Consider the following 57,671-nt stretch of genomic DNA (forward strand, 5'->3'; position numbering starts at 1 on the left):
TGCACTACATCGTATTCAGGATCGCCCTGTGCACTGTGTAAAAATAAAAATGAGTTATTGGCTGTTAGCCTAGGTTGATGCGCAGCAAACTCAGAATGCTTTGAGTTTTTATGCTGTAAATTACCTAGCGATTTTAAAGGTGTGGGAGCGTTAGTTAAATTTTCGACATTAACAACATGGCTATAACTGCTTTGGTTACTGTTTAATTCGTGTTTTACACCCATAGCATGGCTTTGCACACTAAAGAGTGCGACAAAAAACAAGCATGTAGCTAAAAAAACGCGAAATTTAAACATCTGTCATTTAAAACTAAAATAAAGGATAGCTAGTATATAAGGGTAGCTAATTAAAATACAATAGCCAACATTAAGCTATTTCATTTATATAAAAACAATACTGAGATCCTCGATGCGCTCCAGACAAAGTTCAGTAAAACGCCCCGATGCCATGAATTTAAAACAAAGCATTCAAACTCTTTGGCCTTATATCACTAAGTTTAAAGGGCGTGTGCTTATTGCCATATTAGCGCTTGTGGGTGCTAAAGGCGCGACACTTCTTATGCCATGGGCTTTAAAAGAAATAATTGATGCGGTTGATAAATCAATTAACCCCCTACTGCTCGTCCCAACCTTATTACTCGTTATGTACGGCGCACTGCGATTTGCCAGCGTGTTTTTAGGTGAAGTACGCGATGCTGTATTTTCTCGAGTCACCGAGCATGCCATGCGTGACATTGGCCTTAAAGTATTTAAACATTTGCATTCGTTAGATTTAGCCTTTCATTTAGACAGGCAAACTGGCGGTATAAGTCGAGACATAGAGCGCGGCATCAGTGGCTTAAGCTTTTTGATGCGCTTTTTAATGTTTAATATTGTGCCCACGTTGTTTGAAATAATTACCGTGGCGATTATTTTTGGCACCTTGTTTTCTATTTGGTTTGCGTTGATCACCCTACTTGCTGTGGCTATTTATATCTTTTTTACCGTGACAGTTACCCAATGGCGAAACCGCTTTATTCGCGAGTCAAACGCTGCCGACAACCAAAGTAACACCCGCGCCATAGACAGCTTATTAAATTACGAAACCGTTAAATACTTTAATAACGAAGAGTATGAAGCTAAAACTTACGATACATTTTTAGCAACCTGGGAACAAGCACGATTAAAAAACAGACTCTCGTTACTGGCGCTAAATTCAGGGCAAGCGCTCATCATTGCCTGTGCAATAACCGCATTAATGTGGCTTGGTGCAAGCGAGGTCGTCACGGGCGAGTTAACGATTGGTGAACTGGTGATGATCAATGCGTATATGATTCAACTCTTTTTACCGCTTAACTTTTTGGGATTTGTGTACCGTGAAATACGCCGAGCCCTTACCGACCTTGAAAACATGCTTGGATTACTAAATACCTCACCCAAAGTAGCAGATAGCGAAACCGCGCAACCATTAGCACTCAAAAATGGGGCAATTAGCTTTGAAAATGTCAGCTTTAGCTACGATAGTAAACGCCCTATTCTTAAGAATGTCAGTTTTTATGTAAACCCTGGTGCTAAGGTAGCGATTGTAGGTGCTAGTGGCGCAGGTAAAAGCTCGTTAGCCCGCTTGTTATATCGTTTTTATGAACTTTCATCAGGCGCTATAAAAATTGATAATCAAGCCATAAACACAGTCACCTTGGCAAGTTTGCGTAAAGCTATTGCCATAGTGCCGCAAGATACTGTGTTATTTAATACCAGCATACGCGAAAATATTCACTATGGCAGACCTAGCGCCAGTGAAGATGAAGTAAACAAAGCAATTAACATGGCGCACTTAACCGACTTTATAAATAGCCTAGACAAAGGCGACAAAACCCTCGTGGGTGAGCGTGGGTTAAAAGTCTCAGGGGGTGAAAAACAAAGGATTGCCATTGCCCGTGCTATTTTAAAGCAATCACCCATCTTAATCTTTGATGAAGCAACCTCTGCGCTCGACTCTCATGCAGAGCAAGCTATTTTAAAAGCAATGCGTGAAGTGGCAAATGATCACACCAGTATTGTTATTGCACACCGACTTTCGACCATAACCGATGCAGACTCAATTATTGTTTTAAAAGCTGGTGAAATTATTGAACAAGGCAAACACCAAGAACTACTAGATCAAAACGGTGAATATGCCCGTATGTGGGCATTACAGCAAAAGCAGTCAAAGGCGCAATAAACTAAGCCGCTCAAGAACGATTGAAGTAGTTGAGTGTTTTTTTGCTATTTTGATAGTATTTTATTCATCTTATCGACCGGTACGGTTATTCACCTCAAAAGGTTTATTTGCAGTGAAGTTATCAATACAATCAAATGGCTATTTTTATAACAAAAATATAACGAATTAAATAACGTGAATTCATAGGGGAAAGTAATGAAAAAGAGTTTAATTGCAGCGGCGCTCGCTGCCACATTTATTACAGGCTGTTCAGAGCCACAAACTACAAAAACTGAACAAGTCGCAGCCGTTGCAGAAAAACCACAAGCAACTGAGAAAGCTGAATTAGGCACGTTTGGGGTTGATTTAACTGCCCGCAATGAAGCTGTAAAACCAGGCGATGACTTTTTTATGTATGCCAGCGGTTCATGGTACGACAACTATGAAATGCCAGCAGATAAAACACGCTATGGTGCGTTTTCTGCGTTAGCTGAACGCAGTGAAGAACGCGTAAAAGAAATCATTGAAGACATTGCAGCACGTGAAAATTTAAATGCAGAAGAGCAACTAGTTGCTGATTTTTATAATTCGTACATGGATACCGACACGCTTAATAAGCTCGGTGTGACTCCCATTAAACCATTGCTTAACGATATTAACGCTGTCGACTCAACTGATGACTTAGCAAAAATATTTGGTAATTCATGGCTCACAGGTGTTAGCGCCCCAATTGGTGGTGGTATGTGGTTTAACCGTTTAGATCCCAATAAATACGAAATGTCATTAGGTGCAGGTGGCTTAGGCTTACCCGATCGCTCTTACTACCTTGAAGATGCAGAACGTTTTATAAAAACCCGTGAAGCGTATGTTGCACATATTGCCGATATGCTTAAATTTGCTGGTGTTGAAAATACCACTGAACGTGCACAAGCAATTTTAGCGTTAGAAACAAAAATTGCAGAAGGTCATTGGCCACGTGAAAAACGCCGTAATCGTGACATAACGTTAAATCAAATAAAACGTGACGAGTTAAGTACCCAGTACCCTGGATTTAATTGGGATTTATACTTTGCGCAAACAGGTTACAAAGTACCGCAGCTAAACGTGTCGCAGCCTGAACCTGTAAAGGCCATGATTGATTTAATCAACAACGAAGATATAAGCGTATGGAAAGACTACCTAACATACCATGCAATTAATGGCAACGCTGGGCTGTTGTCAGAAGACATATTTAACACAAGCTTTGCTTTCTTTGGTAAAGAGTTAAATGGTCAACAAGAGCCTCGTCCACGCTGGAAACGTGCTATCAGCCAAATGTCTGGCACTAGTTCACTAGGCTTTGCGATTGGTAAAATTTATGTAGATCGATATTTCCCTGAGTCATCGAAGCAGCAAATGTCTGAGCTGGTTGAAAACTTACGCACAGCCCTTGGCGAGCGTATTGATAACCTAGATTGGATGGGCGCAGAAACAAAAGTAAATGCGCGTGCAAAATTAGCGGCATTTGTGCCAAAAATAGGTTACCCAGACGAATGGCAATCTTATGAAGGCTTAAGCATTAGCAAAAATGATTTAATGGCTAATGTAAAAAATATGCGTGAGTTTTTCCAAGCCGATAGCGTAGAAAAAGAGCTTAAGAAAACCGACCGCAATCGTTGGGGCATGACACCACAACGTGTTAACGCTTACTACAATAGTTCGTTTAACGAAATTGTATTCCCTGCCGCTATATTACAACCACCGTTTTTCGATCCAAATGCAGATCCTGCGGTAAACTACGGTGGTATTGGTGCTGTGATTGGCCACGAAATGGGTCATGGTTTTGATGATCAAGGCTCAAAATCTGACGCTAACGGCATACAACGTAATTGGTGGACTGATGAAGATCGTGCTGCTTTTGATGCTAAAGCCGACAAACTGGCGGCTCAGTACAGCAAATACGAACCAATTCCAGGTAACTTTGTAAATGGCCGTAATAGCTTAGGTGAAAATATTGGTGATGTAGGTGGTTTAGCCATGGCTTATCATGCCTATAAACTAAGCCTAAATGGTAAAGAAGCCCCTGTGATTGATGGTGTAACCGGCGATCAGCGTTTTTTCTTAGCGTGGGCACAAGTATGGAAAGAAAAACGTACTGAGCAAAGCATGTTAAACCAATTACGTGGCGGTACGCATGCGCCAGGTCGCTTTAGAGCACAAGCGCCTCGTAACCACGACGCTTGGTATAAAGCATTTGATGTAAAACCAGGTGATGAGTTGTACTTACCAGAAGACGAACGTGTTCGTATTTGGTAATCCCCTGACAACTGTTCATCGATTGTAAGGTATTAAACAACCCGCTTCGGCGGGTTGTTTTATTTTCCATTCATATTAACTGTTTCCCTTCGTTACTTAGTAATCAATCTCAATACTTACTAGCCCTGCCCCGCATTTACCTTTAGAATATGGGCTTGCAAATTTTTTCAATTATTTATACACATTAAGGCGAAACGCAGATGGGAAGAGCTTACCAAAACAAAAAAGATTCAATGGCTAAAACTGCGGGTGCTAAAACTAAAGTTTATTCAAAATACGGTAAAGAAATCTATATTTGTGCTAAAAACGGCGGTATTGACCCAGACGGTAACCTAGCACTGCGTCGTTTAATTGAACGCGCTAAAAAAGACCAAGTACCGGCTCACGTAATTGAACGCGCCATTGATAAAGCTAAAGGCGGCGGCGGTGAAGACTATGCTGCTACGCGCTACGAAGGTTACGGCCCAGGTAATTGCATGATTATTGTTGACTGTTTAACCGACAACAACAAACGTACCTTTGCTGATGTACGTGTGTGTTTTACTAAAGCAAATGCTAAAATTGGCGCACAAAACTCGGTATCACACTTATTTGATCACCTTGCTATTTTTGTATTTGACGGTGACAACGATGAAACCGTTCTTGAAGCGCTAATGATGGCTGACGTTGATGTAACCGATGTAGAAGTAGAAAACGGTAAAGTGACCGTATTTGCACCGCACACTGAATACAACAATACGCGTACCGCACTTGAAGAAATGGGTGTGACAGAATTTGACGAAGACTTAATTGCCTTTGTACCCCAAGTAGAAGCCCCTATTGAAGGCGAAGATGTAGAAGTAATGGAACGCTTTTTAGCCATGCTTGAAGATTGTGACGACGTACAAAACGTGTACCACAACGCACAATTTTAAACGTTAAAGCTTAATCGTGTTTAAAGGCCAACTTAGTTGGCCTTTTTATTGATTTTAAAATGGATTATTAATTTTGAATACCCTTTCACAACTTCGCAGCGGTCAATTACTTGGTGCAAAACACCTGCAATTAGTTGAAGCGCTAAGCCACTTTCCAGAGGAAATTTTTACCCTCGCGGATACCCTTGAAGTCTTGGATTTATCTAATAACAATTTATCTGATTTACCTGATGAATTTGCTTGCTTAACAAAATTAAAACGACTGTTTTTATCGTTTAATCAGTTTAAACATATACCTAAAATACTCGCTAAGTGCCCTGCTTTGATCATGGTTGCATTTAAAGGTAATCACATCACTGAATTTGCAGATCACTGCCTACCTAAAGCGATTGAATGGCTTATTCTTACAGATAATAAAATAGCTAAGCTACCTGCAACATTTGGCCAATACACTGCGCTTAAAAAACTGGCATTGGCAGGTAATCAGCTCAGTGAGCTACCAATAAGCATGGCAAACTGCCATAAGCTGGAACTAATTAGGCTCTCTGCAAATCAGTTAACTCAAATTGATGATTGGCTATTTGAACTACCAAAGCTGACTTGGCTTGCATTTGCAGGCAATTGCTTTAATAAATCACAGTGCCTTACCCAATCAAATTTAACCAATAAACCACTGGCAGATTACTCACTCAGTAAAGTAATAGGCCAAGGCGCATCAGGAATTATCCATCTTGCTTATTCAACGAATAAAGAGCCGGTTGCTGTTAAGTTATTTAAAGGGACTATTACAAGCGATGGTTATCCGCTGGATGAAGTTAATTGCTGCTTGCAAGCGCTTGAGCATCCAAACTTAATTAAAGTACTGGCTTACATTGAACAACAGCAACAGCTTGGTTTAGTGATGGAGTTAATTGATTCAAGCTTTACAAATCTTGGCTTACCGCCGAGCCTTGAAACCTGTACTCGAGATACATTTGGAAGCGATTGCCACTACTCTACCCAAGTAATTTATGCCATAGCGCAGCAAATGGTTAGCACTGTGGCCCACTTGCACCAGCACAATATAAGCCATGGTGATATATATGCGCACAATACCATGGTTGACCCGCACGCGCGTGTGCTGTTTGGAGATTTTGGCGCGGCAACTGATCTTACTATGCTCAGTGACTATCAACGTCAACAAATGCAGTTAATAGAAGTGCGTGCTTTAGGGTGTTTAATCGAGGATTTACTCACAACCTGCCAAGAGCAAAGCGCTGAAGTCATGCACTTAAAACATATTGCGCAGCAATGCATGAGCGAAAATATCACACAGCGGCCAACACTTAGCGCATTAGCTGACTTTTTATAGTGGTTATGCGGCCATTAATATTATGGCCGCAAGCTAAAATTGAACATTATTTTTGTTTTTTAAACGGGTAAATTTGTTGCTTTAGCATACCTACAGGCATGTAATCACCCACAACCCCATATTCTTTAGGCCACTCTGCTTGCCCTTTTACTGCAGTCCCAAACAAGTAATCTAAAAACGAAAAATGAGCTGCATAATTTCTATCAATTGCGGCTTTGTCGGATGCGTGATGCCAATGATGAAACTGCGGTGTAACCATAAAATACTTTAACCACCCAAATTTTACATTTACGTTGGCGTGATTAAATACCGCTTGAAAGCCTACAATAATCACGTACAAACTAATAATTTGCTGTGAAAAACCCAGCACAAATATAGGCGTTAACACTAAACTACGGGTAACCAGTATTTCTAAAATATGCTGACGAGAGCCTGCGAGCCAATCCATTTCTTTGGCACTGTGGTGCACACCATGAAATCGCCATAAAAAGGGGACTTCGTGATACGCACGATGTGTCCAATACTGCATTAGATCAGCCACCAAAATAATTAAAAATAGCTGCAGTATAAACGGCATTTGCGCTATGTAACCTTGTAATGTGCTCGACACCGCCCAACCAAAACCATAATGCACAAAATGATTCGTAACCAGTAATACAAAACCCACTATTAAGTGATTAACAAAAAAATGGTTTAAATCCCCGCGCCATTCACTACGCAGTATTTTTTGCTCCTTTCGATGCGGAAGCAGTTTTTCAATTAAAATAAAAATTAAGGTTGAGCCTAATAAGTCTAATATAAACCAGTCTAAGCCAATATAAGGGGTGTTATCTGCAAAGTCATTCACTTCAACATTCGGACCGCCAAAGCCAATTGCCAGTACGATAAAAAACCACGCAGTCGCACCCAAACGCTTATTGGTATTTCGTACAAAATTTAGTAAGCCTAGACTTCCTGAAATAATAAGGGCAACAAACATAAGCTGACGTAAAAACTCGACGCTATAGCTTTTGCGTAATTCGGGAGTCGTTAAATATTCAGGAAAGTGGAATGCAAGCACTCCTAAGCAACTTAATATTGCCAAAAAGCAAGCAATATAACCGCTGATATTACCCTCACCAATTTGCAGGTGACTGGTGCGAAATATTTTTTTAGTGACGTGTTTTAGCATTATTTCCCTTAATATAATATGCAGTCCCTATTCTAGTGCGTATATTCTAGCAAACTTTGGGCTAACTAAAACACAAAAAAAGCCACGCAGTGCGTGGCTTGGCTGGATAAAGTAAAATTTAACTACACGGAAAAATTATAAATAAGCACCCAGCGCTTTAACTTGATCTAACATGCGGTTTGAGAAACCCCATTCGTTGTCGTACCACGCCATTACTTTAACCAATTTACCATCAGCACGCGTTTGCGTTGCATCAAAAATAGATGAGGCTGGGTTATGGTTAAAGTCGATAGAAACAAGCGGCAGCTCGTTGTACTCTAAAATACCTTTCATTGGCCCTTCTGAGGCTGCTTTAACTACTTGGTTAATTTCTTCAATACTTGTGTTACGCTTAGCAATAAATGTTAAATCAACTAACGACACATTAATGGTTGGTACACGTACCGCCATACCATCTAGTTTACCGGCAAGTTCAGGCAGAACTAATCCAACCGCTTTTGCAGCACCCGTTTTAGTTGGGATCATAGATTGAGTCGCACTTCGCGCACGGTATAAATCTGGGTGGTATACGTCAGATAAATTTTGATCGTTGGTATAAGCGTGAATAGTAGTCATGCTACCTTGTTCAATCCCTACCGTATCGTTTATTGCTTTGGCTACTGGCGCTAAACAGTTAGTTGTACACGACGCGTTTGAGATGATGTTGCTATCGGCATTAATTACATCGCTATTTACACCATGAACTACCGTTGCATCCATATCTGTACCAGGAGCCGATACCACTACTTTTTTCGCGCCCGCTTCAATATGCTTATTAGCCGCTTCGCGTGACGTGAATAACCCCGTACATTCAAGTACTATGTCAACGTTTAACGCTTTCCACGGTAAATTAGCAGGGTCACGTTCTTGCGTTAGCGTGATCACATCATCGCCAATTAGCATAGTGTTATCTTTAAGTGTTACTTGCTGTGAAAAACGACCATGTACTGAGTCAAACTGAGTCAGATGAGCATTTACATTGGCTGGGGCTAAATCGTTAATAGCCACAATTTTAATTTCATTATTTTGCGCTGATTCATACAGTGCACGCAATACATTACGACCAATTCGGCCGTAGCCATTAATTGCTACATTAATCATTTTTGACTCCTATTAACTTCACATGCTTGGCGAGCAAGCGTTTCAATAGCTTGCCAGTCTTTATTTTCAATAAGTTGCTTATCTAACATCCAGGTACCACCTACACAAATAACATTGTTAAGTGCTAAGTAATCAGGAGCGGTTGCTAAACTAATGCCACCGGTTGGACAAAAAGTAATATCAGGCAATGGGCCGCCAATAGATTTAAGCATAGCAGCACCGCCTGCAGCTTCTGCAGGAAAAAACTTTAAGAACTTAAAACCATGAGCAGCTAAGTTCATCACTTCGCTTGGGGTCGCTGCACCGGGTAAAAATGGAATAGAAGACTCTTTTGCCAGCGCCAATAACTCATCGCTAACACCTGGGCTTACCATAAAGTCAGCACCCGCCTTTACTGATGCGTTAAAGCTTGCTTTATCCACCACAGTACCTGTACCAACATAAGCTTCGGGCACTTCCGCTTTCATTAGTTTTACAGCCTCAGCTGCAATGGGTGTACGCAGTGTAATTTCAAGTGCTTTTAGGCCACCGTTATATAACGCTCTTGCAAGTGGTGCGGCATCTTCTAATTTTTCGATTACCACCACTGGCACTACCGGTGCCGATGCTAAGATTTTTTCAATACTCATTACTTGTTCCTCATTACCCAATATGGCTAATTATTATTCAAGTCCAAAAGCACTTGCACCTAAATCGGCACTGCTTACGATATTTCTAAATCCAGTAAATAATTCACGACCTGTACCAAACGTTTGGCTTGCTTGGCTAATTTGCGGCTCTCGTTTAGCAAGCTCTTCATCACTTACATGCACTTTTAAAATACCATTAGGCGCATCTAAAGTAACAATATCGCCTTCATGGATTTTAGCTATAATGCCACCTTCTACCGCTTCAGGAGCTAAGTGGATTGCCGCTGGTACTTTGCCTGATGCGCCCGACATACGTCCGTCGGTAACAATAGCCACTTTATAGCCCTGATCTTGTAATGTTGCCATTACCGGTGTGAGCTTATGAAGCTCTGGCATGCCTTTAGCCTTAGGGCCTTGCTCTTTAAGAACAGCAATGAAATCTTGGTTTAGTTCGCCACGGCTGTAGGCATCTTGTAACTCACCTTGTGAGCTAAATACTTTAGCCGGTGCCGACACCACTTGATGAGACTCTGCAACCGCAGAAACTTTAATAACCGCCTTACCTAAGTTACCCGTTAGTAGCTGTAAACCACCTTGCTTACTAAATGGGTTACTTACTGGGCGAAGTACTTCTTCATCATGTGAGTTTTCTGGACACGCTACCCACTTAACTTTGCTTGGGCCGTTCGCATCACTCATAATTAGGTTGTCGTCTTTATCGAGTAGTGGCTCACACATGTAAGGTGCAAGGCCTTCGCCTAAAATAGTGGTTACGTCTGTATGAAGGTAACCAGCACCTGCTAATTCACGCATTAAGAAGCCCATTCCGCCGGCTGCTTGAAAGTGATTAACATCTGCTGAGCCATTTGGGTAAATACGCGTCAGTAGTGGAACAACCGCTGATAAATCAGACATGTCTTTCCATGTAACTTGAATACCGGCCGCTTTAGCAATCGCCACAATATGGATTGCATGATTAGTTGAGCCACCTGTTGATAACAACCCAACTAAGCCGTTAATTATAGTTTTTTCGCTGATCACATCCGCTAAACACGGGCCATCTTTGTTTTCAGTAAGCTGCTTAAGCATAGTTTCAACCGCATTACCGGTTAAGCCATCACGCAGTTCTGTGTATGGGTTTATAAACGAGCTACCTGGAAGGTGTAAGCCCATAATTTCCATTAGCATTTGGTTTGAATTTGCAGTGCCATAAAATGTACAGGTACCGGCGCTATGGTAAGAAGCGCTTTCAGCTTCTAGTAGCTCTTCACGAGATACCAGTCCTTGCGCAAACTTCTGACGAACACGTGCTTTGTCTTTGTTTGGAATTCCTGACTGCATTGGCCCTGCCGGTAAAAAGTACACAGGTAGGTGGCCAAATGATAAAGCACCAATTAATAGACCTGGGACGATTTTGTCACATACGCCTAAACAAAACACACCATCAAACACGTCATGCGATAACGAAACCGCAGTAGACATAGCAATAACGTCACGAGAAAAAAGCGATAGCTCCATGCCGTCACGCCCTTGGGTCACACCATCACACATCGCAGGTACGCCGCCAGCAACTTGCGCGGTGGCGTCAAATTTAGTGGCAATGCTTTTAATTAAATCGGGGTATTCTTTGTAAGGCACATGCGCAGATAACATGTCGTTATATGAATTGATAATTGCAAGGTTTGGCACCTCGTCTGCTTTTAAACGCGCTTTGTCATCGCTGCTACACGCAGCCATTACATGAGCAATATTGCCACAGCCTAATCCAGCACGAACTCTTGTTTGTTTTTTTGCGTGCGAAATACGCTCTAAATAGGCTTTACGGGTTTGTTTACTGCGCTCAATAACGCGTTCTGTGACTTCTTGAATTCGAGGGTGCAACATAATTTTACTCATCTCTATTCGTTAGAGGATAAAGGCTCAGTAACAACTATAGACTCCACGAAAATAACTGTACTGAGCATCTTTGACTTACCCGTTCAAAGGTACGCTACCAGGGAGCCTCTCACAACAACCCTGACACCGGTGTCAGTCATTAACGCATGACAATGACACCGGTGTCAACCCTTAGTAATAAAAATAGTTCTTTTTTTTAACATGTACAATAAATAAACGTGAATTTTTAATGAAATATCAGTGGAAAATAATGAAGATTAAAATGCAGATAAAAAAAGCCCGAGTAAGCGTCACTCATACTCGGGCTACTGTGAAAAAGCGGTGTTATTTTACGGCTGCGGTAGACTCACGCGTGATTAATTTTGCTTCTAAAATCACTTTATAAGGCGACTCTTGCGGCTCAATAATGTGGGTAATTAATTGGGTAACCGCTTGTTTAGTCATTTCTTCTACAGGTTGAGCTATGGTCGTTAGGCCTGGCCATATATGGCGCGCTATGGGCGCATTATCAAAACCTGCAATAGAAATATCGTCTGGAACGCGTAAGTTGCGCTGAGTGGCTAATTTAAGTACAGCGGCTGCCATGTAATCATTCGATGCAAATACAGCAGTAGGACGTGGAGATAAATCTAAAATACTACGGGCACTGTCTACCCCTGAATGGTAACTAAAGTTACCCTCTTCAACTAAGCGCTCGTTAAATTCAATACCATGGCTTGCCAGTGCGCGTCTGTAGCCTTTAAAACGCTGCTGTGTAGCACTGTGATCTGGGTGACCTTTAATAAACGCGATAGAGGTATGCCCTAGGTTTATTAAATGTTCGGTAATCTCAAATGCGCCCTGCTCGTCATTACTGGTAACAGAAATAGAGTCATCTTCTAAAATAGCAGAAGCCACTCGGGCATAAGGAATTTTTTTCGACTTTAAAAAATCAACCAGTTCTGAAAAGTCACAAAATGGTGGCGTAAGTACTAAACCGTCAAGGCGTGATGACTGTAATAGCTGCTCTATGTTATTAATAAGTGCCTCACCTCTGAGCTCACAAGGGTGAATCAACAAGTTATAGTTGTTTTCTTGGCATGCAGCCAATGCGCCTGTTTGCACACGGGTGATATAACTTTTACTTGGATTGTCGTATAAGCAACCAATAATAAAACTACGGTTTTGTGCAAGTCCTCGAGCAATCGGGTTTGGGGTGTAATCTAGTTCTTTAAATACCGCTAACACTTTTTCGCGTGTAGCTGCACTGACATTAGGCTCATTGTTGAGTACTCGCGATACGGTTTTTTTAGAAACACCTGCATGACTGGCAACGCTGTTTATAGTGACTTTTTTCATCTATTTATTTCCAAATGTATGCAACGTAATTAAACCTGTTGACTCGTATGCAAACACGCGGCAGCTCCAATTAAAGGAATGTTGTCTTGTGTTACTAATGTGACCGGTATTTGACCTGTGTACTGCGACATAATGCCTTTTTGCGAAAAGCGCTCAATAAAGCGACTTTCTAGTAAACGAGCCTGCATGCGTGGTAAAATTCCACCGCCAATATAAAGGCCGCCTAAGGCGCCGTAGGCCAACGCTAAGTCGCCAGCAACACTGCCAATCCAATCACAAAATTGATTAAGGGTTGCTTCACACACTTCACATTCACCGCTGTTGGCTAAGCTACTAATTTGTGCAGCGTCTAAATTCTTTGCGGCGACCCCTTTAACCGCAGCCATTGCTTTGTACAAATGAGCAATGCCAGGACCCGAAAATACCGTTTCTACCGATACATGTGGGTGATCTTTTTTGAGTTCTTGAATAAGTTGAGCGTCGAGTTGATTAACGGCTGCTAAGGAAATATGCCCGCCTTCTGAACTCATCACCGCGCATGAATGTGCGGTTCTAACTAAGCACGCTGCACCAAAACCAGTGCCTGGACCCATTACACCTATATTGGCAGACTCATCCGCTTGACCAGGTTTAACAGTGACATTTTGTGAAGGGTCTAAATACGGTGCTGCGTAGGCAAAAGCAGCAAAGTCATTTATAACGCTTAATTGAGTAAGGTCAAAGTGGTGTTTAAAATCATTGACGCTAAAGTGCCAACCTAAATTAGTTAAGTGAACTTGCCCTGCATTTATAGGGCCTGCTACTGCTAAGCACGCACGTTTAGGATTTATATGAGACACTGTTGATAAGTAGTACTCGGTAGCACTTTCGAGCGATCCATAGTTAGCACTGGGAAACGTAAGATTATGCTCAATGGTAAATTGATTACTTGATTCGTCGAACCCAGTGATCAACGCAAAACGAGCATTTGTGCCGCCAATATCGGCAACCAGAATAGGATCAAAGTGTGTGCTAGAGTGTAAACCCATAGTGTTATCTCTTTTGTTTAAGTAATGAGTACTTATTATTTTAATGGGGTATCATTGATACTTATTTACTTTGAGCTATCACCTCAAAGCAGCTATCACTGTAAAAAAAGCTACCTTAAATAATAAAGGTAGCTAATACGTTTTGACAACAAAATGATAAAACGCCCCTATTGTGACACCGGTGTCATGCCAAAATCAATAAAAAAATGCCTTTATTGATAAATAAGCTTGAAAAAATCCATCAATAAACGAGAATAGTCTCTTATTGTCCTCTTTAGTAAGTAATAGTGATGAAAGGTAAAGCCACCTCGTTTGATATAGCCCATTATGCTGGGGTGTCTCAATCTACAGTTTCTCGTGCTTTACGAAATAGTCCACTGGTAAATGACGAAACACGAAGACGTGTTCACGATATTGCTAAAAAACTTAATTACAAAGTAGACAAAAACGCCAGTAACCTTCGCACTCAACAAAGCAGTACCTTAGCATTATTGTTGTTTGAAGACCCTACCTCAGATGAGTCACAAATAAACCCGTTTTTTTTAGCCATGCTGGGCAGTATTACCCGTGCCTGCGCTAAAGAGGGTTACGATTTACTCGTGTCATTTCAATCGGCAAGTGCTGATTGGCAGGCAGATTACGAAGACAGTCACCGTGCAGATGGCATCATTTTATTGGGTTATGGCGACTACATTGATTTTCAGCCAAAATTTAACACCTTGCTTGAACAAAACACCAAGTTTGTTTGCTGGGGAGCAAGTGTTGATAACCGCCCTGATTTAACCATAAGTTGTGATAATTATGGCGGCGGTAAACTCGCCGCTGAGCATTTTTTGGCACATAGCCGCAAAGACTGCGCGTTTATAGGCGATGCCTCTGATCATAGCCCTGAATTTTTTGCCCGTTTCAATGGTTTTAAAGACGCGTTACAACAAAATGGTATTACACTTAATGATCGTAAAATTGCTAACGCTATTTCTACTGAAGAGTCTGGCTATCATGCCACGCGTTCGTTAATTGCTAATAACATTACCTTTAATGCACTTTTTGCTGCCAGCGACCTTATTGCAATAGGCGCAATACGGGCTTTAAAAGAAGCCAATATAAACGTACCAAAAGATGTGGCCGTAATCGGCTTTGATAATATATCTATTGCCAGTTACATTAATCCGCCGCTGACAACCATAGAGCAAAACACCACTATAGCGGGGCAAATGTTAGTTGAGAACTTATTAAAACTGATTCGTGGTGAACAAGTACAAAGCACCCTACTGCCCCCGCGTTTAATTGCACGTGGGTCGAGCTAACACCGCTTTTAAAAACTAGCAAAAAAAAGGCAATAACACCCTGTCACCCTTAAATTTATTCAGGCTTTATTGCGTTTTACGGTCATTTGTCCTTTTTGTTTTTAACACTAAAGCAAGTGGTTTCTTTGCATTAACAGGCTATTCACACCTTGCTATAACATTAGTTTTTTTAATCTGAAAGTGGCTGTTTTTAATGTAATTTTTCACTCGTCAATGCACTATTTTATCTCTACAATCGCACTTTTATTTTCATGTTAAATTTTCAAGTGATCATCTCATGCTTTTAACCATCGTTTATATTATGGGTATTACAGCAGAAGCCATGACTGGTGCTCTTAGCGCTGGACGCAGAAACATGGATTGGTTTGGTGTTATGTTAGTGGCCAGTGCTACAGCAATTGGTGGTGGCAGCGTGCGAGATATTTTATTAGGTAATTACCCACTGACTTGGGTAAAACACCCAGAATATTTAATGATCACTTGCCTAGCCGGTATTGTGACTACTTGGTTGGCAAAATGGGTGGTTAAATTTAAAGGCATATTTATGCGCCTAGATGCCCTAGGGCTTGCCGCATTTAGTATAATTGGCTGCCAAGTTGGGCTAAATATGGGTTTGCACTATGGAATTTGTGTAGTTGCAGCCATAGTAACCGGTGTATTTGGTGGGTTGTTACGTGATTTAATTTGTCGACAAGCGCCATTAGTACTTCATCATGAACTTTACGCAAGCGTAGCGCTTATCGTTGCTTGTTTATACTTAGCACTGCACCACTACAACATTGATGACAATATCAGCGTGGTTGCAAGTTTAGTGGTAGGTTATTTAATTCGAATGGCATCGGTACGCTTTAAATGGCGCTTACCTACATTTAGTTTGTTAGAACCCTCTAACTTAAATAATGAGCAATAACAACAGCGGTTAATGCCCACCTCCACTAGCGCTTTTAAAGAGCCCTATTACTTTGCGGGCTAATAAACTGGCCACAAAAAATAACCCCAAAGCAAAACACAGCATACTCAAAGGCAAAAATAAGCTTTCATGCAATACACCGTTATTATCAACGTATTGATAATAACTATTCTCTACAAGCATAAAAATAGCGCCTGTTAGTAACAAGCAAAAACCAAGCATCAATGTTTTATTAGTAAGTAAGTGCATAGTATGACCCGTGGTGACTCTTATAAAATAGTGTTTTATCTTTGTATCATCACACAGTCATTTAGAGTGACTGAACAAAGAATTAAGTTACCATTACAAACGCCTAAAATTGGGGCAATTAGCTTTTAAGCGATACGTTTAGACATATAGTAAAAATGGTCGTCATCTTTTTCTATAATAAATCCCGTTCGAGCATAATGCGGGTACGCTGAGCTTATTTTAAAACGCGAAGCCTAAGTTGTATAGCACCTCGGAGCACGGCTAAACGAGAACACTCATTAATTGCTGCTGCACGGCAAAGGTAAATAAAAGAATAATCCATATAATTATTAGCAAGTTATTTGCAAGCGTCAATCTAACCGCCCCTATAATTGAATACATTTCCCAATTAACGAGCAATGTAATAACGATCAGAAAAGAAATAACTCTTTGTCCATACTTGTATACTAAATCTTGCATATCAACCTTACTACCTAAATTAAAAACACCCAGCAACAGCTACTTTAATATATCTTTTATTTACTTTCGAATTTCGCTCAGTGAAGTGGGTCTAAAATTTGAGTTCGTTGTATTAGGTACAACTGATACCCGCTCTGCCTTATTTATTGAGAACTTAAACAAATCTAAATCTTGTGTTTGCTGTACTACACCTGAAACAAAATACGGTATTTTTGAGTTTAAGTTTTCAGCTTTGCCTAGATTATCGTTTAATTCTGATTCTTGAAAATAAGTCGCTGCCGATAAATTTGCATCAAACGGATAAACATCCTGTTCATTAGGCACGCCATCGCCGTATTCGTCTTTATTTTGCCACGTGCCTACCTGGGTAGTTGGCTGAATAGTTTTTGCGCGTAATGGTGTTGTGTATGTTAGCGAGCAAAAAGTGCAGCTCATACTCAATAGTGAGAGATAAAAAAGGGGTATTTACAAGAATCCATCCTTGTTTGGTTAGTCCATAGTTATAATAATAAAGTTTAACTATTTAATTACATAATTCAAACTACCTTAAATGCATAGCTTCGAAAAAAGCATCACTCACGTGATGCTTTTTTATGGTCTATGTTATTTTACCTAAATAGTACATCTTCACGGTTAAACCATTTCACACAAAATGCCAGTAGTGCCCCAGCGATGAATGCTGTTGCTAGGAATATCAATCCCACCAGCGTGTAATCGACGGTGCCTTTAACAATTTCTTTAATCGCTAAAGCGACGTTAGTTACCGGAATAAACGCCGTTTTCGAGCTCAGTTCCATATTAGGCATAATTGAAATAATAATCGGGAAAAACACGACCATGCTTAATGGCGTCATGTAATTTTGCGCTTCTTTAAACGAGCGTGCATAGATTGATATTGCCAGAGCTAATGCAGAAAAGGTTGCTGCTATAGGCAATAATAATACAAAAATCATCAATAAGTCTGTGATAGCCAATGTACTAAAAGCGGCTTTAATAAATTCAAGATCAGCAAATGCCAGCGCTAAGGCTATCCAACACCCCATACTAATTACGGTTATAGTGGTTGATGCAATTGACGTGGTTAATAGAGTAATAAATTTACCCAATACTAGCTCAGTACGAGTAATAGGCGTAAGTAATAACGTTTCTAAGGTACCTCGTTCTTTTTCACCGGCCCCTAAATCAATAGCCGGATACGTTGCGCCTACCAGTACTAACGGGATAAGTAAATAAGGTAAAAACCCACCCACTTTTTCACCTAGGTTTTCGCGTTTATCGGCAGTATCTACTTTAACCACATTAACTGGCTTTAAAATAGCTTCTTGTGCGCTTTTATCTATACCAAAGCTCAATAGTTTACTTTCTTGTAAAGTATCGCTGTACTCTTTAGCAAGCTCTTTTACACGCTCAAATAAGAAGTTAATTGATTTTGAGTCATTAAATACAACTTGCCATTCGCTTTGCTGTTGCTCATTTAATGTTTGCACTGCATCGCTTGGCAGGTATATACCCATGTCGATATCGCCGGCATTAACACCTGTTTTTAGCTCCTCAACACTGTTGAAAGTTTTATCACCTTTATATAACTCAAAGCTTTTGTGATAAAACACTTTATCAGAAAATTCTGGTGCATAGTCGCCATTGATAATCACATAGGTATTTACTTTTTGTTCAGCATCAAGCGCAGCTTGCGAGGATATAAACGCAACCACAGCAAATAACAACGGAAAAACCACAATAGGAAATATCACCACGAACAATAAGGTTTTTTTATCGCGTAGTAGCTCTGTTAATTCCTTTTTAAATACTTCAAACATCATGTTTCTCCGTTAATATGTTAATAAACGCTTGATTTAATTCTTCACTGTTGCCTTCCTGTTTAAATTCAGCAAGCGTGCCATCAAAACAACTAACGCCTTCATTAATTACCGCAACGCGGTCACATAAAAGCGCAACTTCATCTAAATGATGCGTAGAAAAAATAACAGGAGTACCTTGTGCTTTTAAGCCTTTAATAAAGTTGATCACCGTTTGGGTGGTCATAATATCGAGACCGGTAGTTGGCTCATCGAGAATAACAACGTCTGGGTGATGTACCACAGCACGCGCAATGTTGGCTTTTTGCTTCATGCCGGTTGATAGGTTCTCAGCGCGCTTATCAATAAATTTATGCATATCGAGTAAGGTAAATAACTCTTCACAGCGTGCCTTAATAGCCTGCTTGCTCATGCCGTGCAGTTTTGCAAAATACTCTATGTTTTCTTTTACCGTTAAACGACCATATAAACCAGTAGAGCCGGATAAAAAACCAATACACTTGCGCCCAATGAGTGGCTTTTTAATTATGTCGTTTCCTGCAATAGTAATACTGCCATCATCAGGTTTTAAAGCGGTAGAGATCATTCTTAATGTCGTGGTTTTGCCCGCACCATTAGGCCCTAACAGCCCTAAGACTTCGCCTTTTGCACAGCTAAAGCTGACATTTTTAACCGAGTGAAAATAATCTTTATCTTCACGGGGGTCTATATCATCTATTTTATTTTTTTTATGATCTTTAGTGAGCTTAAATTTCTTTTTAAGCGCGGTAACTTCTATCATTTTCGTGTCCTTCGTTTCGGTCTAAAATAGTCCGTGTTATCGTAAAATGATGGATTGTTATTCTCATCACACCAACCAGGAACACCTAATAAAGGTAAAGGTGAAAGCTGTTTGTTATCGGCTAAACAATCATCAGTTTTAATCATCTCATAAAGGCGCTGATCTAGGTACTGGTATTTAGTTACTAAATCTTTACAAAATATTTCATCCGGTACATTTACAAATAAGGCTTTGCCAGTCAGTCCAATATAAGGTTTAGTCAACATTTCGTAGTTAGCATGGCCAAACATAAAAGGCGCAATGGTTTTACCCCACAGCTCTCTATGTTCGATGAAGGCTGTTTTCCATTGATGGTCTCTTAACCACTCCTTCCACTGTGATTCGCTAATAGCTAAAACCACACCGCATTCGTCAAACAGGGTTAAAGCGTTACGATGTTTGCTACGCTGTTTTAATCCATGCTCGGCTATTTCGTCTACATGGCGCTGATTTATTAAGGCTTTTGTTTTTGGAAATAAACACCAAATAAAACCACCAAACAGATCATGCCAGTTTTGTTGTCGGGTGGGCACGTCCCCTGTTTCAAAAATGACTTGTTCATAATAGCGCTCAGCAAAATCAACCTTGGCATCATCGACCAAACGAATGGGGAGATTATTAGCATTGATGGCGTTTAAATACGGGGTAAAGTACGCAGGCTCAGGCCAGTCTGTTTGCTGATCTATTTTAAACAGCTGACGAAGGTGCTCAAATGCACCTCCATTTAGACTCGTTACTTGAAATTGTTCTGGGGGAGTAAAACGCTTCATTGTTACCTTTACTGTACATTTTTATCAGCAACAGTTTACCGCAAAAACTGGTTCTAATTAACAGAAGTTCATATACTAACGTCACTTAGAACAAAAAAAGAGCCAATATGAAACGTTATTTTTCTTTGACCCTAATCACAACGGCAATTTTAGCCGGCTGTGCAACAACAAGTATTACATCTGATGATGTCGCTAAAGGCTACAACAGCATTCAAGCGGATGAAATTGCTAAGCATGTAAAAGTGTTAGCTTCTGATGAATTTGGTGGACGTGCTCCTTCATCTGAAGGTGAAAAGCTTACGCTTGATTACTTAACAAAAGAATTTACTGCTTTAGGCTTTAAACCGGGTAATGGCGACAGCTTTTTCCAAGAAGTGCCGCTTGTATCGTTAGAAGCAGACTCTGATATGGTGCTTAATATTGGCGGTAAAGACTACCAATACAAAAAAGACATGGTTATGGGCAGCAGCCGTATTAGTGCGCAAGAAGGAATTGAAAACTCGGAGCTTGTATTTGTGGGCTACGGTGTTAACGCACCTGAATATAACTGGAATGATTACGAAGGCCTAGATGTTAAAGGTAAAACCGTTGTTATGCTGGTAAACGATCCGGGTTTTGCAACTAAAGATCCAGCTTTATTCACCGGCGATGCAATGACCTATTACGGCCGTTGGACTTACAAATACGAAGAAGCAAGCCGTCAAGGTGCTGCAGGCGCTATTATTATTCATGAAACTGCTCCAGCGTCTTACCCTTGGTCTGTGGTTGAGAACTCATGGAGTGGCGAGCAATTTGGTTTCGTAAAAGAAAACAATAATATGGACCGTGTTGCTGTTGAAGGTTGGGTTACTGTTGATGTAGCAAAAGAGCTTTTTTCTAAAGCAGGCCTTGACTTTGAAACCGCCAAAGCAAACGCTGCCAAAGGTGCTTACCATGTTGATATGGGCGATTTAACAGCCACTGTGAATGTAAAAAACACCATCAAAAAATCGGTATCTTATAACTTTATTGCCACTCTTCCTGGTAGTAAAACACCTGATGAGCATATTATTTACTCTGCGCATTGGGATCATTTAGGAACGGATAAAAACCGTAAAGGCGATCAAATTTATAACGGCGCACACGATAACGCAACAGGTACAGCCGGTATGATAGAAGTTGCCGAAGCCTTTACCAAACTAGGTAAACGCCCTGACCGTTCAATGACCTTTTTAGCGGTAACCGCTGAAGAGCAAGGTTTATTAGGCTCGAAATATTATGCTGCGAATCCAGTTATTCCAGCTAATAAAACCGTTGCAAATATTAATATGGACAGCTTAAACCTATTAGGTAAAGTAAAAGATATTAGTGTGGTGGGTATTGGTAAATCACAAATGGATGAGCTATTAGCAACTGCGGCCAAAGAGCAAGGCAGAACGGTATCGGGCGACCCTAAACCATCTTCAGGTGGTTACTACCGCTCAGATCACTTTGCCTTTGCTAATATGGGTGTTCCTGCCATGTATGCCGGTGGCGGTACACAAGCGTTTGACGATGAAACTGCAAATTACCGTAAGCGTATGAGCTTAGTACTGCGTGGTTGTTACCACCAACCTTGTGATAGATACCGTGATGAGTGGGATTTATCAGGTGCGGTTCAAGATTTACAATTATTTTATAAAGTAGGGTTTGATATTTCACAACAAACTCAGTGGCCTACGTGGAATGAAAACTCAGAGTTTCAACGTAAAAAGTAACTACTGCGCCAACATGCAAATGACATTGATTATCATTTAATAAAATAGTACAGTGCGATCTCATTCTTTAGTTAGGTCGTACTGTATGTTTTTAACATCCCATTTAGGAGTTATTTCGCCAGCTGCAAAACGTGTATTTCATCAAAATAAACGCCTAATTTTACCTCTGTTAATTTTAGCCTGTTTAGCCCTGCCCAGCTTACGCGCCATAACAATTACTGCGCTCAGTGATGCTTTTTTTCAAGTCAGTGTGTTTGTTGCTGCGACCTTATTTATTTACTACTACGCGATTGATCATTTACCCCAACTAGAGCTTCGTTACCTAAATGCTAAGTCACCGGTATTAGAGGTCAGCTTTGCTGCTTTTTTAGGTATGTTACCGGGCTGTGGTGGCGCGATTATTGTGGTGACTCAATTTACAAAAGGCCAAGCTAGCTTTGGCGCAATTGTTGCCGTATTAACGGCCACTATGGGTGATGCCGCGTTTTTATTATTAGCGACTCGCCCTACCGAGGGTTTAACCATCATGGCAATAGGGTTTGTGGTTGGCTCAGTAACGGGTTTAATCGTCAACACACTTCATAAAACAGGCTACTTATGCCCAACTGATCAAAAGCACACACCACAAGTTACCCTTTTACCGACGAAAATAATTACGCTCAGTAAGCCTATTTGGTACATCGCTATTATTCCGGGGTTACTCATTGCCTTTTTACTCGCTTTTAATATTGATTTGAGCCAATTTGGACAGTACACCACAATCACTGTTACTCATTTTGGCGCATTAATGGCGTTGTTTGTCGTATTTATGTGGGCGTTATCTTCAAAAGGTGAAAGCTATAAAGAAGTAACCTCAGAAGAGGATATATGCAGTCCACCTTCACAATTCACAAAAGTACTGCAAGATACGCATTTTGTAACCGCGTGGGTGGTTGCTTCCTTTATATTATTTGAACTATTGGTGACAGTGTTTGGTCTTGATTTAAAAACATGGTTTGTAAATTATGCCTATTTAGCACCTTTAATTGCGGTATTAATTGGTTTTTTACCCGGTTGTGGGCCGCAAATCATTGTGACCACGTTATACATTCAAGGTGTGATACCGTTTAGTGCTTTAGCAGCAAACGCCATTTCCAACGATGGCGATGCGCTTTTCCCAGCCATTGCAATGACACCCAAAGCGGCTATTATTGCTACAATTTATACCGCCATACCGGCATTAATGGTTGGTTATGGCCTGTATTTTCTGAGCTAAATCAGTCTAGCTTTTATTTATTAAGTTATTAAAAAACCAGCTAGTTGCTGGTTTTTTAATTTATAAATGAATATGAAGAGTTAGCGCATTGCCATCACCATTTTAGCTGGCTGCTCTAGGTATTCTTTCCATAAATTATTAAAGCGCGCGATAGTGCCGCCATCAATTACACGGTGATCCCCTGACCAACTTACTTGCATAATTGCACGCGATACCACTTGCCCTTGCTCGTCAAAGCGCGGAAGGTGCTGTAATTTACCTAAGGCAACAATCGCCACTTCTGGCTTATTAATAATTGGCGTAGCTATAGTGCCACCAATCGCACCAATATTGGAAATACTAATAGTACCGCCTTTTAAATCATCTGGTGCTACGCGGCCTTCTCGAGCTGAGTCAGTTAATTGCGTTAAATTATTAGCTACCTCTACAATACTTTTAGTTTGGCAGGCTTTAATATTTGGTACTAATAAGCCCACTTTAGAATCCACTGCAACCCCAATATTGTGATCGTCGTAGTAGGTAATTTCACTGCAATCATCGTTTACTTTTGAGTTAAGTACCGGGAATTCAGTCATTGCCAAGGATAACGCCTTAATAAAAAACGGCATCATCGTAAGTTTAACGCCCTGTGCTTTATATTGCTCTTTAAGATCAGTTCGAAGTGCAATTAAAGCAGTTAAGTCAATTTCATCACTGTAGGTAAAATGTGGAATAGTAGAAACCGACGCCACCATTTGTTTTGCCATGGCCGCTTTAATCCCTTTAATTGCTTCTGTTCGCGTTCCACCCGAACTAGTTGCGTGTCCAGTACTACGAGTGCTTTTACTCTGAGTCGTTTGTGGCTTGTTAAGCTCAGAGGTATCCATACCCGATGGCACTTCATTTTTTATAAACGCTTCAATATCTTCTTTATAAATACGGCCATTTTTACCACTACCTGGTACGCAGGTTAAATCAACGTCAAGCTCACGCGCTTTACGCCTAACCGCCGGTGATGCAACCGCTTTTTCGTTAACTATAGCAGTTTGCGTTTGCTTAGCGGGTGAGTCTGACGTTGCGTTACTTTGTGCTTTTACAACAGCTTGGTTAACATCAACATCTTCTTTTGCTGCTTGCCCTGCAATCGTCATTTGAAATAGTGGGCTATGCACCTTTGCAATTTCACCTTTTTGATAATACAGCTTTTGCACTGTACCTGTGTATTTAGCCGGTATTTGTACTAGCGCTTTATCGGTCATTACATCACAAACGGCTTGATCTTCTTCTATTTCATCGCCCTCTGCCACTAACCATTCAACAATTTCACACTCAACAATACCCTCACCAATGTCGGGTAAAATAAAGTCTTCTAAGTGTTCATGAGCACTTGTTGGTGAAGAAGATGTTTCAGCCTCTTCACTGGGTGCTTCTCCAGCCACATCCATTGCAAATAACGGCGCATGTACTTTAGCAATATCGCCTTTTTTACAATGCAGCTTAGTGATCACCCCATCGTGTACCGCTGGAATTTGCACTAAGGCTTTATCTGTCATCACATCACAAATAGGCTGATCTTCTTTTACAGTGTCGCCCTCTTGTACCAGCCATTCGACTACTTCGCATTCAACTATGCCTTCACCAATGTCGGGTAATATAAAATCTTTAGCCATGGAAACCCCTAAAAGTTCACTGATTGTTTAATTGCGGCCATTACTTTTAATGCATCTGGAACATATTCTTTTTCGAGCGCCAGCGGGTATGGCGTATCTAGACCACAAACACGTAAAATAGGCGACTCTAAATGCAGAAAACACTCTTGAGCGATGGTTGCGGCTATTTCTGCGCCAAAGCCGTTGGTAATAGGTGCTTCATGACTAACAATAAGTCGGCCTGTTTTAGTCACTGATTTAGCAATCGTTTCAACATCCCACGGTAAAATACTGCGAAGGTCAATTACTTCACAGCTAATGCCCTGTTCACTGGCTTGTTTTGCCGCTGCTTCTATAATTTCCATTTGTGCACCCCACGCTAGTAAAGTAACGTCAGTACCCTCTTGAACCACTTCAGCTTTACCAAGTTCAATGCTGTAATCTTCTTCAGGTACTTCACCAGTTGAAGCGCGGTATAAACGTTTGGGCTCAAAAAATAGCACTGGGTTGTCGTCTTTAATACACGCACGCAGTAAGCCTTTAGCTTGGTACGGGTTACGCGGCACGACAATTTTTAACCCTGGCGTGTGAGCAAAGTACGCTTCTGGCGATTGCGAGTGATACAAACCACCAGCAATACCGCCACCGTAAGGTGTACGAATCGTTAGATTACCCACATTAAACTCATTACCACTGCGATAACGAAACTTAGCAGATTCATTCACTATTTGGTCAAACGCAGGAAAGATGTAATCAGCAAATTGAATTTCTGCCAATGCAGGTGCACCAAAGGCTGCCAAACCATTAGCAAAGCCTAAAATACCTTGCTCTGTGAGCGGGGTATTGAATACGCGATGCTTACCGTACTTTTCTTGTAACCCTGATGTTGCTCTAAAAACACCGCCAAAATAACCCACGTCTTCACCAAAAATACACGCTTGAGGATGTTCATTCATGGTGATATCTAAAGCAGAATTAATTGCATGTAGCATGTTCATTTTAGCCATTACTTAATTCTCCCTGCTGTTGTTGGGTAGGCGTCTGGATGTGCTTTTATGTGCGTTTTAAGTTCATTATATTGACGTTGTAGAGATGGAATTGGCGTATCGTAAACATCTGAAATTAGCTCTTCTAACGCCGGCTTATCAATTACTTCAGCACGTTTGAGTGCCGCTAAAATATCATCACGAATTGTTTCTTTCGCTTTGATATCTTCTGCGTCATCTAACCAATTTTGTTTTACTAACCATTTTCTAAATCGCTCAATTGGGCATGTTTTATAGTTTGCTTCTTCATCTTTTGAACGGTAACCGCTTGGATCATCTGATGTTGAATGCGCACCTAAACGATACGCTATCGATTCAATTAATACCGGTTCACCTTGTGTCGCAGCAATTTCGCGAGCTTTTTTAGTTGCCGCGTAAACGGCGAGCGCATCACTGCCATCAACACGAATCGTTTTAATACCATAACCCACACCACGCGATGCAATCCCATCGCCTTTAAATTGCTCATCGGCTGGGGTTGAAATAGCATAACCATTATTACGTGCAAAAAAGATAACCGGTGCTTTATGTACTGCAGCCATATTTAAGCCTGCATGAAAGTCACCTTCTGAAGCAGCCCCTTCACCAAAATAACAAATAGTAACGTTATCAATAGTACTTGCTAGTTCACCTGTTTTAGCATCAATGTGTTTTACTTTTTGACCATATGCGTAACCCGTAGCCTGTGGAATTTGTGTTCCCAAAGGTGATGAAATGGTCATGTAGTTAAGTGCTTTAGAACCATAATGAATCGGCATTTGACGGCCTTTACCTAAATCTAATTCATTAGAAAACATTTGGTTCATAAATTGATCAAGGGTAAATCCACGGTAGTGCAAGGCTGCTTGTTCACGATATTGCGCCATGATCATGTCATCTTGTTCAAGGGCTGCAGCAGAGGCTGTTACCGCCGCTTCTTCCCCTAAACATTGCATGTAAAAACTGACGCGGCCTTGGCGTTGAGCACCCTGCATACGTTCATCAAGCAAACGAATAAAACGCATGGTTTCGTATAATTTAATAGCGGTGTGTTTAGAAATATCAGGTGCAGGAGCACTAGGATGAATGTCGCCGTCCTCAGTTAAAATACTCAGGGTTGGAATATTAAGTGCGTGGCCATCAATAAACTCAAGCTCATGATTAATATTCAGCGATACGTTATTGGGATTACTCATAACCTACCTTCTTTTGTTGTCGGTATCACAGCGCCCCTTTGGATTATTATTATGGGTGATAGTTGCTGAATAAACTTTGCAACATCTGCACTGTATTTAATTAAAGCTGCCAACACTTTACGTTAACGTAAAGTGTTATTCAACAAAACTGTGACCAAACAAAAGTAAATAATGAGCAAAAAACTGGCAAGTTAACTATACATATAATTAACCACTTATTAATCAGCTGGTTAAACTTTCATAACAAGTGGTCTGATGTGTTGATTTAGCTAAAGCGGCTATCCACTTGCATAGGGACTACCGTGAGTAATGCACGTTGCCCAATGGCAACCTGTGCGTTAGGAAAAATAATTGCTTCCCCTTCTACGTCGGCATATATGGCATTATCGCCATCGGTGGCTAAAAGCTCACCCTTTGCAAACCCTGTAAAATTCTCGGCATCGTCAGAAAACGGAAAACTAAAGTTTTGCTCTGTGCGGTTAATAGTACGATGAACAGAAAACAGCTCAAAGTCGCTTGCATTAAATTCTGGGTATTTTACTTCTTTTTGGCTAATTAATGCAGTTAGAGTTTGTTTTGTTTTTGCAAAGCGTGACATGTCGTTTTCACCAAAGGGTTTCACTTGCCCAAGCTCTACAGTAAATGAGTCAGCGCCATGCACAAACGACGAATAGTAGCTAAACGTGGTAGCAGGCGACTTCATCATCAATACTGTATTTACACCACAGCTTAATAAGAACTGCAGTTGCGACTTTTTCCAAGGTTTGCCATGTAAGAATGGGTAAACAGCAAATTTTTCGTTTTTAGAACCGCGTATAGCGGTATGTAAATCATAATGACAGCGATACGTACCCTGCTCTGAACGCGCATAAAAATCGCTAACATATTGCTCAAGTTTATCAGCGCGAACGCGTTCGTCGTTCATCGCTATACCATCAACAGTGTGGTGGCCGTTAAACAAGCGGTTTAAGTTCTCTTCTACAAATCGTTTACCAATATTAATTGACTTAGGATTACCAAAAATAAATAAAACACGCTGTTGTAATTTAAGTTGCCCACTAATAATGTGTTTAATGAGTTCATCGCAAATTTCAATGGGGGCTGTCTCATTGCCATGAATGGCACTGGATAGCACCACATTTTTTGACGTTATACAATCTGGTTCAAACTCAATCACTCCGGTATCGTGAATGGTTACTTTAGTCTGGTTGTTAAGCGTAAACTGACCTGCCTCTAAATGCCATTCATGGTTTCGCGAAAGCGTTAAAAAATCACCATCTTGTTTTAATTGATTAATATATTCTGCAGTGGCTGACATAACGATAAAAGCCCTTTTTTTTTGTAAATTATAGATACAAAAACGGCTGATAAAATCAGCCGTTTTTAGTTGTAATTGCATATTAGCTAATCACTGAATCAACCAGTTTTTTAGCTTCTTTTTCTAATAAGGTTAAGTGCTCTTCGCCTTTAAATGATTCTAAGTAAATTTTATAAATATCTTCTGTACCTGACGGACGCGCCGCAAACCAGCCGCTTTCAGTTACCACTTTTAGCCCACCAATAGCTGCATTATTACCTGGCGCATGAGTTAGCTTTTGTAAAATAGGCTCACCCGCTAAGGTATCTGCTTTTACGTCATCAGCACTGAGTGCTTTTAATCGCAACTTTTGCTCAGGCGTTGCTGGCGCATCTAGGCGTTTATAAAGTGGCGCACCAAACTCTTGCTCTAGTTCTTTATACAGCGCAGACGGGGTTTTACCCGTAACTGCAAGAATTTCAGCGGCGAGTAACCCCATAATAAAGCCATCTTTATCTGTACACCAAACCGTGCCATCAAAACGTAAAAAAGCCGCACCAGCGCTTTCTTCACCACCAAAGGCCAATTTGCCTTTGTTTAAACCCTCAACAAACCATTTAAAGCCAACGGGTACTTCTTTTACTTTACGCTTGTTACGCTCAGTTACTTTGTCAATCATTGAACTAGAAACAAGGGTTTTACCGATTTCAACGCTGGCATCCCAATCACGATGCGTTAGTAAATAGTCAATCGCTACGGCTAAAAAGTGATTAGGATTCATTAACCCATCTGGTGTTACTATGCCGTGACGGTCATAATCAGGGTCATTACCAATCGATAAATCAAAATCATCTTTAAGGGCAATTAAATTAGCCATTGAATAAGGTGATGAGCAATCCATACGAATTTTGCCATCTTTATCAAGCGGCATAAATGCAAAACGCGGATCAACACTGTCATTAACGACCGTTAAATCTAAATTATATTTTTGCGCAATCACTGGCCAAAAGTTAATGCCTGAGCCACCTAATGGATCAACACCAATCTTGATGCCTGCATCGCTAATCGCTTTTAAATTAATAATGTTTTTTAAATCATCAATATAAGGCGTCATTAAGTCTTCGTAGCGAATAAAACCAGAACGTGAAGCTTTAGCAAAAGGAAACAGTTCTACTTCAACTAAGTCTTCTAATAATAATTGATTGGCTCTGTCTTCAATCCATTTTGTAACGTCTGTATCTGCAGGACCGCCATTGGGCGGGTTATATTTAAAACCGCCATCTTCTGGTGGATTATGAGATGGAGTCACTACAATGCCATCGGCAAGCTCATTTGGATGATTTTTATTATAGCTAACAATAGCATGGCTAATAACTGGCGTTGGAGTAAAGTCACCATTTTCTTGGGTGATCACTTGGACTTCATTAGCAACCAACACTTCAATTGCTGAGTTAAAGGCCGCCTCGCTCAGTGCGTGGGTATCTTTACCTAAAAATAACGGACCAAATATATCGTTCTGTTTTCTGTAATCACAAATAGCTTGGGTAATTGATAATATGTGTGATTCGTTAAATTTTACATCGTAGGCACAGCCTCGATGCCCTGAGGTGCCAAATGCAACACAATGCTCGGGGTTTTGCTCTAAGTCAGGCTCATTTAAATAATACGCAGACACTAACTTTGGTACATTCACTAAAGCCGATTGTGGTGCAGTTTTACCTGCGCCGGAATGAATTGCCATGGTCTTTCCTTAAAGATAATCACGAATTTTTTCAGCTTGCTCGTTGCTATAGCCTAAACTAAGTGCAACTTCATGCAGCATCATTTTTTTACGCGTGGTATTAGAATTGGTCATCACCCAATATTCACTGTCAGTGATATTTTTTGGGTTCATACTACTACCGCTATTCACTAAGTCTTCTTTACTGGTCGCAAAATAAACACGATCTCGACCTTTAATATCTAGCACCGCAGAGAAATCTGTTTTATGGGTTCGATAAAATGCACTTAAAATAAATAAGAAACGACCTACAACGCCTTTTTGCATCGCCAATTCTTCTTTATTTAAAATATTAAATACGTTTGCATTTTTTTTATTTACCGGCGGTTTTGCCACTTGGGTTGGCTGTTCAACGTCTGCTATTGGTTGTTCTAATGGTGAATTAGACACACTAACGGTTTCATTTTTATGATCAGTGTCTTGTTTGGTGTTAATTTTTTCGCCGTTAAGATTTAATAAACGACGTAAAATAGTGGATGCACTCTCACCAATACTCTGTGTGTTGCTTGCAATGTACTGATATAACTCGTCGTCTATGTCGATTTGTTTCATGTTCTTCCTGTCATTACGGGTCACATTTTTCTTTCGATATGATTATACCCAAATCACCTCAAGATGCGAGCGTCGTTGGAATTAAAAGCGATTTAGGCAAGACATTATTACAAATAATAGTTGCTCCAGTTTTAAAAACTATGACGAGTATAAATCACTTTTAAACCCTCACTGCCTTAACATATAAATAATTAATAACGACCAAATAATCAGGGAGCTAGGTATATTTGTACATAACGTTTAAATAATATCTGTATTTTTTGCTTTTTAGGGTAATGCTCGGCAAACTATGCGCAAAATTGAAGGAGACGTCTATGCAATTAAATTACAAACAAATTGGTCATGGTCCAAATGTTATTTTGATCCATGGACTGTTTGGCTCTTTAGAAAACCTCAATGTGATTGCAAAACCATTAAGCGAGCATTTTTGTGTAACCAACGTTGATTTACGTAATCATGGCCTTTCCCCCCACAGCGATGAAATGGATTATACTGCAATGGCTAATGATGTTGTTGATTTAATGACGGCATTAAACATACAAAAAGCGCATCTGGTTGGGCACTCTATGGGCGGCAAAGTGGCGATGCAAATAGCACTGAGCCATACTGATTTAGTCGATAAACTAGTGGTTCTTGATATTGCGCCTGTGAGCTACCCTGCGCGCCATACTCAAATACTTGAGGCTTTAAATGCAGTAAAAAATGCAGATATTAGTGATAGAAAGCAAGCTGATTTAGTGATGCAACCGTATATAGAGGAGTTAGGTGTACGTCAGTTTTTATTAAAAAGCTTATATAAAAATGATGATGGGCACTTTGTTTGGCGGTTTAATCTACCTGTGCTCGATGATAAATATTCAACTATTATCGCAAACATTAATGCAAATAATTCTTGTTTGTGCGAAACTCTGTTTATTAAAGGTAATGATTCTGACTACATTTTAACCGAGCATCGCGAAGCGATTAATGCGCTATTTAAAAACGTCAGTGCAAAAATTATTCATGGTGCGGGTCATTGGTTACATGCCCAAAAACCACAGGCTGTAAACAAAGCAATCAATGATTTTTTAACTGCAGTTTAATGTTATTTTTATGGCGTGTTTTTGATTTATCACACTAAATAATTAAAGATTTATGTGCTATAGTACGCGCCGTCTAATTTAAAGGTTATACGTCGATGGTCAGTCAGTTTATTAACGAATTTGATACCTTAGGGTTGTATTTTGGCTTAGCAGGTATTTTTATTTTTATCGGCTTGGCAATTAAAGACGTACTGAAAAGCGGCAATGTGCCTAAATTTGGTCGTTATATTGTGTGGCTGGTACTCTTTTTAGGTTGCTCTGGCTTTATTGCCAAAGGACTTATTCAGGTATTTTGGCAAGGTGCGGGTGTAGGTTAAGCATGGCCAAGTCAGAAACAGATAGAACAACGCTTGATTTATTTGAATACGAGAAACGTCCAGGTAGACCTAAAACTAATCCCCTTCCTCGGGATATGCAGTTAAAGGTTAATAAACGTAATCAAATAAAAAGAGATAAGGCACGTGGTTTAAAGCGTGTTGAATTTAAAGTTTCGTCACAGCTGTATCAGGCACTGAGTGATATGGCAGATGCACAAAATATTAGCCGCAGTGCGTTGATCGAAACAATTTTACAAGAAAGATTGGCTATTGATAGATAAAAGGTTTAAATCCATGGCAAGTGTAGGCATTTTTTTCGGAAGTGACACAGGTAACACAGAACACGTAGCAAAAATGATCCAAAAAGAATTGGGTAAAAAGCTCGTTGCTGTGCATGACATTGCAAAAAGCTCTAAAGAAGAGATTGCTGAGTTTGATCTGATCTTATTCGGTATTCCAACTTGGTATTATGGTGAAGCGCAATGTGATTGGGATGATTTTTTTCCTGAACTTGAAGAAATAAGCTTTGAAGGTAAATTAGTGGCTATTTTTGGCTGTGGCGACCAAGAAGACTATGCAGAATACTTCTTAGATGCTATGGGCATGATTAACGATATCGTAACAGAACGTGGCGCTATTGTTGTAGGCCATTGGCCTACAGACAGTTATGATTTTGAAGCATCAAAAGCCATGGCTGATGACAAGCATTTTGTTGGTTTAGGTATTGATGAAGACCGTCAGCCAGAATTGACTGAGCAGCGCGTTAAGCAATGGTGTGCTCAGGTATATGATGAAATGTGCTTAAGTGAGTTAGCAGATTAATCCCCCCTTTTTAATGCTAACTGTTTAAAATATTATCAAACAGTTAGCATTTTCCGCGTTAATATTGATATAGATCACTTGTTCTTTGCACTTCCTGCTAAGGCACGTTATCCTAACTGTTATTGTGACGAGTACATCTTGCAAGATGTCTAGTATAACTAAATAAAATTGAGACAGATTTAATGACTGATCATAACTTGGAACTTAAAAAAGCCGGGCTAAAGGTAACTTTACCGCGTATTAAAATTTTAGAGATTCTTCAATCTCCAGATAACCAACACATAAGCGCTGAAGATGTTTACAAGGTTTTATTAGATCTAGGCGAAGAAATTGGTCTTGCGACTGTTTACCGTGTTTTAAATCAATTTGATGATGCAGGAATTGTGAGCCGTCACCACTTTGAAGGCGGTAAGTCAGTATTTGAACTTTCTGGCAGCACTCACCATGACCACTTAGTGTGTTTAAAATGTGGCAAGGTTGTTGAGTTTGAAGATGATTTAATTGAACGTCGTCAACTTGAAATAGCTGAAGAAAACGGTATTAAGCTGACCAATCACTCTCTTTACCTATATGGCGAATGTGAAGATAAAGACGTGTGTAAAGCGTTTGCGCAAAGCAATAGTTAAAAGCCTATTTAGTTTAATAGAAAAAACCTGCGATTAAGCAGGTTTTTTTATAACTATAAAATAGAGCAATATTATTTGTGCTCTATTTTAGCCCACGAATCACGTAAGCCTACCGTTTGGTTAAATACCAGGTTTTCTGATTTAGTATCACGTGAGAAATAACCGGTACGCTCAAACTGAAAACCTTGTGCAGGTACAGAATTAGCCAATGAAGGTTCAAGTTTAGCATTAGAAATAACCACTAATGAATCTGGGTTTAACGTGCTTTCAAAATCCTCTGCGGCTGCAGGGTTAGGCACACTGAATAAACGGTCATATAAACGTACTTCAGCTGTCACTGACTCAGACGCAGATACCCAATGAATAACCCCTTTTACTTTACGACCATCGCTTGGATTTTTACCCAATGTTTCAGGATCGTAAGTACAGTAAATAGTGGTAATTTCACCATTGTCGTCTTTTTCAACACGCTCTGCCTTAATCACATAAGCACCACGTAAGCGTACTTCTTTATCAAGCACTAAACGTTTAAATTTATTGTTCGCTTCTTCACGGAAATCTTCGCGTTCGATAAAAATTTCACGCGTGAAAGGCACTTCACGGCGACCCATTTCTTCTTTATTTGGGTGATTAGCCACAGAAAGTGTTTCTACTTTATCGGCTTCATAATTCTCAATCACAATTTTCACTGGATCAAGTACAGCCATTGCACGCGGAGCATTTTCGTTTAAGTCATCACGGATACACGCTTCAAGCATGCCCATTTCAACCATATTTTCCTGCTTAGTAATACCGATACGCTGACAGAATTCACGCACAGATGCCGGTGTATAACCACGACGACGCAGACCCGCAATGGTTGGCATACGCGGATCATCCCACCCTTCTACGTGCTTATTAACCACTAAGTCATTAAGCTTACGCTTTGACATAATTGTGTATTCAAGGTTTAAACGCGAAAACTCAATTTGTTGCGGGTGACATTCAAGGCTGATGTTATCCAATACCCAGTCATATAAACGACGGTTATCTTGGAACTCTAGCGTACATAATGAATGAGTAATGCCTTCAAGTGCATCAGAAATACAATGCGTGAAGTCGTACATTGGGTAAATGCACCACTTATCCGCTGTTTGATGATGATTAGCAAAACGTATACGGTATATAATTGGATCGCGCAGCACCATAAATGAGCTGGCCATATCTATTTTAGCGCGAAGGACACATTCACCTTCCTTAAATTCACCGTTGCGCATTTTTTCAAATAATGCGAGGTTTTCTTCAGGTGATGTTTCGCGGTATGGGCTGTTTTTACCAGGCTCTTTTAATGTACCACGGTATTCGCGAGCTTGATCAGCAGTTAAGAAACAAACATACGCTAAGCCTTTATTAATAAGCTCTACCGCATAACCATAAAGCAGATCAAAATAGTTTGACGAATACTTAATCTCACCATCCCAATTAAACCCTAACCACTGTACGTCTTCTTTAATTGAATTAACGTAGTTAATATCTTCTTTTTCTGGGTTTGTATCGTCAAAACGAAGGTTACATAAACCGTTATAGTCTTTGGCGATACCAAAATTTAGGCAAATTGATTTTGCATGGCCAATATGTAAAAAGCCATTAGGTTCAGGTGGAAAACGGGTATGCGTTGTGGCATGTTTTCCACTTGCTAAATCTTCATCAATTCGGGTTCTAATAAAGTTATTTGGGCGATTCTCGATTTCCGCCATAGGATTATAAACCTCTGTATATTGCGTGATAACAAAACTACTGCATTATTACAAAAACCAACCTTAACATACAGTAATAGATGCGGGTTTATGCAGTTATTACCAAAGTTTGTTAGATAAGGGATAGTTTATGAGCAAAATTTGTTTTAGCGCAATATTAAAGTCATTAAAGCGATTTATAGTAAACGAATAACCCCAACTTAAAGGAACGAAGATGGCCTCATTAAATCAACACCGCATATATATTCCAAGTAATGCACGTGCAAATCATTACTTATTAGCTGAAATTACACCTAATGACGATTTTTATAAAAACTTCACTAATATTAATACTTGCTATGAACGAATTGCGCGTCAGTTATTTGCATTATGTGATGAATATGAACTGCATAATGTCCATTTACTCGCAAATGACAAACTCCCCGTGGTGAGATTTCATGATGAGTCTTACCAACTTGAAACCGATAAGCAAATGTTGTTTTTTTATAACCCTCGTTACCATGAAGCGCATAAACTACATCACACACAAAATCAGCAAAGTAAAAAAATACGCCTATTGTTTTTAGCTACTGGTGAAGATATACGTGCCCACTCTGCGCAATTTCATACCAATGTACAAAAAGTATTGAGTCATTTACAAGATCAGTTATTTTTAGACCAGCCAAGCTTTAAGCTGCGCGATCATCAACATTTAACCTATGATTTATTCGCTAAAGAAAAAGGTAATAAAGAAAGCTATGGATATAAACTAAGAAGTTTATACCCTCGTTATCAGTCCAGACAATGCGCGATACCTAGTAGCCATGCTGAAATGACTTATGTCACCTTCTCTATTCCCGTGTCACGTAATATTAAAACGCAGTTTCAGAGTGAAATTAATAGCCAGACTTACCAGCCATTCTACTCTCACTTTTCAAAACTATTTACCCAGTTATGTGAAGATAATAAACTCACGCACGCTGCGATGGTTGCTAATGGCGCAATGCCAATAATTCGCAACAGCCAAGTAGATCGAAATGAGGGAAATGTGGAACTACAAAAAATTAGTTTTGATATAGAAGATTCAGCGCCACAAATGAAAGTATTTTTTGATGAAAATAAACTAGTAGAGACGCTGCATTTTGTCATTGTGGCAGCTGAGCATAATAAACATGAAATTGGCTATGGTCGCTTTATGAACCAAGTAGAAAAAACTATTCATGGCTTATGTGATGAGCTAGCAATTAATAAACAACGCCAAGATTTAGCTGTACGCTTTTTTCAGCATATCAGTTACCCGTTTTAAAATTAAGGGCTTTATACTCTTGCTATAAATAACAAAAAGGCTCGCAATTGCGAGCCTTTTTTAAAGAATAACCGCTGATTACCAGCCTGTTTTTTCTTTAAGTGCTTTACCGATATCAGCAAGTGAACGTACAGTTTTTACGCCCGCAGCTTCTAATGCAGCAAATTTCTCATCAGCAGTACCTTTGCCGCCTGCGATGATTGCGCCAGCGTGACCCATACGCTTACCTTCTGGTGCAGTAACGCCAGCAATGTAAGAAACAACAGGTTTAGTTACGTTAGCTTTGATGTACTCTGCAGCTTCTTCTTCTGCAGTACCACCAATTTCACCAATCATTACGATTGCTTCAGTTTGGTCGTCTTTTTCGAACATTTCTAAAACGTCGATAAAGTTAGTACCTGGGATTGGGTCGCCACCAATACCAACACACGTAGACTGACCAAAACCAGCATCTGTAGTTTGCTTAACCGCTTCGTACGTTAAAGTACCAGAGCGAGAAACAATACCTACTTTACCAGGCTTGTGGATGTGACCAGGCATGATACCAATCTTAGTCTCACCAGGGGTGATAACACCTGGACAGTTAGGACCGATCATACGTGTACCTGTTTGATCTAGTTTAACTTTAACGTCAACCATATCAAGTGTAGGAATACCTTCAGTGATACAAACAATTAGCTCGATGCCCGCATCGATTGCTTCTAAGATTGCATCTTTACAAAAAGGTGCTGGTACGTAGATAACTGATGCAGTTGCGCCAGTTGCTTCTACAGCGTCACGTACTGTGTTAAATACTGGAAGACCAAGGTGCGTTTGACCGCCTTTACCTGGGCTTACACCACCAACCATTTGTGTACCGTACTCAAGCGCTTGCTCTGAGTGGAAAGTACCTTGACCACCAGTGAAACCTTGACAGATAACTTTTGTATCTTTATTGATTAATACAGACATTATTTGCCCTCCGCAGCAGCAACAACTTTTTCAGCCGCGTCTGTTAATGATTCAGCAGCGATGATGTTTAGATCAGACTTAGCAAGTACTTCACGACCTAGTTCAGCATTAGTACCTTCTAAACGTACAACTACTGGTACTGTTACACCTACTTCTTTAACTGCGCCAATGATGCCTTCTGCAATCATGTCACAACGAACGATACCGCCGAAGATGTTAACTAAAACAGCTTTAACGTTGTCATCTGAAAGGATAATTTTGAATGCTTCAGATACACGTTCTTTCGTTGCACCGCCACCAACATCTAAGAAGTTAGCTGGCTTGCCACCGTGTAGGTTTACGATGTCCATAGTACCCATTGCTAGGCCTGCACCATTAACCATACAACCTACGTTACCATCAAGGGCTACGTAGTTAAGCTCGAAGCTTGCTGCGTGAGCTTCACGCGCATCTTCTTGAGATGGATCGTGCATTTCACGGATTTTAGGTTGACGGTAAAGTGCATTACCATCGATACCGATTTTACCATCTAGACAGTGAAGGTTACCTTCATCTGTGATTACTAGCGGGTTGATTTCAAGTAATGCAAAATCGAAATCGTTGAACATATTACCAAGACCCATGAAGATCTTAACAAACTGTTTCATTTGTGTTGGATTAAGACCCAATTTAAAACCAAGCTCACGTGCTTGGTAAGCTTGAGGACCTACTAATGGATCGATCTCAGCTTTGTGGATAAGTTCTGGTGTTTCTTCAGCAACAGTTTCAATTTCAACGCCGCCTTCAGTAGACGCCATGAACACAACTTTACGAGAAGCACGGTCAACAACAGCACCTAGGTACAGTTCGTTAGCGATGTCAGTACAGCTTTCTACTAAAATTTTAGCAACTGGCTGGCCTTTCTCATCTGTTTGGTAAGTAACTAGGTTTTTACCTAACCAGTTAGCTGCAAACGCTTTAACTTCGTCGATAGTTTTAACTAGCTTTACACCACCAGCTTTACCACGTCCACCTGCGTGAACCTGAGTTTTAACAACCCACATATCGCCGCCAATCTTTTCAGCAGCTGCTGCAGCTTCTTCAGGTGTATCGCAAGCGAAACCTTGAGAAACTGGTAAACCATATTCGGCAAAAAGTTGTTTTGCCTGATACTCATGCAAATTCATGATGCTTTATCCAATTTTTTATATTAAAAGAGTTGAATATTTATGCAAATAAACAACTATCCCAAATTGCATGCCTAGTATAGATCTCATGGCGCTACATGAAAACCCCAGTATGACCATAGGCACAAAAAAAAGCTGTGATTTTAACTCACAGCTTATATTTCATACTACTTAATTAAACATCCAGCAGTAAACGTGTTGGATCTTCAAGTAACTCTTTAATTGTTACTAAGAAACCAACTGATTCTTTACCATCGATTTGGCGGTGATCGTACGATAACGCTAAGTACATCATAGGTAAGATTTCAACTTTACCGTTCACAGCCATTGGACGATCTTGGATTTTGTGCATACCCAAAATTGAAGACTGCGGTAAGTTAATAATTGGAGTAGATAGTAACGAACCGAATACACCACCGTTAGTAATAGTGAAGTTACCGCCGGTCATATCGTCAAGCGTTAGCTTACCATCACGACCTTTAAGCGCTAGCTCACGAATCCCCTTTTCGATTTCTGCAACAGATAGCTTGTCACAGTCTTTAAGTACAGGTGTTACTAAGCCACGAGGTGTAGAAACAGCAATGCTGATGTCAAAATAGTTGTGGTAAACAATATCATCGCCATCAATTGATGCATTTACATCTGGGAAACGCTTTAACGCTTCAGTCACTGCTTTCACGTAGAAAGACATGAAACCTAAACGGATACCGTGGCGCTTTTCAAATACTTCTTGGTACTGCTTACGAAGATCCATGATTGGCTTCATGTTAACTTCGTTAAATGTAGTTAACATTGCAGTAGAGTTTTTCGCTTCAAGAAGGCGATTCGCAATGGTTTTACGTAAACGTGTCATAGGCACACGTTTTTGCGTGCGGTCACCCATAGGTGCTGCTGGCGCTGCTTCAGCTTTTGCTGCTGGGGCAGGTGATTTTAAGAATTGATCAACATCTTCTTTAGTCACACGACCATTTTTGCCTGAACCTTTGATTTTTGATGCATCAAGGCCTTTCTCAGCAATTAAACGACGAACAGATGGCGTTAACACATCTGAACTGTCGCTTGAGCTTTCTTCTTTGGCAGCTTTAGCATCTGCTTTAACGTCAGATTTAGCGGGTGCAGCGCCTGCTTTTACTTTACCAATTACTTGCTCACCAAGAACAGTGTCGCCTTCGTCATGAATGATTTCACCCATAACGCCGTCTTCTTGGGCAACCACTTCAAGTACAACTTTGTCTGTTTCGATATCTACCAAGTTTTGATCGCGTGTTACCGCGTCACCTGGTTGAACATGCCAAGTAGCAATTGTTGCGTCTGCAACTGATTCTGGAAGTACAGGTACTTTAATATCCACTTCTTTACCTTCTGATGCTGGTGCTGATTGCGCCGCCGGCGCGTCTTCTGATTTTTCTGATGCTGAGCTATCTTCTTTTGGCTCTTTACTTGGTGATGCTTCTTGCGCATCACCAATTAAACCGATCACTTGGTCACCAAGTACCGTAGCACCTTCTTCTTGTGAAATTTCAGTGATTACACCGTCATTTTGTGCAACCACTTCTAAAACCACTTTGTCTGTTTCAATATCTACTAAGTTTTGGTCACGGCTTACTTTGTCGCCAACACTTACATGCCATGTAGCAACGGAAGCATCTGCAACCGACTCAGGAAGAACAGGAACTTTAATTTCTGTGCTCATTGCTTATCCTTTCTTTTCTATAGTAAGCGCGTCGGCAACGAGCGCTTGTTGTTCTTTAGTATGTACTGACATATATCCACATGCAGGAGATGCTGACGCCTTACGACCTGCATATTTCAATTTTGCACCTTGAGGAATTGCATCAACAAAGTGATGTTGTGAGCAGTACCAAGCGCCTTGGTTTTGCGGCTCTTCCTGACACCACACAAAATCAGTAACGTGCTGGTAGCGTTCAATAATTGCTTTCATTTCGTCATGTGGGAACGGATAAAGCTGTTCAACACGAACAATTGCAATATTGTCTTGCTCAAGTTTACGACGCTCTTGTAATAGTTCGTAGTAAACTTTGCCGCTACAAAATACAACACGTTCTACTTTCTTAGGGTCAATCTCATCAATCTCATCAATGATGTTGTGGAATACACCCTCAGAAAGCTCTTCTAGCGATGACGTTGCAAGTGGATGACGTAGCAATGATTTAGGTGTCATTACAATCAGTGGACGACGCAGTGGTCTAACTGATTGACGACGTAACATTGCGTACACTTGAGCCGGTGTTGATGGCACACATACTTGCATGTTGTGATCAGCACAAAGCTGTAAAAAGCGTTCTAGACGAGCCGAGCTATGCTCAGGACCTTGGCCTTCATAACCATGTGGCAATAAACACGTTAGGCCACATAGACGGCCCCACTTTTGTTCACCTGAACTTAAGAACTGGTCAAATACCACCTGTGCACCATTAGCGAAATCACCAAATTGTGCTTCCCACAATACTAATGAAGTCGGCTCTGCAGTTGCATAACCATATTCAAATGCTAATACCGCTTCTTCAGACAGTACTGAGTCGAACACTTCAAACGTACCTTGATCTTCACTAAGGTTCTGTAATGGTAAATACGTTGCACCATCTTTTTGACTATGAACAACCGCATGACGGTGGAAGAAGGTACCACGACCTGAATCTTGTCCAGTTAGACGAATATCAGTGCCTTCAGATGCAATAGTTGCATACGCTAAAGTTTCTGCCATACCCCAATCAAGTGGTTTTTCGCCAGCAGCCATTGCTTTACGATCATCGTATATTTTTTTAACACGAGATTGTGCTTTGTACTCTTCTGGGTAACTTGCAACTATGTTACCAAGTTCTTTAAGCTTTTCTACCGAAACGCTAGCATCGTAATCAACACTCCATTCATGGCCTACATACTTAGCCCAATCTGAAGAGTGTGATGTTTCTGGCTGTATTTCTTCAACAACACAGTTGCCATCGTCTAAACCATTACGGTAATCATCAGCAAGCGCTTTCACTTCATCTTCTGTGAAAGAACCTTCAGAAATCAGCTGATCCGCGTAGATTAAACGAGGTACTGGGTGTTTTTTAATTTTTTGGTACATAATTGGCTGTGTAGCGTTAGGCTCATCAGCTTCGTTATGACCATGGCGACGGTAACAAACAAGGTCAATCACAACGTCACGTTTAAACTGATTTCTAAAATCAAGCGCGAGTTGCGTTACAAAAGCAACCGCTTCAGGATCGTCAGAGTTTACGTGGAAAATTGGCGATTGAACCATTTTTGCGATATCAGTACAGTAATCAGTTGAGCGTACATCGTCTTTTTTACTTGTTGTAAAACCAACTTGGTTATTAACAACAATACGAATACTACCGCCACAACTAAATGCATTAGTTTGCGATAAGTTAAACGTTTCTTGAACAACACCCTGACCTGCAATTGCTGAGTCGCCGTGAATAGTAATAGGAAGTGCTTTGCTGCCTGTTTTGTCATTAAGACGATCAAGACGTGCACGCACAGAGCCCATAACCACCGGATTTACGATTTCTAAATGCGACGGGTTAAACGCAAGTGCCATGTGCACGTTGCCACCTTTAGTCGCGAAATCTGATGAATAACCCATGTGGTATTTAACATCACCTGAGCTTAACGTTTCTTTGTGCTTGCCAGCAAACTCATCAAAAAGTTCTGATGGATTTTTGCCTAGCACATTAACAAGAACATTTAAGCGACCACGGTGAGCCATCCCAATAACGGCTTCTTTTTGGCCACTTTCACCGGCACGGTGAATAAGCTCTTTTAACATAGGCACTAACGCATCGCCACCTTCAAGTGAGAAACGCTTAGCACCCGGGAACTTAGCCCCTAAATATTTTTCAAGACCATCAGCCGCTGTTAATCCCTTGAGGATTCGTAGCTTTTCATTTTTATCAAATTTTGGCCTAGACTGAACAGACTCTAAACGCTGTTGTAACCAACGCTTTTCTTCTGTTGATGTGATGTGCATATACTCGGCGCCAATAGAACCACAGTAAGTGGTTTTTAGTGCTTGGTATAACTCACCTAAAGGCATAGTATCGCGGCCAACGGCAAACGATCCTACGTTAAATTCGCGGTCAAAGTCAGCATCCGATAAGTCGTGGTACTCTAGCTCTAAATCTCGTACACGTTCTCGTTGCCAAATACCTAGTGGATCTAGGTTTGCATTTTGGTGTCCACGAAAACGGAAAGCATTAATAAGTTGCAGTACTTTAACCTGTTTAAGGTCGCCACCACTGCCCTCTGCTACCACTACTTCTCTATGCTTGTTTTTAGCAAGCGCCGCAAATTGTGAACGAACTTCTGAATGTTTTACTTCAACATCCACACCATCTACTTTTGGTAACTGTTCGAACACTTCTCGCCATTCTTCTGGCACCGAAGTCGCATCGTCTAAATACGCTTCATAAAGCTCTTCAACATAAGCAACGTTACCGCCGTTTAAATGTGAAGATTCTAGCCATGCCTTCATCACACCTTCGTGCATTTATAAGCCCTTTTTTTTAGCGCAGAAATTAATAGTTATATAACAAGATGGCTAATAAATTATTAGCCATCTTTCGTCTACTAGAAATTAAACCGAGCGGTTTAATAACATAGATTTTATTTGTCCAATTGCTTTGGTCGGATTAAGACCCTTAGGACAAACGCTAACACAGTTCATGATACTGTGGCAACGGAACACACTGAATGCATCGTCTAAGTCAGCTAAACGCTCTTCTGTTGCTGTGTCTCGGCTATCAGCTAAGAAACGGTAAGCATGAAGAAGGCCTGCTGGACCTATAAACTTATCTGGATTCCACCAGAAAGAAGGACACGATGTAGAACAACATGCACATAAAATACACTCGTAAAGCCCATCTAATTTATCACGTTCTTCGATAGATTGAAGACGTTCACCTGCAGCAGGCTCATCATTAATTAGATACGGTTTTACTTTTTCGTATTGAGTGTAGAACTGACTCATGTCAATAACAAGGTCACGAACAACAGGAAGTCCAGGTAATGGACGCACTACGATTTTACCTTTGCCATTTTTTTGCAGCGTAGATAAAGGAGTAATACATGCTAAACCGTTCTTACCATTCATGTTTACGCCGTCTGAACCACACACGCCTTCACGGCATGAACGACGAAACGATAGTGTAGGATCTTGCTCTTTTAATAGTAAAAGTGCATCCAATACCATCATGTCTTGGCCTTCCTCAGTTTGCAAAGTGTAATCTTGCATACGAGGTGCATTATCAACATCCGGATTGTAACGATAAACTGAAAATTGTACTTGTGCCATCGTCTCGCTCCTAGTAGGTACGTGCTTTAGGTGGGAAAGCTTCACGTGTTTTAGGCTCGTAGTTTACTTTACGCTTGCTCATTTCATCCGTTACCGGATTAAATATTGAGTGACATAACCAGTTTTCGTCATCACGATCTGGGAAGTCAAAGCGAGAGTGTGCGCCACGGCTTTCAGTACGGAAGTTTGCAGCTACTGCAGTTGAGTAAGCTGTTTCCATTAAGTTGTCTAGTTCTAAACATTCAATACGCATGGTGTTAAAATCTGATGATTTGTCATCAAGACGCGCGTGCTGTAAACGTTCACGGATTTCTTTAAGTTCAGTAAGACCTGTAGCCATTGAATCACCTTCACGGAATACCGAGAAGTTAAGCTGCATACATTGTTGTAGGTCTTTCTTGATTTGAACTGGGTCTTCGCCTTGACCAGTTGTTGAGTTTTCCCAACGGTTAAAGCGCGCAAGAGACGCCTCTAGGTCAGACTCTGAAGCCGCTTTAGAAATTTCAACGTCATTTAGGTATTCACCTAAGAAGTTACCTGCTGCACGGCCAAATACAACTAAATCAAGTAATGAGTTACCACCTAAGCGGTTAGCACCATGTACAGATACACAGGCGATCTCACCAACAGCAAATAAACCTTGTACTACTTTTTCGTTGCCAGCAGCATCGATGTTAAGTACTTGACCATTTACGTTTGTTGGCACACCACCCATCATGTAGTGACATGTTGGGATAACTGGAATCGGTTCTTTTGCAGGGTCAACGTGAGCAAATGTTTTAGCAAGATCACATACACCTGGAAGACGTAAGTTAAGCGTTTCTTCGCCTAAGTGGTCAAGTTTCAACTTGAGGTGAGGACCCCAAGGACCATCACAACCACGACCTTCACGAATTTCTGTCATCATTGAACGAGCAACAACGTCACGAGACGCTAAATCTTTAGCATTTGGTGCGTAACGTTCCATGAAGCGTTCGCCATCTTTATTTAAAAGATAACCACCTTCACCACGACAACCTTCAGTTACTAGCGTACCAGCGCCAGCTATACCTGTCGGGTGGAACTGCCACATTTCCATGTCTTGCATAGAAATACCAGCACGTGCAGCCATACCAACACCGTCACCGGTATTAATGTGAGCATTGGTTGTTGATGCGAAAATACGACCTGCACCACCTGTCGCTAACACAACTGCTTTTGATTTGAAGAAGGTGATTTCACCTGTTTCAATTTCAATCGCTGTACAGCCTACTACATCGCCATTATCGTTTTTAACTAAATCAAGTGCATACCATTCTGAGAATACATTGGTTTTGTTTTTAACGTTTTGTTGATAAAGAAGGTGTAATAATGCATGACCCGTACGGTCAGCTGCTGCTGCAGTACGCGCAGCCTGTTCACCACCAAAGTTTTTCGATTGACCACCGAAAGGACGTTGGTAAACACGGCCATTTTCAAAACGCGAAAATGGTAAGCCCATGTTTTCTAATTCAGTAATAGCTTCTGGGCCAGTTTGACACATGTATTCAATAGCGTCTTGGTCACCGATAAAATCGGAACCTTTAACGGTATCATACATATGCCATTCCCAGTTATCTTCATGCGAGTTACCTAACGCGACTGTAATACCGCCTTGAGCAGATACAGTGTGTGAGCGTGTCGGGAAAACTTTAGAGATTAGCGCACATGTTTTGCCAGATTCAGTAATAGCAAGAGCAGCGCGCATACCTGCACCACCGGCACCAATTACTACGGCGTCAAATTCACGAACAGAATATTTCACTTAAACACCCCATAAAACGATTAAACCCACAGCTACGTAAGCAACAGCCATTAGGTTTAGTACAAAGCCTAAAAAAGCACGCAATTTAGCGTTCTTTACATAGTCGGTAAGAACCTGCCAAAGGCCGATACGGGTATGAACCATAATGCAAACTAGGGTGATTAACGTTGCCCCTTTCATTGCTAGGTTTGAGAATAGGCCTGTCCAGGCTTCATATGTGACTTCTGGCATTGCTAAAAAATAGCCAATAATAAAGATTGCATACGCGCTGATTATTAATGCCGTTGTGCGTAGAGATACAAAATCTTGTACGCCATCACGTTTAAGAGTTGCTTGATTTAAGACCATATCCACACCCCTGCCAATACAGCAAACACAACGCCAAGTGCCATCGCAATTTTAGCGCTAGTATTGCCTGATTCAAGTTCTTCCCAATGCCCCATATCCATAATAATGTGACGGATACCACCGATAAGATGATAACCCAATACAGAAAGGGTGCCCCAAGCTATAAATTTGGCAATGAATCCGTTAAACAGACTCTTGACGAATTCAAAACCTTCAGCTGAAGAAAGAGACTCTGACCAAGCCCAAATGACAAACGTTAAAGCAAAAAATAATGCAACACCGGTGACGCGGTGAAAAATTGAAGCTTTAGCCGTTGCCGGCATAGATATAGTTGTTAGATCTAGATTTACAGGTCTTTGCTTTTTCACAGTTACTTGCCCATCTTGCCCACAGTGGGGCTCATCTACTTGTTTTTCTAAAACCCACCAAATGTTTCTGGTGGAACTATCAAAATAAACGTATTGATACTAATAAAGTTCACTTTTTATGAAAATTATTATGTAAAAAAAAGTTTACCCAAATACAAATTGGTTAAAAACCTCCATTAGTATATATAGCCGGAGACTCTTTTACAATTCTTGTTTACTTTGAATCGTTTGCGAATTAGCCAATGGTATAATATTCAATCTATACCGAATATTTATTATACATATGTGCATAATACTTATAAAAATTGACTTTATACCCCTCTTTCACGTTAAAATGTAGGGATGTGCTTAGAATAGATTTTAGAATATAAAAATCAGAATAGTTATCTTAATAGGAGATACATAGATGGCAGATAAGAAAGCCACGGTCCATATTGATGGGCTAGATCCAATCGAACTTCCAATTTATCAAGGTACTGCTGGCCAAGATGTAATTGACGTACGTACACTCGGCTCACATGGTCACTTTACTTATGACCCAGGTTTCATGTCGACTGGTTCTTGTGAATCTACCATCACTTACATCGATGGTGGCAAGGGTGTTTTATTACACCGTGGTTACCCAATCGAACAGTTAGCAGAAAGCTCTAACTACGTTGAGTTATGCTACTTGCTATTAAATGGTGAGTTACCAACTAAAGAGCAATACGATGATTTCGCTACAAAAATCACTCGTAGCACTATGCTAGATGAAAAAATCGCAAACTTCTTCCAAGGTTTCCGTTTTGACGCTCACCCTATGGCGATGCTATGTGGTGTGGTTGGTGCTTTATCTTCTTTCTACCATGAAGATCTGGATATCACTGATGCAGTTCAACGTAAAACAAGCGCTATTAAATTAGTTGCTAAGTTACCAACAATTGCAGCAATGGCGTACAAAACAAACATCGGTCAACCATTTGTATACCCACGCAATGACTTAAGCTATGCAGAAAACTTCTTACACATGATGTTCTCTGTGCCTGCTGAAGAATACAAAGTAAACCCTGTCACAGCTAAAGCAATGGATAAAATCTTCATGCTTCATGCGGACCATGAGCAAAACGCATCAACCTCTACAGTACGTTTAGCAGGTTCTTCTGGTGCTAACCCTTATGCATGTATTGCTGCGGGTATTGCATCACTTTGGGGCCCTGCTCACGGAGGTGCTAACGAAGCATGTTTAAACATGTTAGAAGAAATTGGCTCAGTTGATCGCATTGACGAATACGTAGCAAAAGCTAAAGATAAAGCGGACCCGTTCCGTCTTATGGGCTTTGGACACCGTGTTTACAAAAACTTCGATCCTCGTGCAACAGTAATGCGTCAAACATGTCATGAAGTGTTAGCAGAGCTAAACATTCAAGATCCATTGCTTGATATCGCAATGAAACTAGAGCAAATTGCACTTGAAGACCCGTACTTTGTTGAGAAGAAACTTTACCCTAACGTAGATTTCTACTCAGGTATTATCTTAAAAGCAATCGGCATCCCTACCAGCATGTTCACTGTAATCTTTGCAATGGCACGTACTGTAGGTTGGATCTCACACTGGGACGAGATGCTTTCTCAACCTGGCCACAAGATCAGCCGTCCACGTCAGCTTTACACAGGTAAAACACACCGTGATTATAAAGCAACTGACAAGCGCTAAGCATTAAGTTAGTTTAAAAGGCCGCCTCTGCGGCCTTTTTTATTAACTGCTACTTGAGAATTATCTTAAACAGATTACAATTCCTGCCCACTTGATTAACTTTATGAGCCTATGTCTGTGTCCTCGTTTGATCCTAAAACAATCCGTAATGATTTCCCTACCCTAAATCAGACAATTAATGGCTACCCTCTTGTTTATTTAGACTCAGCAGCAACAACACAAAAACCACAATGCGTGATTGACGCTACGTCACAGTTTTACACCTCACAGAATGCAAATGTTCACCGTGGACGTCATACACTGAGTGAGCAAGCTACAGCGGCTTATGAGCAAGTACGTCAACGCGTTGCCGATTATTTTCAGGTAACCAGTAGCGAAATTGTCTGGACCAAAGGTGCCACTGAAGCGATTAACTTAGTTGCTCATGGCTTAAGAAATACATTAACAGCTGCTGACACTATTTTAATTAGCCCAATCGAACATCACGCTAATATCGTGCCGTGGCAAGAACTGGCAGCGCAAACCGGGGCAACATTAAAAACTTTACCACTTAACGCAGATGCTACGTTTGATATAGCACAGTGTTGTGAAGTGATTAAGCGCACCGACCCTGCACTACTGGCTATTACTCACGCTTCTAATGCGCTAGGCAATATTACTGATTTAGTCCCCTTAATAGCCTCAGCGAAGGCGGTAGGCGCGCTAACCTTAGTCGATGGCGCACAAGGGGCGCTGCATTTAAGACCGAATTTAAAAAAGCTCGATTGTGATTTTTACGTGTTTTCTGCTCATAAAATGGTGGGGCCAACAGGGCTAGGCGGTTTATATGGCCGTTATACAGCCCTTAATGCACTATCGCCTTATCAAACAGGCGGTGAAATGATTGAAAAAGTAACCTTAACGCACAGTACTTATCGTAATGCACCCGCTAAATTTGAAGCAGGAACGCCAAATATAGCCGGTGTTTTAGGTTTTGGCGCTGCACTTGAGTATTTAATGGCGCTTGATCTGCAAACATTACAGCACTATGAACAGCAGTTGTTTATTTATGCAGCGAACGCATTGAGCAAAATAGACGGTATTATTATCTACAGCGACCTCAAATCGAATATTGGTACACTTTGCTTTAATTATAAAAATGAACATCCTTATGATCTGTCAACTTTACTTGACGGCTATGGTGTTGCTGTACGAAATGGTCATCATTGTACCCAACCTTTAATGAGTCATTTAAACCTAAATGGCTCATTGAGAGCGAGTTTTGCTTTTTATAATACGACTAAAGATGTAGACCAATTTATTGCCGCACTCAAAGAATGTATTGCTTTATTAGACTAATTTGGATAAATAATGACACACACATATCAACTCGTAACTAAAAGTATTCAAAGCAGTAGTAACTGGCAACAAAAGTACCGTGAAATTATGTTACTCGGTAAAACGCTGCCACCTTTAGCAGATATATTAAAAACAGATGATGCGTTAGTGCCAGGCTGTGAGAGTAAAGTATGGATGTTTGTCGAGTTTGACCTAACCGAGAATGCACTGGTTGTAATTGGAGACTCTGATACTCGCATAGTAAAAGGTTTATTGGCGTTAATTTTAGCCCTGTATAACGGTTTAACACCCGAGGAAGTGTTAGCAGTAAATGCTTATGATGAATTTGAAAAGTTAGGCTTAATCAGTCATTTGAGTGCGTCAAGGGGCAATGGAGTAAAAGCCATGGTTGAAACAATACAAACCATGGCCAAACAAAAAGCGCTTTAAGCGCTTTTTAAATACTATTAAACCAAAACACTTTATCTAAGTATTTAGACGCACACGCTTGTCTAAGTATTTTTGAACCGCTTTAGCGGCAACAAAAAAACCAAAACTACCGGTGATCATCGTCACTGAGCCAAAGCCATTATTACAATCCATGTTCATACTGCCATCAGCATTTTGCTTCGCATGACACACACTGCCGTCACTACCTGGGTAAACAAGCTGTTCAGTGGAATATACACAGTCAATATTAAATTTACGTTTTGGGTTTGAACTAAAATTATATTGTTTACGCAAAATGTAACGCACTTTTGCAAGTAATGGATCTTGAGTGGTTTTTGCCACATCGCCAAAGGTAATTTGACTCGGATCGGTTTGACCACCTGCACCGCCAGTTGTAATTATAGGCATTTTATTACGTTTACAGTGAGCTATTAACGCCGCTTTTTCTTTAACCGCATCAATACAATCTATTACATAATCAAAACCTTGAATATGTTCTTGAATATTATCAAGGCTAATAAAGTCATCAATCACATTCACCACACACTCAGGGTTGATAAGCTTGCAGCGAGTTTTCATCGCATCAACTTTAGCTTCCCCTATTGTGCCTGTTAAGGCATGAATTTGACGATTTACATTAGTTGCACAAATATCATCTAAATCAATTAAGGTGATTTTACCTACGCCGGTACGCGCTAGTGCTTCAGCAGTCCAACTGCCTACACCACCAATACCCACAACACAAAAATGTGCTTGCTGTAACCACTCAAATTGCTGTTGACCATACAGTCGTTTAATACCACCAAAGCGGATATCAGTTACTTGTTCACTCATTTACCAATCCAGTTTCCACGGCGTTTGCCAAGAATTAAAATCTTGATGTTTTATCAATTGCGCATACTCTTCACCAGATTCTGGCAACAGGGTATGTTGTATTTTTTGCCCTTTCCATAAAAAATCCAGCGCAAATGCATGTAAATAGGTACGCTCTGCAGGGCTGCCTGCATAACTCGCATCACCCATTATGGGGGCACCCAAACTCTTTAAAGCAACTCTGAGCTGATGGGTTTTACCCGAATAGGGTTTTAATAGGTAAGCTCTAAAACCACTTTTAAAACTAAATGAATAAAACCGCGTAATTGCGGGATTTATTTGCGAGTTTAATAGTTTAAAAGTACCCCGACGTGACTTCGCCATGTCTCCTTTAACCCAACCTTGCTTTTTTTTAGGCTTAGAATCACTTACAGCTAAATAAAATTTATTAATAGTATGCTCAGTAAACATCTGGGTAAACTTTGCCGCAGCGTCTTTATGCCGCGCTAATATGATCAGCCCTGAAGTCACTTTGTCTAGACGGTGAACCGCAAACAATTTTTCGTTTAGTTGTTGCTCAGCAAGAAACACAAAACCAGGGCTTTCTTCTGAATGAAAATTAAGCCCTGCAGGTTTAGTTATAATATAAAAATCATCGTGCGTGTATTGCACCTTTAACACAGGCGTATCTGCTTTATTCACGCGCTTTACTTTGAATATGCGCAACGACTTTAGCTAAATCCTCTGGTGTATCAACCCCAGCATGAGGGGTCACCACCGCTTGCTCTATTTTAATCGCATAGCCATGGTAAAGCACCCTTAGCTGCTCTAGTGATTCTAAAACTTCTAATGGTGATACCGATAATTGAATATATTGCTTTATAAAGCCAGCGCGATACGCGTAAATACCCACATGGCGTTGAAAAGGCGCTAAATTAAGTGGTTGCTGCTCTGCCATCATGGCGCTTCTATCAAATGGAATGCTGGCTCTTGAAAAATATAAGGCATTTTTATTGATATCGCTGACCACTTTAACCGCATTAGGGTTAAACACCTCTTCACGCTCTTCAATGGCAACACTGAGGGTTGCCATTGGCGCGGTTGATTGCGCTAATAATGTTGCTACTTGTGACACGTTATCAGGGGATAATAACGGTTCATCGCCCTGCACATTAACCACGATAGTATCATCTGATAAATCAAGTAAATCAACGACTTCTGCTAACCGTTCAGTCCCTGATTGATGATCTTCTCGAGTCATCAATACATCATTGGTAAAGTGTTTAGCCGCATCAAATACTTTTTGATGATCGGTGGCTATAACCACTTTACTCGCTCCCGACAAACACGCTTTTTCATAGACATGTTGGATCATTGGCTTGCCACAAATATCAGCAAGTGGTTTACCTGGCAAACGAGTAGAAGCGTAACGTGCAGGAATAACTACTACGAATTCCACTTTTCTACCTCTTCAAGAGACAATTCTCGGGCTTCATTTTCAAGTAATACCGGAATATCATCGCGTACCGGGTAAGCAAGCTTTGCAGCTGTACTGATCAGCTCTTGGTTTTCTTTATCAAAGCGCAACTTACCTTTACACACGGGGCAAGCAATAATTTCGAGTAACTTCGTATCAAAGGCCATGATGGATCCCTTTTTCTTTTAATAGTAAATTTAATGTGTTTATTACCGCCGCTGTTGGTTGAGCATCAACAGGCAGGTAATACCAATTAGGCTTTGCAAAATCACGGCATTTAACCGCATCTTTTTCTGTCATTAATACACAGTCATCGCCAAACTGAGCGAAATCATCAGCGCTATAAGCATAATGATCGCGAAAATGATGTGTAGACAGTAATTTAATACCTTGTGCTTGCAGTGAAGCCTCAAAACGACCTGGGTTACCAATAGCACTCACCGCATGCGCAGCCTTTAAAGGCGTCGCTATATCCGTGTTATCGGCAACGCGTTTAATAACCGATGGCTGCAAGCGATAACTAAACTCATCCTCAGAGCCATTTTCAATTACTAGGTCTACGCTCTTTAATCGAGAGACGGTTTCGCGCAGTGGCCCTGCGGGCATTAGCAAACCATTACCAAATTTTCTTTCGCTATCAACAATACAACATTCTATGCTGCGTGCCATTTTGTAATGCTGCATGCCATCATCAGAAATGATCACATCAAGCTTAAAGTTTGCGTTGAGCTTTTCTATATTGTGTTGCCTATTAGGGCCAACCACTAATGGGCACTGTAAACGGTTAAATAAAAGCACCGGCTCATCACCAGCCTCTAAAGTAGTCGTATTAGCAGTCACTAATAATGGGTAATGAGCTGCTTGCCCGCCGTAACCGCGACTAATTAAACCAACAGATAAGCCTTTAGCAGTTAAATAATCATAAAGCCACAACACAAACGGCGTTTTACCATTGCCGCCAACGCTTATATTGCCAACTACAATAACCGGTGTTTTGCTGATAAACGATTTAAAAATGCCGAACTTATAGCAATATCTACGCAGCAAAGAAATACAGCCAAAAATAGCGGACAGTGGTAATAGCAATAACGTAATTAAGCTAAAAGGTTTATACCAGCTTTGCTCTATTTTACTCACCCTTGCTCACCAAACTGCATTTTGCATAAAGCAGAATAAGTGCCATCGTTAGCAAGTAAGTCTGTATGGGTACCACTTTCAATAACTTGACCACTGTCTATTACATAAATGCGGTCACTATTTTCTATAGTCGATAACCTATGCGCAATTACAATAGACGTTTTGTCTTTCATTAATGTATCGAGGGCATGTTGAATAAGTTTTTCTGATTCAGTATCGAGCGCCGAGGTCGCTTCATCTAAAATTAAAATTGGTGCATCTTTTAATATTGCGCGAGCAATCGCGATACGTTGACGTTGACCACCTGAAAGCATCACCCCATTTTCACCAACCATAGTGTTAAGTTGCTCCGGTAAATCTTTAACAAACTCCCACACATGAGCTTGTTTAGCCACAGTATGAAGCTCTTCCATCGATATATCGCGTTGGAGGCCATAACAAATATTATTTGCAATCGTGTCATTAAAAAGCACTACTTGCTGCGATACTAAAGCAAATTGACGACGTAAATCGGTGAGCTTATATTCATTTAAAGCAATACCATCCAGTAATATTTCACTGGGCGTTTCTAAATCATAATAGCGAGGTAATAAGTTTGATATGGTGGATTTACCCGAGCCTGAGCGGCCAACAAGCGCAATGCTCTCGCCCGCTTTAATAGTCATAGACAAATTATTTAATACCGGCTCGTCTTTGGTTGGGTATTTAAAGGTGACATTTTTTACCTCAATATGGCCTTTAACTTTATCAACCGATAAGGTGCCCGTGTCTTTTTCTATTTCCTCATCTAGCACTAAAAATACACTCTGCGCAGCTGAAATACCGCGTTGTAAATCACTGTTCACATTGGCAAGCTGTTTTAACGGGCGTAGTAACATCATCATCGAAGAAATGAGCACTACAAAATCCCCAGAGCTAATACTGTCTATCATTGAGGGCATAGACACCACCCATAAAATAACGGCCATTGCGCTGGCTGCTAAAATTTGAATGATAGAGACACTTAACGCCTTAGTCGCATCCATTTTGATACGTTGCTGGCGATTATGATTATTAATTTTAGAAAATTGATCGATTTCTTGAGTTTGACCACCAAAGCCATGGATCACTTTGTGACCACTGAGCATTTGCTCTGAGCTGCGGGTAACTTGCCCCATCGCAGACTGAATATTTTTAGATATATGACGAAAACGTTTAGATACCACCGCCACTATAATAGCCACTAATGGAATAATAACTAAAAAGATTAACGATAATTGCCAGCTGGTATAAAACATAACTGCAAGTAAAAACACCACAAAAGCGCCTTCACGAACTACAATAAGCAGTGCTTTGGTAATCGCTTGCTGTACTTGCTCTGTATCAAAGGTAATTTTTGAAATAAGGTCGCCACTCGAGTTTTTATCATGAAACGATACTGGCAAATGTAATATATGCTCAAATAGTTCTTGGCGAAGCGCACGCACTACCTGCGAACCAACATAGCTTAAACAGTACGATGACATAAAATTAAATACGCCACGCCCAATCACCAACGCAATAACCACAAATGGCGCATAAGTAAGTACCTGACTATTACGCTCATTTAAACCTTCATCGATAAACGGCTTCATCAGTTGGATGAATAATGCATCCATACCTGAATAACCTATCATTCCAATAATTGCGACGATAGCAACCGACTTATAGGCACCAACGTAAGAAACAAGCCGTTTATAAATTTGTGTAGTACTTTGATCCATAACACTCTCTAAAACCACTGACAGCCTCTATTGTATCCTTAGCAACAGCAAAACAAAACGTCAATCTTTGATAAACCAATAACTTTCCTGCGCCCTCGCTGTAGTAAGCTCAAGGTGCTTAGCATAAAAATCAACCCTAACTTGTCCTACATCACCGGTGCTATATTGTTTGGCGTTTATTTTATTGTAACGCTCAACTACCGCTTTACTTGGAAATTGCCACTGACCTTGATAGGCACTTGAATGAATCACAATCGTTGGGTTTACTGCCTTAATAAACTCGTCACTCGAGGAGCTGTCACTGCCGTGATGTGGGCTTATCAAAACGGTACTTTGTAAATCATCTTTCTTTTTAATTAATTGTGACTCTCGCGTTTTTGATATGTCACCGCTAAGTAGCACACTATAGTTTGCCGCTGAGATTTTAACGATACAGGAATTATCATTACTATTATTAAATTCCTCTTTAGCAAAGGTTTGAATACTCAACCCATTAAAATCGAGTGTTGTTGCTACACAGTCGTTATATACACCATTTGGATGAAAATAATCAAAACTCCATGCATAACCGGCCGCTTTAAAATGCGCAACACCTCCGGCATGATCGTTATCTTGATGACTAACAATCGCGGTACTTACCGTTAAATTATGGGCGTCAATATAGGGTAGCAATACACTAGGCACACGACTAAAGCGATTAAAGTAACTCGGGCCAAAATCATAAATAAACGCATGTTTGTCTTTTTTTATCAACACCATTAGGCCATGGCCTACATCAAATACGTTCAACTGCCAAAGGCTAGATTGCGTAAAATAATAATTAGACAGTAAAGTCAAAAGCGGAATACACGCCAGTACGCGAAGCTTAATAAAGTAAAGTAAAGGAACGACACTATAAAGCAGCACCACAGTGGTTATACTTACCTGACCAACATTAAGCCAACGTATGTGCTGCGGTATTGCCAGCAACATTTGATAAATATAGGTCAGTGGAAAATCATATAACACAATAAACGCATGCCAGTCGGTTAATAACCCTAGCAACACACTTAAAAATAAAGCAGGCATTAATACAAAAGATAAAATGGGAATAGCGACAAGATTTAAAACTAAACCTGCTAAACTCACGCCATTAAAAAAATATAATGACAGCGGTAATAAGCCAATAAATAATCCCAGTTGAATAACAAAAAGAGTGCGAATATTGGCTAACAATGAATGACCTAGCAGCGGAAACTGTTTTAAAACCATAAAAATAATACATACCGCTAAAAAAGAAAAATAAAGGCCAGGATTAAGCAAACTAAATGGATTAACTGCTAGAATAATAACCAACGCATATAAAATACTTCGCCATCTAAGCGCTTTCTTCGCTAAATAATAAAGCAACAAATAACAACCCAACATAATTAAGGCGCGGGTTGCCGAAATAATAAAATCACTCAAGTAAACATAAATAAAAGCGGCAACAAAGCCAGCAGCGCTATAAAAAATAGCGATATTTAATGATTGATTTAGTTCAGGCTTAATCAACTTAAGAAAACAGCGCACTGCAAAATAACAAAAGCCAAAAACCAAAGAGATATGCAATCCAGAAATAGCCAGTAAATGACTTAACCCAAGACTTTGCATTAATTGTTTATGCTCAAAGGTCATTAACGACTTGTCTCCGGTTAAGAGCACGTAATATAGCCAATTAAGTTCAGCACTACTTACGAGCTTTTTGACATAAGTCCTATAAGCCGCGATATGATTATTTTGTTGGCGGTTGTAAATCGCTAACTGCTTATTTAATACTGTGCCTTTAAACGCTATTTTTTGTGTAAAGGCATAGAGTTGACTGTCGAACACAGTAAAATTTTTAATCCCCCTAAAATTTTTTAACCTAACTTGAGCAGTAAAAGCATCACCTGGCTGAATAGGTTGTGTTGAATTAATACTTAATAAGGCTTTAGGTGCTCTAAACTGACTATATTCGCTATCTTCCAAACGGGTTATTTTTACTTTTACGTATTGTGGAGGTGTTGAAGAAATAACCTCTTCGACAACAGCATTGACTGAATAAGCATATTTTTCGTGCTGATCAGGTAATTCAAATGAATAAAACAAGATAAAATGTGCTGCTACACAGCAAATACCGCAAATAAAGCCTAACAATACAGTTAAAAACGGCTTAAAATACGTGCTCACAATGAGGATTGAAATTGTGATAACTGTAAATTCAAGGGTTTGGTAATAAAATACGGTAACAACAACTCCGATAACAAACCCAATACTCATCCACACAGAAGTAAATGGTTGCTTTAAATGGCTAAAAAAACGATCCAACGGTTTTTACCCGATCCAAATAAAATTAGACATCACAAATCGCTAAGAATATTTGGCCGTCTTTTACATGATGCTAACCTTTGGCATTTAAATAGACGTTCGGCACGAGGTGCTTTTGCTGTTGGGCTCTTTTTTGCTTTCATCCCTGTTCCTTTTCAAATGGTGCTAG

52 protein-coding genes (2 of these 52 running past the window's edge) are annotated in these 57,671 nt (G+C 40.4%); 18 read left to right on the forward strand and 34 right to left on the reverse strand.

The genetic code is table 11. The features are described from left to right. A protein-coding gene (locus MTN96_RS04320; RefSeq protein ID WP_069439479.1) for a hypothetical protein crosses the window boundary here: on the reverse strand, positions 1–296 show its 5' portion. Its footprint begins 166 nt before the window's first position; the window shows 296 of its 462 coding nt (coding positions 1–296); its start codon is at positions 294–296; the stop codon falls past the left edge of the window. Positions 297–408: 112 nt separating this feature from the next. On the opposite strand from MTN96_RS04320, the gene MTN96_RS04325 reads away from it, so the two are divergent. The 4 genes from MTN96_RS04325 (at position 409) to MTN96_RS04340 (ending at position 6,738) form a co-directional block, all read left to right on the forward strand. Then, complete coding sequence (locus MTN96_RS04325) at positions 409–2,199, forward strand: ABC transporter ATP-binding protein/permease (protein WP_248530816.1); 1,791 nt, start codon at positions 409–411, stop codon at positions 2,197–2,199. Between the two features lie 195 nt (positions 2,200–2,394). Further along, the gene (locus tag MTN96_RS04330; protein WP_036982659.1) at positions 2,395–4,473 is read left to right on the forward strand and encodes a M13 family metallopeptidase; all 2,079 of its coding nucleotides are present in this window, start codon (positions 2,395–2,397) and stop codon (positions 4,471–4,473) included. A 200-nt stretch (positions 4,474–4,673) separates the two neighbouring features. Beyond that, positions 4,674–5,387 carry a YebC/PmpR family DNA-binding transcriptional regulator gene (locus MTN96_RS04335; protein ID WP_036982657.1) on the forward strand — a complete coding sequence of 238 codons (714 nt, stop codon included), beginning with the start codon at positions 4,674–4,676 and terminating at the stop codon, positions 5,385–5,387. A 73-nt stretch (positions 5,388–5,460) separates the two neighbouring features. Then, entirely contained in the window at positions 5,461–6,738 is a 1,278-nt protein-coding gene (locus tag MTN96_RS04340; RefSeq protein WP_248530817.1) for a protein kinase, read from the forward strand. A gap of 46 nt (positions 6,739–6,784) precedes the next feature. Here the strand turns inward: MTN96_RS04340 and MTN96_RS04345 are convergent, their stop codons facing one another. The 6 genes from MTN96_RS04345 to glk all read right to left on the reverse strand — a co-directional run bounded on the left by MTN96_RS04345 (position 6,785) and on the right by glk (position 13,940). Beyond that, positions 6,785–7,909: a sterol desaturase family protein gene (locus MTN96_RS04345; protein ID WP_036982652.1), complete on the reverse strand. Its 1,125-nt coding sequence runs from the start codon at positions 7,907–7,909 to the stop codon at positions 6,785–6,787. Positions 7,910–8,044: 135 nt separating this feature from the next. Then, entirely contained in the window at positions 8,045–9,049 is a 1,005-nt protein-coding gene (gap, locus tag MTN96_RS04350; RefSeq protein WP_036982650.1) for a type I glyceraldehyde-3-phosphate dehydrogenase, read from the reverse strand. Beyond that, positions 9,046–9,678, reverse strand: coding sequence for a bifunctional 4-hydroxy-2-oxoglutarate aldolase/2-dehydro-3-deoxy-phosphogluconate aldolase (gene eda, locus MTN96_RS04355; RefSeq protein ID WP_076921016.1), 633 nt, complete (start codon positions 9,676–9,678; stop codon positions 9,046–9,048). Before eda ends, gap begins: the two co-directional genes overlap by 4 nt. Before the next feature lie 33 nt (positions 9,679–9,711). Further along, positions 9,712–11,562 carry a phosphogluconate dehydratase gene (gene edd / locus MTN96_RS04360; RefSeq protein ID WP_248530835.1) on the reverse strand — a complete coding sequence of 617 codons (1,851 nt, stop codon included), beginning with the start codon at positions 11,560–11,562 and terminating at the stop codon, positions 9,712–9,714. A gap of 336 nt (positions 11,563–11,898) precedes the next feature. Beyond that, entirely contained in the window at positions 11,899–12,912 is a 1,014-nt protein-coding gene (locus MTN96_RS04365; protein WP_069439485.1) for a LacI family DNA-binding transcriptional regulator, read from the reverse strand. Between the two features lie 29 nt (positions 12,913–12,941). Next, positions 12,942–13,940 (reverse strand): glucokinase, encoded by a 999-nt coding sequence (gene glk, locus MTN96_RS04370; protein WP_214552710.1) that lies wholly within the window; start codon positions 13,938–13,940, stop codon positions 12,942–12,944. A gap of 290 nt (positions 13,941–14,230) precedes the next feature. Here glk and MTN96_RS04375 point away from each other — a divergent pair, with 290 nt between their 5' ends. Together MTN96_RS04375 and MTN96_RS04380 are read left to right on the forward strand one after the other, a co-directional pair. Continuing rightward, positions 14,231–15,247 (forward strand): LacI family DNA-binding transcriptional regulator, encoded by a 1,017-nt coding sequence (locus tag MTN96_RS04375; RefSeq protein ID WP_069439487.1) that lies wholly within the window; start codon positions 14,231–14,233, stop codon positions 15,245–15,247. A gap of 277 nt (positions 15,248–15,524) precedes the next feature. Further along, positions 15,525–16,157: a trimeric intracellular cation channel family protein gene (locus tag MTN96_RS04380; RefSeq protein WP_036982642.1), complete on the forward strand. Its 633-nt coding sequence runs from the start codon at positions 15,525–15,527 to the stop codon at positions 16,155–16,157. Between the two features lie 9 nt (positions 16,158–16,166). Here MTN96_RS04380 and MTN96_RS04385 read toward each other — a convergent pair whose 3' ends face one another. From MTN96_RS04385 to MTN96_RS04405, 5 genes are all read right to left on the reverse strand, one after another. After that, entirely contained in the window at positions 16,167–16,406 is a 240-nt protein-coding gene (locus MTN96_RS04385; protein WP_248473838.1) for a DUF3955 domain-containing protein, read from the reverse strand. Positions 16,407–16,925: 519 nt separating this feature from the next. Next, entirely contained in the window at positions 16,926–17,300 is a 375-nt protein-coding gene (locus MTN96_RS04390; RefSeq protein ID WP_139129360.1) for a hypothetical protein, read from the reverse strand. A gap of 173 nt (positions 17,301–17,473) precedes the next feature. After that, the gene (locus tag MTN96_RS04395) at positions 17,474–18,682 is read right to left on the reverse strand and encodes an ABC transporter permease (RefSeq protein WP_036982632.1); all 1,209 of its coding nucleotides are present in this window, start codon (positions 18,680–18,682) and stop codon (positions 17,474–17,476) included. Further along, positions 18,675–19,463: an ABC transporter ATP-binding protein gene (locus tag MTN96_RS04400; RefSeq protein ID WP_248530818.1), complete on the reverse strand. Its 789-nt coding sequence runs from the start codon at positions 19,461–19,463 to the stop codon at positions 18,675–18,677. Before MTN96_RS04400 ends, MTN96_RS04395 begins: the two co-directional genes overlap by 8 nt. Continuing rightward, positions 19,460–20,272, reverse strand: coding sequence for a DUF3025 domain-containing protein (locus MTN96_RS04405; RefSeq protein ID WP_248530819.1), 813 nt, complete (start codon positions 20,270–20,272; stop codon positions 19,460–19,462). Before MTN96_RS04405 ends, MTN96_RS04400 begins: the two co-directional genes overlap by 4 nt. Positions 20,273–20,379: 107 nt before the next feature. On the opposite strand from MTN96_RS04405, the gene MTN96_RS04410 reads away from it, so the two are divergent. Then, positions 20,380–22,008 carry a M28 family metallopeptidase gene (locus MTN96_RS04410; protein WP_248530820.1) on the forward strand — a complete coding sequence of 543 codons (1,629 nt, stop codon included), beginning with the start codon at positions 20,380–20,382 and terminating at the stop codon, positions 22,006–22,008. Between the two features lie 85 nt (positions 22,009–22,093). Continuing rightward, a complete protein-coding gene (locus MTN96_RS04415) occupies positions 22,094–23,263 on the forward strand; it encodes a putative manganese transporter (protein WP_069439496.1) in 1,170 nt (389 codons plus the stop codon). Between the two features lie 80 nt (positions 23,264–23,343). On the opposite strand, the gene MTN96_RS04420 is transcribed toward MTN96_RS04415, so the two are convergent. From MTN96_RS04420 to seqA, 6 genes are all read right to left on the reverse strand, one after another. After that, positions 23,344–24,912, reverse strand: a complete 1,569-nt coding sequence (locus MTN96_RS04420) for a dihydrolipoyllysine-residue acetyltransferase (RefSeq protein WP_248530821.1) — start codon at positions 24,910–24,912, stop codon at positions 23,344–23,346. Between the two features lie 8 nt (positions 24,913–24,920). Further along, the gene (locus MTN96_RS04425; protein ID WP_013464999.1) at positions 24,921–25,898 is read right to left on the reverse strand and encodes an alpha-ketoacid dehydrogenase subunit beta; all 978 of its coding nucleotides are present in this window, start codon (positions 25,896–25,898) and stop codon (positions 24,921–24,923) included. After that, positions 25,898–27,112 carry a thiamine pyrophosphate-dependent dehydrogenase E1 component subunit alpha gene (locus MTN96_RS04430; RefSeq protein ID WP_248530822.1) on the reverse strand — a complete coding sequence of 405 codons (1,215 nt, stop codon included), beginning with the start codon at positions 27,110–27,112 and terminating at the stop codon, positions 25,898–25,900. The genes MTN96_RS04425 and MTN96_RS04430 overlap by 1 nt, the downstream gene beginning before the upstream one ends. A 265-nt stretch (positions 27,113–27,377) precedes the next feature. Next, entirely contained in the window at positions 27,378–28,430 is a 1,053-nt protein-coding gene (gene astE / locus MTN96_RS04435) for a succinylglutamate desuccinylase (RefSeq protein ID WP_214553197.1), read from the reverse strand. A gap of 82 nt (positions 28,431–28,512) precedes the next feature. Next, a complete protein-coding gene (gene pgm, locus MTN96_RS04440; RefSeq protein WP_214553195.1) occupies positions 28,513–30,150 on the reverse strand; it encodes a phosphoglucomutase (alpha-D-glucose-1,6-bisphosphate-dependent) in 1,638 nt (545 codons plus the stop codon). Between the two features lie 9 nt (positions 30,151–30,159). Then, entirely contained in the window at positions 30,160–30,741 is a 582-nt protein-coding gene (gene seqA / locus MTN96_RS04445; RefSeq protein WP_069439500.1) for a replication initiation negative regulator SeqA, read from the reverse strand. 314 nt (positions 30,742–31,055) lie between these two features. Between seqA and MTN96_RS04450 the strand changes: the two genes are divergently transcribed. The 5 genes from MTN96_RS04450 (at position 31,056) to fur (ending at position 33,588) form a co-directional block, all read left to right on the forward strand. Continuing rightward, complete coding sequence (locus tag MTN96_RS04450) at positions 31,056–31,823, forward strand: alpha/beta fold hydrolase (RefSeq protein WP_214553193.1); 768 nt, start codon at positions 31,056–31,058, stop codon at positions 31,821–31,823. Between the two features lie 95 nt (positions 31,824–31,918). After that, positions 31,919–32,140, forward strand: coding sequence for a DUF2788 domain-containing protein (locus tag MTN96_RS04455; RefSeq protein ID WP_008113777.1), 222 nt, complete (start codon positions 31,919–31,921; stop codon positions 32,138–32,140). A 2-nt stretch (positions 32,141–32,142) separates the two neighbouring features. Continuing rightward, positions 32,143–32,421 (forward strand): LexA regulated protein, encoded by a 279-nt coding sequence (ybfE, locus tag MTN96_RS04460; RefSeq protein WP_008113775.1) that lies wholly within the window; start codon positions 32,143–32,145, stop codon positions 32,419–32,421. A 13-nt stretch (positions 32,422–32,434) separates the two neighbouring features. Continuing rightward, a complete protein-coding gene (gene fldA, locus MTN96_RS04465) occupies positions 32,435–32,962 on the forward strand; it encodes a flavodoxin FldA (RefSeq protein ID WP_036982610.1) in 528 nt (175 codons plus the stop codon). A gap of 182 nt (positions 32,963–33,144) precedes the next feature. Further along, positions 33,145–33,588 (forward strand): ferric iron uptake transcriptional regulator, encoded by a 444-nt coding sequence (gene fur, locus MTN96_RS04470; protein WP_036982608.1) that lies wholly within the window; start codon positions 33,145–33,147, stop codon positions 33,586–33,588. Positions 33,589–33,659: 71 nt separating this feature from the next. Here the strand turns inward: fur and glnS are convergent, their stop codons facing one another. Continuing rightward, positions 33,660–35,324 carry a glutamine--tRNA ligase gene (glnS, locus tag MTN96_RS04475; protein WP_036982606.1) on the reverse strand — a complete coding sequence of 555 codons (1,665 nt, stop codon included), beginning with the start codon at positions 35,322–35,324 and terminating at the stop codon, positions 33,660–33,662. 214 nt (positions 35,325–35,538) lie between these two features. Here glnS and MTN96_RS04480 point away from each other — a divergent pair, with 214 nt between their 5' ends. Further along, positions 35,539–36,609, forward strand: coding sequence for a DUF3083 family protein (locus tag MTN96_RS04480; protein ID WP_069439502.1), 1,071 nt, complete (start codon positions 35,539–35,541; stop codon positions 36,607–36,609). Positions 36,610–36,687: 78 nt separating this feature from the next. Here the strand turns inward: MTN96_RS04480 and sucD are convergent, their stop codons facing one another. From sucD to sdhC, 8 genes are all read right to left on the reverse strand, one after another. Beyond that, on the reverse strand, positions 36,688–37,560 hold the full coding sequence (sucD, locus tag MTN96_RS04485; protein ID WP_024603036.1) for a succinate--CoA ligase subunit alpha: 873 nt from the start codon (positions 37,558–37,560) through the stop codon (positions 36,688–36,690). After that, positions 37,560–38,726, reverse strand: a complete 1,167-nt coding sequence (gene sucC, locus MTN96_RS04490; protein ID WP_008464053.1) for an ADP-forming succinate--CoA ligase subunit beta — start codon at positions 38,724–38,726, stop codon at positions 37,560–37,562. Before sucC ends, sucD begins: the two co-directional genes overlap by 1 nt. 175 nt (positions 38,727–38,901) lie before the next feature. Next, on the reverse strand, positions 38,902–40,419 hold the full coding sequence (gene odhB / locus MTN96_RS04495; protein WP_248530823.1) for a 2-oxoglutarate dehydrogenase complex dihydrolipoyllysine-residue succinyltransferase: 1,518 nt from the start codon (positions 40,417–40,419) through the stop codon (positions 38,902–38,904). Between the two features lie 3 nt (positions 40,420–40,422). Continuing rightward, positions 40,423–43,242 (reverse strand): 2-oxoglutarate dehydrogenase E1 component, encoded by a 2,820-nt coding sequence (sucA, locus tag MTN96_RS04500; protein WP_248530824.1) that lies wholly within the window; start codon positions 43,240–43,242, stop codon positions 40,423–40,425. A gap of 87 nt (positions 43,243–43,329) precedes the next feature. Next, positions 43,330–44,046, reverse strand: a complete 717-nt coding sequence (locus MTN96_RS04505) for a succinate dehydrogenase iron-sulfur subunit (RefSeq protein WP_008112091.1) — start codon at positions 44,044–44,046, stop codon at positions 43,330–43,332. A gap of 10 nt (positions 44,047–44,056) precedes the next feature. Further along, positions 44,057–45,829: a succinate dehydrogenase flavoprotein subunit gene (gene sdhA, locus MTN96_RS04510; protein ID WP_036982597.1), complete on the reverse strand. Its 1,773-nt coding sequence runs from the start codon at positions 45,827–45,829 to the stop codon at positions 44,057–44,059. Next, complete coding sequence (gene sdhD / locus MTN96_RS04515; protein ID WP_013465012.1) at positions 45,830–46,177, reverse strand: succinate dehydrogenase, hydrophobic membrane anchor protein; 348 nt, start codon at positions 46,175–46,177, stop codon at positions 45,830–45,832. Next, positions 46,168–46,545 (reverse strand): succinate dehydrogenase, cytochrome b556 subunit, encoded by a 378-nt coding sequence (gene sdhC / locus MTN96_RS04520; RefSeq protein WP_076916082.1) that lies wholly within the window; start codon positions 46,543–46,545, stop codon positions 46,168–46,170. Before sdhC ends, sdhD begins: the two co-directional genes overlap by 10 nt. A gap of 406 nt (positions 46,546–46,951) precedes the next feature. Between sdhC and MTN96_RS04525 the strand changes: the two genes are divergently transcribed. From MTN96_RS04525 to MTN96_RS04535, 3 genes are all read left to right on the forward strand, one after another. Next, the gene (locus MTN96_RS04525; protein WP_036982594.1) at positions 46,952–48,238 is read left to right on the forward strand and encodes a citrate synthase; all 1,287 of its coding nucleotides are present in this window, start codon (positions 46,952–46,954) and stop codon (positions 48,236–48,238) included. Positions 48,239–48,349: 111 nt separating this feature from the next. Then, positions 48,350–49,576 carry an aminotransferase class V-fold PLP-dependent enzyme gene (locus MTN96_RS04530; protein WP_036982591.1) on the forward strand — a complete coding sequence of 409 codons (1,227 nt, stop codon included), beginning with the start codon at positions 48,350–48,352 and terminating at the stop codon, positions 49,574–49,576. Positions 49,577–49,588: 12 nt separating this feature from the next. Continuing rightward, positions 49,589–50,005, forward strand: coding sequence for a SufE family protein (locus tag MTN96_RS04535; RefSeq protein ID WP_036982589.1), 417 nt, complete (start codon positions 49,589–49,591; stop codon positions 50,003–50,005). 36 nt (positions 50,006–50,041) lie between these two features. On the opposite strand, the gene tcdA is transcribed toward MTN96_RS04535, so the two are convergent. The 7 genes from tcdA to MTN96_RS04570 are packed head-to-tail and all read right to left on the reverse strand — an operon-like array spanning position 50,042 to position 57,502. Continuing rightward, positions 50,042–50,839, reverse strand: coding sequence for a tRNA cyclic N6-threonylcarbamoyladenosine(37) synthase TcdA (tcdA, locus tag MTN96_RS04540; RefSeq protein WP_069439505.1), 798 nt, complete (start codon positions 50,837–50,839; stop codon positions 50,042–50,044). Next, positions 50,840–51,520: a TIGR01621 family pseudouridine synthase gene (locus MTN96_RS04545; RefSeq protein WP_058154677.1), complete on the reverse strand. Its 681-nt coding sequence runs from the start codon at positions 51,518–51,520 to the stop codon at positions 50,840–50,842. After that, positions 51,513–52,277 carry a 3-deoxy-manno-octulosonate cytidylyltransferase gene (gene kdsB, locus MTN96_RS04550; protein WP_069439506.1) on the reverse strand — a complete coding sequence of 255 codons (765 nt, stop codon included), beginning with the start codon at positions 52,275–52,277 and terminating at the stop codon, positions 51,513–51,515. The genes MTN96_RS04545 and kdsB overlap by 8 nt, the downstream gene beginning before the upstream one ends. Then, complete coding sequence (locus MTN96_RS04555; protein WP_008112074.1) at positions 52,265–52,462, reverse strand: Trm112 family protein; 198 nt, start codon at positions 52,460–52,462, stop codon at positions 52,265–52,267. The genes kdsB and MTN96_RS04555 overlap by 13 nt, the downstream gene beginning before the upstream one ends. Next, positions 52,452–53,432, reverse strand: a complete 981-nt coding sequence (gene lpxK / locus MTN96_RS04560) for a tetraacyldisaccharide 4'-kinase (protein WP_069439507.1) — start codon at positions 53,430–53,432, stop codon at positions 52,452–52,454. Before lpxK ends, MTN96_RS04555 begins: the two co-directional genes overlap by 11 nt. Then, positions 53,429–55,174: a lipid A export permease/ATP-binding protein MsbA gene (gene msbA / locus MTN96_RS04565; RefSeq protein WP_069439508.1), complete on the reverse strand. Its 1,746-nt coding sequence runs from the start codon at positions 55,172–55,174 to the stop codon at positions 53,429–53,431. The genes lpxK and msbA overlap by 4 nt, the downstream gene beginning before the upstream one ends. 60 nt (positions 55,175–55,234) lie before the next feature. Then, positions 55,235–57,502, reverse strand: a complete 2,268-nt coding sequence (locus tag MTN96_RS04570; RefSeq protein ID WP_069439509.1) for a DNA internalization-related competence protein ComEC/Rec2 — start codon at positions 57,500–57,502, stop codon at positions 55,235–55,237. Here MTN96_RS04570 and MTN96_RS04575 point away from each other — a divergent pair. Continuing rightward, positions 57,482–57,671: the 5' portion of a DUF2062 domain-containing protein gene (locus MTN96_RS04575; RefSeq protein ID WP_013465022.1), read on the forward strand. 317 nt of this gene lie beyond the right edge of the window; 190 of the gene's 507 nt are visible here — the first part of the coding sequence; its start codon is at positions 57,482–57,484; the stop codon falls past the right edge of the window. The genes MTN96_RS04570 and MTN96_RS04575 overlap by 21 nt on opposite strands.

Source organism: Pseudoalteromonas sp. 2CM28B (genome assembly GCF_023161935.1).

What these genes read in the sequence shown, in the direction of transcription:
- MTN96_RS04325 (WP_248530816.1), top strand. Translation starts at nt 409, where the DNA reads ATGCGCTCCAGACAAAGTTCAGTAAAACGCCCCGATGCCATGAATTTA.
- MTN96_RS04330 (WP_036982659.1), top strand. Translation starts at nt 2,395, where the DNA reads ATGAAAAAGAGTTTAATTGCAGCGGCGCTCGCTGCCACATTTATTACA.
- MTN96_RS04335 (WP_036982657.1), top strand. Translation starts at nt 4,674, where the DNA reads ATGGGAAGAGCTTACCAAAACAAAAAAGATTCAATGGCTAAAACTGCG.
- MTN96_RS04345 (WP_036982652.1), bottom strand. Translation starts at nt 7,909, where the DNA reads ATGCTAAAACACGTCACTAAAAAAATATTTCGCACCAGTCACCTGCAA.
- gap (WP_036982650.1), bottom strand. Translation starts at nt 9,049, where the DNA reads ATGATTAATGTAGCAATTAATGGCTACGGCCGAATTGGTCGTAATGTA.
- eda (WP_076921016.1), bottom strand. Translation starts at nt 9,678, where the DNA reads ATGAGTATTGAAAAAATCTTAGCATCGGCACCGGTAGTGCCAGTGGTG.
- edd (WP_248530835.1), bottom strand. Translation starts at nt 11,562, where the DNA reads ATGTTGCACCCTCGAATTCAAGAAGTCACAGAACGCGTTATTGAGCGC.
- MTN96_RS04365 (WP_069439485.1), bottom strand. Translation starts at nt 12,912, where the DNA reads ATGAAAAAAGTCACTATAAACAGCGTTGCCAGTCATGCAGGTGTTTCT.
- glk (WP_214552710.1), bottom strand. Translation starts at nt 13,940, where the DNA reads ATGGGTTTACACTCTAGCACACACTTTGATCCTATTCTGGTTGCCGAT.
- MTN96_RS04375 (WP_069439487.1), top strand. Translation starts at nt 14,231, where the DNA reads ATGAAAGGTAAAGCCACCTCGTTTGATATAGCCCATTATGCTGGGGTG.
- MTN96_RS04380 (WP_036982642.1), top strand. Translation starts at nt 15,525, where the DNA reads ATGCTTTTAACCATCGTTTATATTATGGGTATTACAGCAGAAGCCATG.
- MTN96_RS04385 (WP_248473838.1), bottom strand. Translation starts at nt 16,406, where the DNA reads ATGCACTTACTTACTAATAAAACATTGATGCTTGGTTTTTGCTTGTTA.
- MTN96_RS04390 (WP_139129360.1), bottom strand. Translation starts at nt 17,300, where the DNA reads ATGAGCTGCACTTTTTGCTCGCTAACATACACAACACCATTACGCGCA.
- MTN96_RS04395 (WP_036982632.1), bottom strand. Translation starts at nt 18,682, where the DNA reads ATGTTTGAAGTATTTAAAAAGGAATTAACAGAGCTACTACGCGATAAA.
- MTN96_RS04400 (WP_248530818.1), bottom strand. Translation starts at nt 19,463, where the DNA reads ATGATAGAAGTTACCGCGCTTAAAAAGAAATTTAAGCTCACTAAAGAT.
- MTN96_RS04405 (WP_248530819.1), bottom strand. Translation starts at nt 20,272, where the DNA reads ATGAAGCGTTTTACTCCCCCAGAACAATTTCAAGTAACGAGTCTAAAT.
- MTN96_RS04410 (WP_248530820.1), top strand. Translation starts at nt 20,380, where the DNA reads ATGAAACGTTATTTTTCTTTGACCCTAATCACAACGGCAATTTTAGCC.
- MTN96_RS04415 (WP_069439496.1), top strand. Translation starts at nt 22,094, where the DNA reads ATGTTTTTAACATCCCATTTAGGAGTTATTTCGCCAGCTGCAAAACGT.
- MTN96_RS04420 (WP_248530821.1), bottom strand. Translation starts at nt 24,912, where the DNA reads ATGGCTAAAGATTTTATATTACCCGACATTGGTGAAGGCATAGTTGAA.
- MTN96_RS04425 (WP_013464999.1), bottom strand. Translation starts at nt 25,898, where the DNA reads ATGGCTAAAATGAACATGCTACATGCAATTAATTCTGCTTTAGATATC.
- MTN96_RS04430 (WP_248530822.1), bottom strand. Translation starts at nt 27,112, where the DNA reads ATGAGTAATCCCAATAACGTATCGCTGAATATTAATCATGAGCTTGAG.
- astE (WP_214553197.1), bottom strand. Translation starts at nt 28,430, where the DNA reads ATGTCAGCCACTGCAGAATATATTAATCAATTAAAACAAGATGGTGAT.
- pgm (WP_214553195.1), bottom strand. Translation starts at nt 30,150, where the DNA reads ATGGCAATTCATTCCGGCGCAGGTAAAACTGCACCACAATCGGCTTTA.
- seqA (WP_069439500.1), bottom strand. Translation starts at nt 30,741, where the DNA reads ATGAAACAAATCGACATAGACGACGAGTTATATCAGTACATTGCAAGC.
- MTN96_RS04450 (WP_214553193.1), top strand. Translation starts at nt 31,056, where the DNA reads ATGCAATTAAATTACAAACAAATTGGTCATGGTCCAAATGTTATTTTG.
- MTN96_RS04455 (WP_008113777.1), top strand. Translation starts at nt 31,919, where the DNA reads ATGGTCAGTCAGTTTATTAACGAATTTGATACCTTAGGGTTGTATTTT.
- ybfE (WP_008113775.1), top strand. Translation starts at nt 32,143, where the DNA reads ATGGCCAAGTCAGAAACAGATAGAACAACGCTTGATTTATTTGAATAC.
- fldA (WP_036982610.1), top strand. Translation starts at nt 32,435, where the DNA reads ATGGCAAGTGTAGGCATTTTTTTCGGAAGTGACACAGGTAACACAGAA.
- fur (WP_036982608.1), top strand. Translation starts at nt 33,145, where the DNA reads ATGACTGATCATAACTTGGAACTTAAAAAAGCCGGGCTAAAGGTAACT.
- glnS (WP_036982606.1), bottom strand. Translation starts at nt 35,324, where the DNA reads ATGGCGGAAATCGAGAATCGCCCAAATAACTTTATTAGAACCCGAATT.
- MTN96_RS04480 (WP_069439502.1), top strand. Translation starts at nt 35,539, where the DNA reads ATGGCCTCATTAAATCAACACCGCATATATATTCCAAGTAATGCACGT.
- sucD (WP_024603036.1), bottom strand. Translation starts at nt 37,560, where the DNA reads ATGTCTGTATTAATCAATAAAGATACAAAAGTTATCTGTCAAGGTTTC.
- sucC (WP_008464053.1), bottom strand. Translation starts at nt 38,726, where the DNA reads ATGAATTTGCATGAGTATCAGGCAAAACAACTTTTTGCCGAATATGGT.
- odhB (WP_248530823.1), bottom strand. Translation starts at nt 40,419, where the DNA reads ATGAGCACAGAAATTAAAGTTCCTGTTCTTCCTGAGTCGGTTGCAGAT.
- sucA (WP_248530824.1), bottom strand. Translation starts at nt 43,242, where the DNA reads ATGCACGAAGGTGTGATGAAGGCATGGCTAGAATCTTCACATTTAAAC.
- MTN96_RS04505 (WP_008112091.1), bottom strand. Translation starts at nt 44,046, where the DNA reads ATGGCACAAGTACAATTTTCAGTTTATCGTTACAATCCGGATGTTGAT.
- sdhD (WP_013465012.1), bottom strand. Translation starts at nt 46,177, where the DNA reads ATGGTCTTAAATCAAGCAACTCTTAAACGTGATGGCGTACAAGATTTT.
- MTN96_RS04525 (WP_036982594.1), top strand. Translation starts at nt 46,952, where the DNA reads ATGGCAGATAAGAAAGCCACGGTCCATATTGATGGGCTAGATCCAATC.
- MTN96_RS04530 (WP_036982591.1), top strand. Translation starts at nt 48,350, where the DNA reads ATGTCTGTGTCCTCGTTTGATCCTAAAACAATCCGTAATGATTTCCCT.
- MTN96_RS04535 (WP_036982589.1), top strand. Translation starts at nt 49,589, where the DNA reads ATGACACACACATATCAACTCGTAACTAAAAGTATTCAAAGCAGTAGT.
- tcdA (WP_069439505.1), bottom strand. Translation starts at nt 50,839, where the DNA reads ATGAGTGAACAAGTAACTGATATCCGCTTTGGTGGTATTAAACGACTG.
- MTN96_RS04555 (WP_008112074.1), bottom strand. Translation starts at nt 52,462, where the DNA reads ATGGCCTTTGATACGAAGTTACTCGAAATTATTGCTTGCCCCGTGTGT.
- msbA (WP_069439508.1), bottom strand. Translation starts at nt 55,174, where the DNA reads ATGGATCAAAGTACTACACAAATTTATAAACGGCTTGTTTCTTACGTT.